The following is a 57,671-nucleotide window of genomic DNA, read 5'->3' as shown; positions in this document are numbered from 1 at the left end:
GGATGTTTCGCTACCTGGAGCGGAGCGAGAATCTCGCCCGTCTGCTCGAGGCCGGTTTCCGGATCGCCCTGACCCGCTCCACTGCGGCGACCAGCGAGTGGCAGTCAGTGATTGCGACGGCCGGCGTAACGAGCGGGTTCGAGAGCAGACACGGTGAATACAACGCGGCCAATGTGGTCGATTACATGCTGCGCGATCGCGAGAACACCTCCAGTGTCCGCTACGTCACCGAACAGGCCCGGACAAACGCCCGCCTTGTGCGAACCGCCCTCACGCGCGAGGTCTGGGAGGCGACCAACGAATGCTGGATGGTGCTGAACCAGGCCCTGCAGCGTCCGATCCGCGAACGCGACCTGCCCGAGGTTCTGGCACTCATCAAGCAGCAAAGCACGCTGGTCCGCGGCACGCTCTATGGCACCATGCTGCGCAACGACATCTACAATTTTGCCCGGCTCGGAACATTCATCGAGCGGGCGGACAACACAGCCCGCATTCTCGATGTGAAGTATTACGTCCTGCTGCCGTCGCTCTCGCACATCGGCTCGTCGCTCGATAATGTGCAGTGGGAGACCATCCTGCGCTCACTTTCGGCCAACCGCTCCTACCGGTGGCTGAACGGCGAGGACATCAACCCGAGCGGTATTGCCGATTTCCTGATTCTGGACCGCAGCATGCCGCGCTCGCTGGCGCATTGCGTGCAGGAAATTCTCTCAAACCTGAACAATCTCAGCGCGCAGTACGGTGAGCGCAAGCCGTGCCACGATTGCGTGGACAAGATCTTCGAGACTCTCGACCAGAGAACCATTGATTCGATCCTTGCGTCGGGACTGCACGAATTCTTAAAGAATTTCATCTACGGTATGGGCGAACTGAGCAGTCAGATCGAACAGGACTACAGGTTCTATAGCTAACCATGCGCCTCCGGATTTCCCACACGACGAGCTATCACTACAACGCGCCCGTCCCGTTCGCACTTCAGCAGCTTCGCAAGACGCCGCGATCCTTCGCGTCCCAGTCCATTCTGGATTGGCGGATCACTCTCCAAGGTGCGCGCGAAGAACTGAGTTTCACCGATCAGCACGGCAACCACGTCATCCTCACCAGCATCGAACCGGACGGCCAGGACATCTCTATCCTCGTCGAGGGCGAGGTCGAGACCCACGACACCCACGGCGTTCTGGGCGAGGAAGGGTTCCATGCGCCTTTCTGGTATTATCTGCGGAATACGCCGTCGACGGCCCCAGGTGCCGAACTCAGGAAACTCCTGAAATCTCTGGACGTAAAATATGACGGCGACATCGCCCGCCTGCATGCTCTGAGCGAACTGATCGGCGACCGGGTCGCTTACGAGCCCGGCAAGACCGAGGTCACGACAACCGCGGAAGACGCCCTCAAGGCCGGCCATGGCGTCTGTCAGGATCATACCCATATCATGATCGCCGCCGCGCGCGCGCTCGGTTATTCGTCACGCTATATCAGCGGATATCTCATGATGAACGACCGTGTGCAGCAGGACGCCGCGCACGCTTGGGCGGAAATACACGTCCCAGATATCGGCTGGATCGGGTTCGACGTGTCGAACGGCATTTCGCCCGACGAACGCTATGTACGTGTCGCCTGTGGTTTGGACTATAAGGAAGCTGCGCCTGTGTCGGGGTTGCGGTTCGGCAGCAGTGCCGAATCCCTCTCTGTGAACCTCCAGGTCGAGCAGCAGTAACCGCCCATTCGGAGCCTTCTGTAACCATGACCTACTGTGTCGGCCTCAGGCTGAATAAGGGTCTTGTCTTCATGTCCGATACCCGCACGAACTCGGGTGTCGACAACATCTCCCAATTCAAGAAGCTGTTCACGTGGTGCGTGCCCGGCGAGCGCGTCATCACACTTCTGACGTCGGGCAACCTGGCAACCACACAGACCGTGGTCAGCATGATCGACGAGCGGGCCAAGGCGCCGGAAGACCGCAGCCCCTCGGTTTTTGAGGCTCCGTCCATGTTCGAGGCCGCCCGCCATGTCGGTCAGATGCTGCGCGACGTGATTCGCAACTCCTCGCCGAACGGGATGCGCGGGGATTCGACATTCGACGCGACGATCCTGCTTGGCGGCCAGATCCGTGGCGGCGAGCCGCGTCTCTATCTCATCTATCCGGAAGGCAACTTCCTCGAAGCCTCCGAGGATACCCCGTTCTTCCAGATCGGCGAGACCAAGTACGGCCGACCGATCATCATCCGCGCCTATGACCCGGAAATGAGCTTCGAAGATGCCATCAAGCTGTTGCTGGTCTCCTTCGACTCGACCATCAAGGCCAACCTCTCGGTCGGCCTGCCGCTGGACCTGATGACGTACGAGAAAGACAGTTTCGAGATCGGTCACACGCGGCGGATCAAAGCCGACGACCCCTATTACATGACCGTCTCGGAAGGCTGGGGCGACGCCCTCAAGAAAGCATTCAACGAACTGCCGGATTTCAAGTTCTGAGACCGCGTCAGAGATGCGTCAGAACGTTGACCAGCCGGCCCTCGGGATCGCGTAGATAAAACCTGCGCACGCCCCAAGGCTCGTCCGCAGGACCGTATTCGACCTCGTAGCCGGCCTGCCGCACCTTCTCCAGCATGGCGTCGAGGTCGTCGACCTCAATGGAAATGTCGGGAACCGGTGCTCCTGAGCCACCCTCCCGCATCAAGCTGAACTGCACCCGCATGCTCTCGTCCGATCCGAGGGTCGCGATCCAGCCGAGATCCATCTTGAGCTCGAGACCGAACAGGTCGCGATAGAAGCGCGCGGTCGTCTCGACGTCCGGGGCGGCGAGATTGGCGACGATGCGTTTGACGGTCATGCCCCCCCTCTCCCTCATTCCATGGACGAGACCGTATCGCCCGGCCGGATGACGCCGCCCTCGACGATCTCACAATTGAGTCCCGAGCGGTTGAGCAGGAGCTTGAACAGCTTCTTGCCGAGCAGATCGTCGAGATACTGGCAGGGGGTGTTCAGCCGCCCGCCATAGAGCACGACCTCTCCTACCCTGAACCTTTTCCCGACGAGGTGGTTCAGCGGCACGCCGGTGACGGTGAGATTGCGCCGGCTTTCGACCGGAGTGAGCTCCATGTTGTGGTCGCGGGCGAGCGCTTCCAGCGTCTCGCTCTCGATCAGGGTCACCTGACGGTCCGGCGCGGGCTTGTCCGAATAGGTTCCCGTTCCGAGAAAATAGCGGTCTCCCTCGATCCCCTTGCCGGCGACGAGGTTCGCTTCCTTGAGCTCGGCCATATCCTGCGAACCCTTGGCGCAGATATGGATGTGATCGAGACGGCCCGTCCAGTACATGCGTACGCTCCCCTATGTTTCGGAAACGGTAGCATGCGTTTTCGCTCTTCCCCACCAAACAAACATCGTCATCCCGGCCGAATAGTCGGGGCCTTGTCGAACATAGAGCTCCAATCTCCCAAAGGTCCCGGATCAAGTCCGGGATGACGACAATAGTAAAAAAAAGCCGCCGTCCATTCGGGCGGCGGCTCTCTTTGTTGCGATAGAAACCGCTCAGGCGGCCTTGAACCCTTTCTCGAACGGTAGGGTCCGCACCCGCTGACCGCTGGCGCGGAACACCGCGTTCGCGATGGCGGGGCCGATCGGCGGGACGCCGGGCTCGCCGATGCCGGTCGGGCGCTCCGTGCTCGGCACGATATGCACTTCGACCTTCGGCATGCGGTCGATGCGGAGAGGCAGGTAGCCGTCGTAATTGCCCTGATCGACCTCGCCGCCGGTCAGGGTCAGCTCTTCGCTCAGCACGGAGCCGAGACCGAAGCCGATACCGCCCTCGACCTGCGCCCGGATGACGTCCGGATTGATCGGCGTGCCGACATCCACGGCAGCGACCACCCGATGCACGATCACCTGACCGTCCTCGACAGAGACCTCGGCGATCTCCGCGACATAGGAGCTGAAGCTCTCATGCACGGCGACGCCCCAGTGATGCCCCTCCGGCAGGGGCTTGCCCCACTCCGCCTTCTCCGCCGCGAGCTTCAGAACGCCCGCGTGGCGCGGATGGTCCTTCAGCAGGTCTAGGCGGAACTGCACCTGGTCGGCGCCAATTTCCGCGATCACCTCGTCGAGGAAGACCTCGGTCGCATAGGCGGTGTGGGTCGAGCCGACCGAGCGCCACCAGAGCACCGGCACCCCGACCTCCGTCGTCGTCAGCCCGACACCGAGATTGGGGATGGCGTAGGGCAGCGTCGAGGAGCCCTCGACCGACGTCGCGTCGACCCCGTCCTTGATCAGGCCCGAGAAGATCGTGTTGGCGACAATGGACTGGCCGACGATGTGGTTGTCCCACGCGACCAGCTTGCCGTCGGCGCCGAGGCCGGCCCGCATCCTGTGCACATAGGCCGGACGGTAGCGGCCGCCCCGCATGTCGTTCTCGCGGGTCCACTGGAGCTTCACCGGCGCCTTCCAGCCGATCGCCTTGCCGATCGCCGCGACCTCGGTGATGACCTCGGCATCCGGTGTCGCCCGGCGGCCGAAACCGCCGCCGGTCTTCATCACGTGCATGCGGATCTTCTCCGGCGGCACATCCGAGAACTGGGAGGCCATCTGCTGGTAATAGTCCGGCATCTGGTGACCGCCCCGGATCTCCAGAACGCCGTCCGCATTCATGGCGGCAACCGCGTTCAGCGGCTCCATCGCGGCATGGGCGAGATAGGGAAACTCGTAGGTCGCCTCGATCACCCGAGCGGCGGAGGCAAGTGCCGCCTCCGGATCGCCGTCCTTGCGGGCGACCGCCATCGGCGCCTTCGCGGCGAGATTGCGGTATTCGGCCATGATCTCCGCTGAACCGCGCTTCTCGGCCTTGCTCTCGTCCCAGGTGACCGTCACCAGATCGCGGGCCTTGAGCGCGGTCCACATGTCCTTCGCCAGCACGGCGACCCCGCGATGGATCGTGACGACGTCGCTGACGCCCTTCAGAGCCTTCGCTTCGGCCGCATCGACCGAGGCGACCGTCGCACCGAATTTCGGCGGATGGATCATCACGGCGGTCAGCATGCCGGGCAGCTTCACATCGATGGTGAAGTCCTCCTCACCCTTCGTCTTGCCCACCCGGTCGTAGCGCTTCAGCTCCGGATTGCCGATCTCCGTCCAGTCCGAACGGTCCTTGAGCTTAATGTCCTCCGGGATGGTCACGCCGGCCGCGGCCTTGGCGAAGGCGCCGAAGCCGGAGGTCTTGCCGGATCCGGCATGCGCGATGACACCCTTTTCGACTGCTATCTCGGAGGCGGAAACGCCCCATTCCTTCGCTGCCGCCTCGGCCAGCATCATGCGCCCGGCCGCGCCCGCCTTGCGGTAGCGGTCCCAGGAGGAGGCCATGGAGGTGGAGCCGCCCGAACCCTGGAACTGCCCGCCCCACATGAGATTGCCGTACTGCGCGACGTTGCCGGACGCTCCCTCGACCGTCACCTGGGACCAGTCGGCGCCGAGTTCCTCGACCACCAGCGTGGCAATCCCGTGATAGGAGCCCTGGCCCATGTCGAACTGCGATGAATAGATCGTCACCGTGTTGTCTTCGGCGATCGAGATATAGGCCGCGAGTTCCGCACCGGGCTTTACCGGATCGGCGGCCGCGAGTCCCGCGAGCGGGCGGAAGCCGATGGCGACGCCTGCCGAGGTGGCGGCGGCGCCGAGCAGGAAGCCGCGGCGCGAGACCGCTTCGGCCTTCGCACGGTCCGCCATTTCATTGAGTTTCTGTACCAGCATCGATCAGGCCTCCAGACGGTCGGCCGCTTCGTGGATCGCGGCACGGATGCGTTGGTAGGTGGCGCAACGGCAGAGATTGCCGCTCATCGCCGCGTCGATATCCTCGTCCGTCGGCTTCGGCGTCTCCGCCAGCAGCGCGGAGGCCGACATGATCTGGCCGGACTGGCAGTAGCCACATTGCGGCACGTCGAGATCGGCCCAGACCGCCTGGACGGTCTCCGCGACCTTGCCGTCGATGCCCTCGATGGTGGTCACCGACGCGCCCTCGATGTCCCCGAGGAAGGTCTGGCAGGAGCGCACCGGCACGCCGTCGACATGGACGGTGCAGGCGCCGCACTGCGCAAGGCCGCAGCCGAACTTGGTACCAGTCAGCCCGACATGGTCGCGGATCGCCCAAAGCAGGGGCATGTCCGCTTCGGCATCGAGCCGGTGCTCGGTGCCGTTCAGATTGAGTGTGATCATCTTTCGCTCTCCCACACGCGCGAAAGCCCGTGACGCACCCCCGCGCCGCTTCCGTCGCCATTGGGCAGAAAGATGGGTGCATATGCGAAAATGACACCCGCCCTTGAACCGCAAGGATTATTCAATATTTCTCAGCAATGAGCCGAGACCTTCTCCCCCACCTCCCCGTCGTCCTCGCCGTCGCGAGGCGTGGCGGGTTCGCCGCCGCCGCCAAGGAGCTCGGCATGAGCGCCTCGGCCGTCAGCCATTCCGTGCGCCTTGTCGAGGACCGGCTCGGCCTGCCGCTCTTCTCCCGCACCACCCGCAGCGTGTCGCTGACGGATTGGGGGCAGCTGCTGGTGGATACCGCCGGACCCTCGATCGCCGGGTTGGACGATGCGCTGGAACGGCTCCGCTCGGCTCAGGGGAGCGTTTCGGGATTGCTGAGGCTCACCGTCGCGCAGCCCTTCACGGCCATGGCGGTGACGCCTGTCGTGAAGGAGATGCTCCGGCGCTATCCCGAACTGAAGATCGAGCTCGACAGCGAAAAGCGCTTCGTCGATATCGTCGCCGAAGGCTTCGATGCAGGGGTGCGGCTCGGCGGCAGCATCGATCAGGACATGAAGACCTTCCGGCTGACCCCGCCCTTCCGGACGATCATGGCCGCCGCACCGTCCTATCTCGAACGTCACGGCACCCCGACTTCCCTTGAGGATCTGGCGAACCACAATTGCATGTCCTACCGCATGCCGTCCGGAGGGATCTACGACTGGGAGCTTGAATCCGGCACCGGCGAGGTGCGCGTGCCGAGCTCCGGCAACCTGATCGTCAACGATTGGACAACGGCGATCGATCTCGCGCTCGACGGGCTCAGCATCATCTACATGTTCGAACCTTGGATCGCCGACCGGCTGGCCGACGGCAGCCTTGTCGAGGTCATGCCGGAAGCCTCCGTCGAGGAGACCGGGCTGTTCCTCTATTACCCGGAGCGCACCGCCAACAATCCGAAGCTGCGCGCCTTCATCGACACCGCGAGATCGGTTCTGCGGCGGCGGCAGGTCGCGGAAATCGGCTAGAGCGCAACCTCGAACCCGTCACCGTCGGCCCGCTCGAGACCTAGATATTTCAGCCAGCGCTGCAGTTCGGCCTCGATCTTGGCCTTGCGCTGCGGCGTCAACGAGAGGCGCGGCTCCAGCCAGAGCTTGCGGATGCGCAGCACGCCCGCCGGGCGGTCCGCCTTCATGTCGATCCGACCGGTGAGCCGGTCGCCCTCCAGCATCGGGAAGACGTAATAGCCGTATTGCCGCTTCTCCTCCGGCACGAAGACCTCGATCCGGTAATCGTATCCAAAGAGGCGCTGCAGCCTTTTGCGGTCGCGGAGTGCCGGGTCGAACGGGCTGAGAAAGCGCACGCGGCCCGGTGGGGGTGACACCTCGCTGGCGAGATCAAGTGTGTCGGGACGGGCAAGATGGCGCCGCACCGTTCCATCCGCATTGCCGATATCGACCGGGATCGCAATCTCCGGACCCTGACGTTCCGCCCACTCCTTTGCCTCGGCCGGCGTGATCGCGTCCCAATAGGCGGCGAGCTCTCCCGGCGTCGCGAAACCGAGCCGTTCCAACGCCGAGCGGCAGGCCCAGTCGATGAATTCCTCGTCATGCACCTCCGGCGCGTAGTGCTCCGGCGGCACCACCTTCTCGACCAGATCGTAGACCTTCTGAAAACCTTCTCGGGCCGAGACGGCGAGCTGGCCGGTGCGCCAGAGATGTTCGAGCGCCGATTTCGACGGCTTCCAGCCCCACCAGGCCTTGTTCTCGTCCGAGCCGTCGTGATGGCTCTCGTCCGCCGTCAGGTCGCGCGAACGGACCGGGCCGTTCTCCTCGATGTGCGCTCGGATGCGGGCGCAGGTCTCCTCGTAATCCTCGCCAAGCCGCTCACGCCACCAGTCGCGGCTCATCAGCCGCTCCCGCGTACGATGGAACTTCGGTTTCCAGTAGCGGAAGAACTCGACCGGGATCACCGAGGCGTCGTGGGTCCAGTTCTCGAACAGGGTGCGCTCGCGCTCAATGTGATGGTGCAGCCAGTCCGGCTTGTAGGCATTGGCGCGGGAAAAGAGGATGTGGTGATGGGCCCGCTCCACCGTGCGGATGCTGTCGACCTGCACGAAACCGATCCGGTGGATCAGCTCGGGCACGTCCTTGCGCCGGAACGGCCGGCCCGGCGCATCGCCGAGGGCGTGAAGGTGGAGGAACAGGCGGCGCGCATCGCGGTTGGGAAGTTGATCGACCATGGACTATGCTTAACGGAGACGGGAAGAAACTGAAACATAACGTGAACAGAAAGAAAAGCCCATGGCGCTTAAAACCCTCGATCACGTGAATATCAGGACCAAGAATCTCGACGCGATGGTCGCCTGGTACGGCCGCGTCCTCGACATGCATCCGGGCGAGCGCCCGCCCTTCCCCTTTCCCGGCGCCTGGCTCTACGCCAACGGCGCGGCGATGGTGCATCTGGTTGGGGTGACGAAGGATCCGGCGCCCTACCGGCCGGACGCGCAGCTTGAGCATTTCGCCATCCAGGCCGAAGGCCTTGCCGATTTCCTCGCACATCTGAGGAAGGAGAAGGTCGCCTACCGCTGCGGCGTGCTGCCGGAAATGCGGATCCAGCAGGTGAACATCAACGACCATGACGGCAACCACATCCACATAGACTTCGCACCGGGCGAGGAAGCCGATCTGACGGACTACGACGGAAGCTGAGTTTCTATTTTGGGACGTGCTGCCAGTGACCTGATTAAGACAGGACAGGAAAGGTCACTCATGACGCGATGATACAAGCTCCGGCGACCGATGCCAGAAACTGCTTACGCGTGGCGAAATCGCAGTGTCAGTGGATCGGGTCGGGCTCGTCCGCCTTGGCACGGAAATGCTCAAGCAGGAACATCCGTACGGCGGCAGTCCGGCTCATGTCCGGAAAGGCCTTTTCGGCGTCGGTCACGATCGTGTCGATACACAACTCGCGGTCGTGCGCACACTCTTCCAGGGCATCCCAGAAGTCCTCTTCGAGGATGATGGACGTACGGTGCCCCGCATACACGTTCTTGCGTGATTTCGACGAGCCCATGCTGCCTCTGTTAAAATCCAACGCCATGGTTAATTCCCGCGGATACTAAAACGATTTTTGGCCGATCACCAACGTGGAACGCTCTGTTTTTCTATCAAAACAGAAAAACATTAATTCTTGCTTAACGAATTTCCACCGAATTTCGCGGAATTGCGCCGAAGCCACCTGCACCAAAAAGTATTCACTTAATCCCGGAGAACAGCGGCCTCGGCAGCGGGCTTCCCGAGGATGAGGTCGGAGGCCTTTTCCCCGATCATCATGGTGGACGCGTTGAGGTTGGCCGACGGCATGGTCGGCATGATCGAGGCATCAGCGACCCGAAGCCCCTCGATACCCCGCACGCGCAACGCATCGTCCACGACTGCGGTGGGATCGCTTTCCGGCCCCATCCGGCAGCTTCCCATGAGGTGGAAGGTCGTCGTGCCCCGCTCCCTGGCTGCCGCCAGGAGCTCGTCGTCCGTCTGAACACCCGGGCCCGGATAGATCTCGCCGGCGAAGAACGGCATCAGCGGTTCGGTCTGCAACAGACGGCGCGCGAGCTTCATGCCGGAAAGCAGCACCTGGCGATCGGTCTCGTCGGCGAGATAGTTCGGCTGAATCGCCGGTGCCTCGAACGGATCCGCCGTCCGGGCGCGGACATAGCCGATACTTTCCGGGCGTTGCTGCCAGGAGGCGATGGTCATGCCCGGCTCGTCGTCGAGCTGAGACTGGACGCCTTCCTTGTAGCTCGCGGGCGTGAAGGTGAACTGAAGGTCGCTGTTCCGGGCCGCCTCGTTCGAGTGCCAGAAGCAATAGACCAGCGTCGGGCTGAGGCCGAGGATGCTCTTCTGCCCGGTGAAATATTTGAAGATCTCGCCCCAGAGCCGCGGGCCGCGTGCAAGCTCGTTGATGCTGCTCGAGTTCTTCACCCGCGCCGTGAAGCGCGGCGCGTAATGGTCCCGGAGATTTTCGCCCACCCCCGGCAGGGCATGGCGGACCTCGATCCCGAGATTGCGCAAAAACTCCGGATTGCCGATGCCGGAAAGCTGCAGGAGCTGCGGAGAGTTCACTGCACCGCCCGAAAGGATCACCTCGCGGCGCGCATGCACCTCCGTCGGAATGCCGTGCCGGCCGCCGTGGGAATAGCGCACGCCGGTCGCTTTCTTGCCGTCGAGCAGGATCTGCGTCGCATGTGCATGGGTGCGCACGGTCAGGTTCTTGCGCTTCATCGCCGGACGCAGATAGCCCCGCGCCGTGCTCATACGCCGGCCGCCATGGATGGTGCGCTGGGCGTAGGAGACGCCTTCCTGAACCTGGCCGTTATAATCCTTGTTGTGCGGGATCCCGAGGCTGACCGCGCCGAGGATGAAGGCGTCGCAGAGCGGGTGCTGCCAGTCGATATTGGTGACCGCCATGTTGCCCTCGCGGCCGCGGAAGGTATCGTCCCCCTCCCCGATGCGGCGCTCGGTACGCTTGAAATAGGGCAGCACGTCGGCATAGCCCCAGCCGCGATTGCCGCGCTGCGCCCAGCCGTCGAAATCGAGCCGCTGGCCGCGGTTGTAAATATGGCCGTTGATCGAGCTGGAGCCGCCGAGGGTCTTGCCTCGCGGCGCGGCAATGGATCGACCGCCGGTCCAATAGCTCGGCTCGCTCTGGTAGAGCCAGTTCACCGACGGATTGACAAGTGTCTTCATGAAGCCCGCCGGAATATGGATCATCGGATGATAATCCGGCGGCCCCGCCTCCAGCAGGCAGACCGTGACGGAGGGATCCGCGCTCAAACGGTTCGCGAGCACGCAGCCGGCCGAGCCGGCGCCGACGATGACATAATCGAAGCTGTCCATTGGGAGGCGTTTCCAGAGGTTGGTTTATTGGGACCTATCTTTGCGCAAGCGGATCGGATTGCGCAAATTGGTTTCCACCGCGAAGCGAACCGACTAAGAAAGCCGATGTCTTTTGGCGGCACCGGGTCCGCCACCTAAAAAGCAAAATCGGGAGGAACAGGGATGAAGCATCTCTTCTCGCGCCGCGCCGTGATGGCGGGTCTCGCGGCCATCGGCCTGGCGGCAACCACCTTCGGACCGGCGCTCGCCGCGGACAAGATCACCGTTGGCGCGCTGCGCTTTACCTCCCATGCGGGCGGTTTCGTCGCCTTCGAGAAGGGTTACTTCACCGAGCAGGGCCTTGAGGTCGAATTCAAGTTTTTCCAGGCGGCGCAGCCGATGGCGGTCGCCATCGCCTCGGGCGACGTCGATTTCGGCGTGACCTCGATCACCGCCGGCCTCGTCAACCTCGCCGACAAGGGTGCGGTGAAGGTGATCGGCGGCGTGCTGCAGGAGGAAAAGGGCATCGACGGCTCCGCGATCCTCGCCAGTACCGCCGCCTACGAAGCCGGCCTGACGAGCCCGGCGAAACTCGCCGGCCGCAGCCTCGGCATCACCCAGACCGGCTCCTCTTTCCACTACATGGCCTCCCAGGTCGCGGCCAAGGAAGGCTTTGCCGTCTCCGAAATCTCGATGAAACCGCTGCAGAAGGTCGGCGCCGTGATCGGCGCGCTGAAATCCGGCCAGATCGACAGCATGATCATCGTTCCGCATATCGCCAAACCGCTGGTTGCCGGCGGCGCTGCGAAGGTGATCGGCTGGATCAGCGACTATGACGATTACCAGGTGACCACCGCGTTCACCTCCGCCAAGAACGCCGCCGAGCGTCCGGATCTGGTGAAGCGTTTCGTCGCCGCCTATGCAAAAGGCTCCGCCGACTTCAACGCTGTGATGGTGGACAAGACCAACGGCGACGCGGCGATCGACGAGATGACTGCGCTCATCCACAAATACGTCTACAACACCCAGCCGATCGAGAAGGCCGCGCCGTCGATCAAGAACGGTGCCATGCGCCTGCAGCCGAACCTGAAGCTGAACCTCACCAACGTGAAGAAGCAACTCGCCTGGTTCCAGTCCGAAGGCCTTGTCGGCAAGGACATCAAGATCGACACGCTGGTCGACGCGCAGTTCGTCGAAACCTACTGAGCGAAGGGGCCCGGCCTCGCCGGGCCCTCCCGCCGCTTCACGGATCATCCATGCATCTTTCCCTCGACGGCATCAGTCACCATTACGGCGGGATGTCGGTCCTGAGCGGGATCGATCTCGAGATCCCGGCGGGCGAGATCGTCTGCATCGTCGGTCCGTCGGGCTGCGGGAAATCGACCCTACTCCGGCTGATCGGCGGCCTCGAGAAACCTGATGAAGGCGCCGTGCTGCAGCATGGCGCACCTCCGGCAGGCAGCCTCAATCCGCTGACCTATATCTTCCAGGATTTCGCGCTCCTGCCCTGGCGCAGCGTCGCCGGGAACGTCTCCCTTGTGCTGGAAGACCATCCGCTGGGCAAAACGGAGCGCGAGGCTATCATCGACGACGTGCTGGCGCGGACGAAACTTTCCGATTTCAAGGTGGCCCTGCCGCGCCAGCTTTCCGGCGGTATGAAGCAGCGCGTCGCCATCGCCCGCGCGCTTGCAGTCCGCCCGGCCGTCCTGCTGATGGACGAACCGCTCTCCGCACTGGACAGCCAGACCCGCGAGTTGCTGATGGACGATCTCGTCGGCCTCTGGTCGAAGACGCCGTTCACGGCCGTCTATGTCACCCACAATCTGGAAGAGGCGGTCCGCCTCGGCCACCGGATCGTCGTGCTCTCGCGGCGCCCCGGGACGATCCGCGACGTGGTCGCGATCGACATGCCGCTCGCCGAGCGCCCCGGCCGGCTCACCGAACTGACCGAAGCGCGCGAGAGGCTGTGGTCTCTGATCCGCGACGAAGCTGCCGCCGCCGACATGGAGCTGGTCGATGCCTGAGGCGAACGCCCCGAGACCTGTCCCGTTTCGCGGCGGCGGGTTCCGCCCGAAGTCGAGCCTGTGGGTCGGCGCGGCGGTCTTCGCCCTGCTGATCACCCTGTGGGAAATCGGCAGCCGAACCGGGATCATTCATCCACTCGTGCTGCCCGCGCCGAGCGAGGCGGCCGAGGCGTTCATCGATCTCTACAACAGCGGCCTGCTCTGGAAACATCTTGGCGCCTCGCTCTCCCGGCTCGCGATCGGCTGGACCGCCGGGACCCTTCTCGGGATCGCCGTCGGGTTCTCCATCGGTCTGTTCTCGCTTGCCCGCGCCGGGCTTGTGCCCCTGGTCGCCGCGATCTTCCCGATCCCGAAGATCGCGCTCTTGCCGCTCTTCATCATCTGGTTCGGCATCGGAGAGGGCTCGAAGGTTGCAACAATCCTATTCGGCACCTTCTTTCCGACCGTGGTCGCGACCTATGGCGGGGTGGACAACGTGGACCGCGGGCTGATCCGGATGGGCCAATCTTTCGGCCTCTCCTGGTTCTCGATCGTGCGCAAGATCATCCTGCCAGGCGCCTTGCCGGCGATCCTGCCCGGTTTCCGGATCTCCGCCGCGATCGCCATCGTTTTGCTGGTCGCAGCCGAGATGATCGGCGCAGAATTCGGCGTCGGCGCCTACATCCTGCTCGCCGGCAGCCTGATGGCGATGGACCAGCTCATCGCCGGAGTCGCAATCCTCTCCGCCATCGGTCTCACGGTTTCCTGGATCATCGGCCGGACCGAACGCCTGCTGCTGCGCTGGCGGACCTGAGGCCACCAGCAAAAAACACGTCACTGCCGCTCATTGATATGCCGTGACCGCTTCGTCGGCCCGGCTTGAGAAATATATCGGTGACGATATAATGATTGAAAGACGCCAGTATCTTGAATGGGCGGAAACTCGCTCACAATCTGGCGCGGATTCCCCGCCGAGGCCCAGCGTGAAGGCGGTTTCCAACTCGACCTCATGCAAAAGGGTGTGGAGCCGACAAACTGGAGACCAATGCGCGGGATCGGTACGGGCGTGATCGAACTCAGGATCTGGGATGACGCGAAACGGACCTATCGCATCATCTGTACAGCGCGCTTCGCCAATCGCATCGTTGTTCTCCACGTGTTCGAGAAGAAATCGCAAAAGACGCCGCAACGAGAAATCGAGATTGCCCGGCAACGCTACAAGGACCTTGAGAGAGCATTCAGATGATACGCCCCCGCAGTGCTTTTTACGATTTCGAACCGCCCGAAATCGCCGCGATACTCACGCTGCGCTCGGATATCATGTCGCAGATCATTGAAATCGTCCGCGCCAAGGGCTGGACACAGGCGGAAGCCGCGGAAAAATGCGGCACGACGCAGCCGCGGATATCCGCCCTGATGAACGGCAAGTTCAACGATTTCTCGCTCGACGCCCTGGTGAAGATCGCGGGGCATCTTGACCTCGACATCGACATCTCGCTCCGCGAGCGCGACGCCGCCTGACAGATCGTAACGCGCTACTCTGTAGCGTCGTTCAGCCGCCAGTCGTAGCTGTCATCTGCGATCCGCGCGATGTCTTGCAGAGCAACGGCAAGTTCGCCCGTCGCATAGCGCTTCAGATGCGCTATCACGCCGGCGTCGGAGCCGCCGAAATCCTCCTCGAACCAGTCGTAGATGCTTGAGACGACCAGCCTGCCGTTCTCGACCCGGGCGCCCCGCGCGTGGTTGATGAAGGCGCGCGCGCCGTCTTCAAGAAACCGTTCCGTATTCGCAGCCGTCATCGCACGCTTTTGCAGGTCCGGGCACCCGAGCGAGGCGCAGTTCACGGCGTAGTGGATTCGCGGATCCCGCCAGATCGGGCGCAGGATCCGATGCTCGATATCATCGAGCGAGACCTTCTCGCCCTCGACCGTCGCCAGTTTGCGCCCCCAGGGACCGTCGGCGAAGAGCCCCGGCGAGATGTCAATGTCTCGGATCGAGGCGACCGGATAATGGTCGAGCACCACGCGGACGGACAGGGCATTGTAGAGATTGACCCAGAAAGGCAATTGTTCGCGCCGGGGCAGCGTCCTGAGCGGAACCGCTTCGAGCGCCGAGATATAATCGTCCAGAGCCGCACGGTCCTCCCGGGTGACCGCTCCGTAGGCGAAACGCGTCGCCCCGTCTTGCCCGGTCCGCACGTATCTTTCGAGAAACGACGTCCAGGCACTGTGCGTCAGCGACAACTTGCTTCTCGGTTCATGCGCCTCCCAGCGCTCCCAAAGGTCAGCTTTCGGCGCCGCAAACACGGCACCGGACGGCACCGAGAAGAGAACAAGCAAGGCCAGGACGAGGCGGCTTAATTTCATGCGGTCGGGTTCCCTGCCCTGTTCTGTTCGAGCGGTGCTGTATTCGCCGATGAATGTGCGTATGGTATTTCCCTGCGGCAACATTCCTCGCCCTCACCCGCCTTCACGTTGCCGCCAGCGGACCGCCGTCTCCGGGCGGTGCCGGCAACGAAGAAACGACAACGAAGACGAAACGCATCATGGATCAGATCATCGCCAGCGGCACGCCTTACGACCTCGGACAGGCGCTCGGACGCAAGGGCGCGAAAGCCATCGCCGACGCCTCTTTCGCGACGCCCCAGTTCCGTGCTCTCGAGCAATGGCTCGGCTCGGACCGGCTGAAGGGCCTCGAGGCAACCGCCAGACGGCATTTTCCGGAGCATGTACGCGAGATCGAGGGTATCGCCGACGGAGCGGACCAACCGTTCGAGAAGGTCTTTCTCTGGAACTGCCGGGGCGACCTGCGCGATCTCGTGCGCAGCGACGAGGACGCCTGCACCAGCCTGATGCTCCCGGCCGAGATCGGTCGCCCGGCGATCCTGGCCCATAACGAGGACGGCGATGCCGCGCTGGCGGGTCAGGGTTTCCTTGCCCATTTCGAACCGGATGAGGGCCCCGTGTTCGCAGCCTATTGCTATCCCGGGATGCTGCCCGGCCATGCCTTCGGATGGAACGCGGCGGGGATCGTGCAGACCATCAACAACATCCGCCCGCACGACCTGACAATCGGCGTACCGCGACATGTCATCACCCGTGCGGTGCTCTCCGCGAGCACCATGGACGCGGTCCTGGATCTGCTGAAGCGCACCGACCGGGCTTCCGGATTCCATCACAATCTCGCCGACGGCTCCGGCCGGATGGTCTCCGTCGAGGCGCCTGCAAGCGGATATGCCGCGATAGAGGTCGCCGCGCCGCACGCTCATGCGAACCATCTGATCCGCCCGGATCTCGCCGGGATCGCGCAGACGATCTCGGACTCCTCGAGGGAACGGCAGAAGCGCGCCGAAGAGATGCTCGCGGCGGGAGAACGCGACCCGCTGACGATCCTCTTCGACCGCACAAAGGCCGACAATCCGATCCTCTGCCGCGCGGAGAGCGAGGCGAGCGACAGCTACACCCTCGCGACCTTCTCCTGCAGCTTCGAGGCCGGCGGCATGCAATGGGGCATCTATCACGGCCCCGAACGGGAGCCCGTGCTGCGCGGCGGCCTCGACAGGGCGGCGTAAGGTTACTCCCCGGATGCGTCTCGATCCTCCCATCGCCATGCTGGCCGTCGCCGAGACCATTGTCTGGGCCGGTCTCTACTACATCTTCCCCGCCTTGCTGGTGCATTGGGAGGCCGATCTCGGCTGGTCCAAGACCGAACTGACCGGCGCCTTCACCGCCTCGATCACGGTCTCCGCGCTCTGCTCGCCTTATGTCGGAAAGCTGATCGACAAGGGTTACGGTGCCAAGGTCCTGACGGGCGCCACGCTGATCGGCGGGATCCTGATCGCCTCGCTCTCGCTGGTCGACAGCCTGCCGGTCTTCTACGCCGTCTGGTGCGGCCTCGGCGCCGCCATGTCAGCCTGTCTCTACGAACCCTGCTTCATGCTGGTGACCCGGACGCGCGGCATCTCGGCGAAGCGCGGCATCACGCTGATCACGCTGGTTGCAGGCTTTGCCGGAACCGTCTCCTTCCCGAGCGCCCATGCCCTGGTCGCGTTGGCGGACTGGCGCTTCGCGGTCCAGGTCGCCGGGGCCGCCGTCTGCCTCGTCGGCCTGCCGCTCATGTTCGCAGGTGCCAAGGCCCTGGAAGCCGGCCGCCTGCACCACGTGCCCGAGACTCCGAAACCCGCTGCGGACGGCTCGGCCGCGGCAAAACCGGCGCATTTCCTCTCCAACCCGTCCTTCTGGCTGCTCGCCGTCGGCTTCGCCCTGATGGCGATTTCCCACGGCGTGGTCATCAACCACCTGCTTCCCCTGCTGAAGGAGCGCGGGGTCGAAGCCGGACTGGCGGTCGCCGCCGCCTCCATGATCGGGCCGATGCAGGTGCTCGGCCGCGTGGTGATGATGTCGGTCGAGCGCTTCGTCTCGAACTTCGCGGCGATGATCTATTGCTTCCTCGCGGTCTCCGTCGCCTGCGCCCTGCTGGCCGCCGGATCCTCGCTCTGGCTGCTCGCCGGCTTCGTCTTCCTGCAGGGCAGCGGCTACGGGCTGACCAGCATCATGCGGCCCGTGGTGACCCGCGAGATCATGGGGCAGGAGAATTTCGGCGCCATCTCGGGTGCCATGGCACTGCCCTATCTCGCCTGCTTCGCCGGCGCGCCCTTCCTCGGCTCCCTGCTCTGGGAAATCGGCGGTTACGATTTCGCGCTGGAGACCGTCGTCGGGACCAGCATTCTGGGTCTGCTCTGCTATCTCCGGGCCGCGACCCGCGCCCGGCGGATGACCTGACGCCCGCACGGCCACGCAAAGGCTTGACCTGCGTCACCGGACGGATAGAACCGTCCGGACGCTTCGTCGAACCGTAGGGGATGGCACCATGCAGACCGGGTCCGTGACGTCCTTGATCGAAGATCGGCCGGCCTGGCTCGTCCCGGCAGCGGTTTCCGTGTTCTCCGCCGCCATGCTCGGCGGCGCCTTCGCCTTCCAGTATCTCGGCGGCCTCGCACCCTGCGTGCTGTGCCTCTACCAGCGATGGCCCCACGCGGCGGCGATCCTTCTAGGACTGCTCGCACTAGTGCTGGCCAGCCGCAATGCGACCGCATCGCGCTGGCTCACCGTCCTCGGAGGACTGGCACTGCTGACCAGCGCAGGGATCGGCCTCTTCCATGTCGGGGTGGAACAGCTCTGGTGGGAAGGCACGGCCGAATGCGGCGCAACCGGAACGCCGGACAGTCTCGAAGCGCTGAAACAACAGCTCATGGCGCAGCCGATCGTCCGCTGCACCGATATCGCCTGGGAAATGTTCGGCATCTCCATGGCCGGCTACAATTTCCTGCTCTCCGCCGCAGCGGGGCTCCTCGCCGTCGCGCTCAGCATCGGGGGACGCCGATGAACGGCGCGCATCAGACAGAACGCCGCTCCTGGGTCGAGATCCTGCTGGTATTCCTCCGCCTCGGCTGCACCAGTTTCGGCGGCCCGGTCGCACATATCGGCTATTTCCGCGAGGAGTTCGTCAACCGGCGCAAATGGCTCGACGACCGGGCCTATGCGGACATGGTGGCGCTCTGCCAGTTCCTTCCAGGCCCGGCGAGCAGCCAGGTCGGCTTCTCCATCGGCCTGACTCAGGGCGGGCCGCTCGGCGCGCTCGCGGCCTGGGCCGGTTTCACCCTTCCCTCCGCAATCCTTCTGGTAGCATTCGCCTATGGCGTCGATATCGCGGGCGGGGCCGAAGGGGCCGGATGGCTGCACGGACTGAAACTCGTCGCTGTCGCCGTCGTCGCCCAGGCGGCGCTGCAGATGGGCCGCTCGCTCTGCCCCGACGCACCCCGTGCGACACTCGCCGTCGTTGCCGCCGGGTTCATGCTGGTGGCCGCGCCCGCCTACGGGCAGCTTCTTGTGATCCTCGCGGGCGGCGCCTTCGGCCTGATCATGCTGAAGCCGGAGGGAACCGGAGAAACTCAGGCCGCCTACCAGACGCGCGTCAGTCCCCGGACCGCGCTCGTCATGCTCGTTCTCTTCCTCGGGCTGCTCGCGGCCCTGCCGCTTCTGGCCGCCGGCGGGGACAATCTCCACCTCCGCATTGCAGACACCTTCTACCGCGTCGGCGCGTTGGTTTTCGGCGGCGGCCATGTCGTCCTGCCCCTGCTCGAAGCGGAGATCGTGCCGCCTGGACTGGTCGACCGGGACACTTTCCTCGCCGGCTATGGCATGGCGCAGGCGATCCCGGGTCCGCTTTTCACCTTCTCGGCCTATCTCGGCGCCGCCGCAGCGCCCGACGGCAGCGAGATCGCAGTTGCGGCAACGGCGCTGATCGCAATGTTCGGCTCGACTTTCCTGCTGGTTCCGGCGGCCCTGCCCTTCTGGGCGAAACTGCGCGCAAACAGCCGGGCGCAGGCCGCGCTCGGCGGAGTGAATGCGGCGGTCGTCGGCCTGATTCTCGCGGCCCTCTACGATCCGGTCTTCATCAGCGCGGTGGTGAAACCGATCGACTTCGCGCTGGTCGCGCTCGCCTATCTCGCCCTTGCGATCTGGAAATTGCCGCCCTGGCTGGTCGTGCTGCTCGGAGCGGCCGTCGGATGGGGAACGCAGGCTGCGGGTCTGTAGCGATCAGAAAGCCGGCTGGCCGTCGAACTCGTCCTGCTCCAGCTCGCTGTCCCAGTAGAGATAGTCCCGCCAGCTCTCATGCAGGTAATTCGGCGGGAAGGCCCGGCCGTTTTCCTGCAGCAGGTAGGTCGAGGGCTGGGCCGGCTTCACGATCGGCATGAAGCCTTTCGGGGTCGGCATCCGGTCGCCCTTGCGAAGGTTGCAGGCGCCGCAGGCGGTGACGACGTTCTCTTCTATATAGCTTAGTCAAATATATTATTTAAACGCAGCAATTATCAAACTCCCGTAAATCCAGCAAATTATCGTTCTCTAGCAGACTCAAGAAGGCATAATAAAAATGTGATAGACCAATATTCGATGTAGTTATATCGTCTATCGTGTAACTGGATGCGGCCGATCTGGAGAGTGACCGTAGAACTGGGTCTGAGCAGGCTCGCCCGTCCGCGCGCTCCCCAACAAGCGCCGTAGCGGGCGGGCGATCCTGCGGGACAGATGACCGAAGTTTGTTTGTGGGTATTTAGAGCGAGACCGGTATGGGAAAATATCATTCCATAGTTTGGGTTCCCGTAAAGGTACCCCCCGGACACACGATCCCGCTCATAGTTTTAGACGGCGGCCAGATTCTTTACGAAGGTTGGTATTTTTTTGGCACTGAGGGTGTTCGAGATAGAAGCTCCAGTTGGTTCGAAAAAGCGGCTCAGTTCATCGGCCGCTTCTACGATTTCTTCCGCGCGACACAGATCGACCGCCCCTTTGCGCAAAGCGATGCAAACAAGCTCATTGCAAATTGTATTAGCGCTTTGGAGCACGGAACGGTCCAGCCTGACGGAACGGATTCGACAGGACTTTTTTGGACTCCCTGGCCTTCGTCAAAAGTTTCTCATGCCAAGAGTGTCCTGAAGCGGTTTTGTGAATCCCTGGCGGACACTTGGGGCGAAGATAATCCGATATCGATGAGCGATTTCGCACGAGTGACGCTGAGTTCGTTCGGCGAGGAACAGAAGAAGTATCACTCGAAGCTTTTTCATCTGGCGGCCCGTGGAACAAGCTATCGGAAACTTAAGACCATTCAGTCGGCCAAGGCTGTGGCCGCTGTTCGCGCTGGCACAGCGAAAGCGTTCCCCAAAGATTTACTGGGTCCATTGTTATTCGAAGGATGTCGACGAACGCGGAGGCTGACGGACTTCAGCCATCCACTGGCCAACGAGTATAACCTGCCTCTGATGATGGCGATTCTCCTCCTAGCTGGCGGGGGATTGCGGAAGAGCGAGATCTTCCACCTATACGCCGACGACGTCAGAGCAGACGGTATCCGCCTTTACGATCCAGTTCGCGGCAGAATTTCTTGGCGGGACAGGCGTACCGGCGGGCTGAGAGAAGGTCAGCGGGTTGAGTATTTAGCCGATCAGTTTGGTGAGGTTCCACGGAACCGCCTTCGGCGAGGCCATGCGCAACATGCTGGCTGGAAATCCATGCTGATGGACTATGGCGAGCCTCACTATTACGCGGTCGTTCAGTGGATCAATGGAAACCTTAAAGCCCTGTTTCACCACTTATTTGGCATCTATCGGGACCACGTCTTGCCCACAGGACTGGATCACCCATACCTGTTTATCTCAATGAGCCATGGGGAATTTGGGCGCCCCTGGACTGTTGGCGCCTTCAATGATGCCTTCGCGGAAGCATTGCGCCGGATAGGCGAAGAACCAGATGCCGAACGCGGCCGCAATCCACACGGGCTGCGCCATCGATACGGACAAACGCTGGTCGATATGGGTTTGCCGCCGTTAATTATTCAGCATGCGATGCACCACCGAAGCATCGAATCCCAGCTTATCTACACCAAACCTAGCGTAAACCGTGTTCGCGAGATGCTGGAAGCAGCGAGTCAATTTAACTCCGATGAAACCTTCGCGATTCCCGAGAACGAAGGCTTCATGGATTACAACTGGAAATCCGACCCTCTGAAGCTTTTTGCTCCCTGGATGCTTGGATCCGCGATGTGAGCAAATCCAAGCCCCGAAAACCCGCCGTTAACGAAAAATCCGCAGCCAATTCAGGACGCACAGTCTCGGGTACGAATGCCCGGGAACTCCCTTTATATACAACACAGGAGCACGAGATATTTGGACAAGTCAGGGTGAATTTGAGCCTGACAAAAATCAGCCTTCTTCCGCAAAAAATGTCAAAATGGCATGCTTTTGCCAAATCGATAACGCCTTACCTAGAGGCGCCGAAACATAGCAATCCTATGCATTATCGCGATTATGAGCGCGATTACTTTACACAGATCCAAAATAAAATATTGTCCTCTACTTCCGTCAACGAAGTTTCACAATGTATTGATGAAATGCTCCAATTTTCGACGTGGACAGTAGAAAATGGATCACCATCAGGCGAAAGCCAGAGTATGAGGCAATCTTCTGGAACCCGATTCCGACAAGGGGTGAATTTTTTTCTACAGCAGGCTCGATGTGCAGGTCTAATTCTCTTTCCGGCTGGATCACTGAAACAAAACTTAGTGCCTTGGATGGGTCGAACGAAACAGATGCCCATTCTTGGACTGCATCATACATTAGGAACAGCGATCGGGTGCCTCACGGACGGCCGCGTACATTCGAGAAATCACCGATTATTGTTAACTTTGTTCTCGAAGTTCATCGGCTTCACCGATTTTACCTCGGCAAGCGATCTAAGCGAGGCCTTTTTCGCGTCATTCTGGAATTGGATGAATGGCGAATTTAGAAACTGCTTTGAATCGGTAAAATCTACTGGCTCTTCTCGGTTCAGCCGAATTAATGGGTTATTGAATAAAGTTTTTGAGGCTATCTTTGCCTATCAATCTGGGATCGAGCCAAACTTCGACGCACCACGCTATGAGTCCCGCATTCATCTGAGGCTCATGAGTAATGATCTCAGCCTTCTGCACCACTCCTACAAATGGTTTACAGATGGGCCGGATGGAAGACCGGATCTAAAAGCTTGGACGGAAGCCCTTTCATGGTGGGTTAATCATCAACCGTATAAACAACCCCAGTCGCTCGTCAGCAGCACAAAACCTTTCCTCAAATACATAGGCTCACTTTCGCTACCGCCACTGTCTCCGAGCGACTTCACTCGATCTCATGTCATTCGACGACACGATTCACCAGAACGGACATATTTAGAGTTTCTCCATGAAGAAGGCTACGCCGGGCGGCAAATCGGCTACAGCGCTCTGAATGACGTTCGAAGATTTTTCGAACAGTGGCATGACGAACACTGTGCAGCGGACTCCGGATGGCAGTGTCCGATTAAAGATTTTGACATTAACCCGGCATGGAGCTCATCCAGCGGGAAGACGAACAAAGATGTTCTTCCAGTACGCATCATCAAAATGATGAAGGAGATAATTACCGAAAATGACTACGCGTGGCCACGCACGCTTAGGGAAGATTATTTCGATGTATACGACGAGGAGACAAAGCGATTTAAGAAAATTTGGAGTCCAGCACGCGCAATCGGGTTCTTAACTTTGCTAGTTCTTCCAATCCGCACAATTCAGATGCGTTTGCTCGATACAGGCGAAGCGGACGAGGAAGTTTTTGACCGTGAACAAGGAGTTTGGCTCAAGAACACTCATCCCCTACTACAAACCGGGCGCCAAGAGGGGTTCTGGAAACGATTATACGATGCGGGAAGTGGTAGAGAATTTGTCGGAGTTCACATCACTTCCAACAAGACCGCAGTAGTCTCGTCGGCAGAGTTCGAGATTGGCTATGATATTCCGTGGGATTGCAAAGAATTAATTCCGCACATTGACGCGCTAATCGAGTGGCAGCGGATCAATAACCCGATCACGCGTCTAGTCACTCGGGCGGACTTCGCAGATAAGACCCTCCACCCCAATGACGCCATTCATCAACAATCTGGCTATGCGCTCTTGTTTCGCGACCCCGTCTTGAAGGGAACGCACAGAGACGAACCAGTCACCCATACTCGACTGCGAGCCTTTCTTCTGAAATGCCTTGAAGAGGTTGAGCGTCGCCTTCGTGCGCAAGGCGAGGACGTCGTACTGGTCTACCGTGACAAGCACGGAAGCCTAGGATCGAATTATACCCTGCACGGCTTGAGAGCCGCGGGCATAACTCACTTTGTTAAAGCTGGCGTTCCAATTCAGGTGATTGCCGAGTTTTTATCCGGCCATGCCACGATCTTGATGACACTGTATTATACGAAGTTCGGACCGGCCTACATCACCGATGCCTTGGACAGGGCGATGTCTGCGATGGATGACGGCTCAGAAGACGACTACCTCAATTTCTTGAAAGACGCGGGTGCTGATCGACTATCCAGTCTTGTCGTTTCCAACAGTGATGCAGGAACAAATTGGATGGCCGATACGACACCCGGCGTATGGGCGGTCGGCATCGATGGGATCTGCCCAACTGGTCGCGCGATGTGTGAAAAAGGCGGCGAAGCAATGTCAGCCCACAACGATCCTTATTACGCGCCTGTATCAGGGGGGCCGCGGAACTGCGCCCTTTGCCGCTTTTTCATTACAGGTCCCGCGTTCCTGAACGGCCAGGTAATTGCTTTCAACAACCATCTATTTGCGATTGGCGAGAAAGCGAAGGACCTCAACCGCATCAAAGCCAAGGTCGCCGAGCTCGAGGCTTCTGGCAAATCAAGCCGCCGGATTGAACGGGATCGCAATCAGGTCGATGCCTTGGAGAAGGAGCTCGATCTGATGTTTCAGGCGCTTCAAGCTAGGTTCAGCCTCATTGAAAAATCTCGAGAGATGCTACGCAATCAAGAAGCCTCAGCGTTCGATCAAAACGGAGACAACGCTACCCAGGAAAAACATCAATTTGTTACCCGTATGAGCAGTGATGACGATGTCCAGATGGTCATCGAAGAGACTTCAGAATTCGATCTGATCGAGTTTGTATCGCAGGCATGCGAGATTTTTCCCGAAAAAGCTGAGCCATCGGCCCCGTTACGAAAAGGGAAAATACTTGATCAATTTTTGAAGCGTAATGGATACGAAGCCCTCTTCTATCAATTGCCGGATGAAGAGGCTCTCGCGTCAGGCAACAAGCTGACCCGCTTTCTCCAGGAGAAGGTTGGCAGAGACCGTTTACGCTCTCTAATGGATGGTCATGAAACGCTGATTTCCCTCGGGATTTCGGATGAGTTCGAAAGCCATTCAGGCTCACTGATCGCGAGACAACCGCTTAGGATCGATGCCCAGCAGGCGCTTGAATAAGTCGCAGCTATATCGATTTGTTAGAAAATCTGTGAGGACATACGCCGTACGCCAAATGTGCCGATAGATCACCGCATTTTGCCGAACTTCACCCGCCTTGAGATTGCTCACGTCTCGGCTGGAAGGCGCTAGAGCGGTATCTCCATTTCCCCTTATGCGCACCCGAAAACCAGAAACATCTACCCTTGCTTGAGTATCTCGTTCGCTCTGGTTCTCGACACAAGCTATGAAATCGCTATGGTCATGTACGAATACTGACTAGGGACCCTCGGGATAGCTGCTTACTGGCAGATCACATGAGCAACTGCTTCGGGTTTAAGCACTTTAGTTGCTAGGTTTCCGGAGTGTAGATCCGTCCTGTATACGGGTGCCGATCGAGGAGGCTTCAGGAACCATGTCCCAGGCATCAGAACTATCAGATGCTCAGGCTGCCGCGCTGACATTCCGCGACCAGCTTTTGGTACAGACCACCTCCCGCGGGAAAACGTCCATCGACCGAGTCTGGACAGTTTGCCAGGACCTTATCGATGCAGGAAAACGCATAACGGTAGCTGAGGTTGGCCGGGCCACAGAGCAGCGATGGGGAAGCCCGAAAGCTCAGGGAATACGTGACCAACCTGATCGCTTGAAGCGGTTGGTGGACCTCTGCGCGACGGCACAGAGGGATCTCGATACAGGCTCCGTCAGTCGCAAGTCATATGCCTCGAGCAAGATAGAGGCGTTGATCTCGGAGGTAGCTGACCAGACCGTCAGGGCAAAGATCCGGTCAATCGCGGAGGAGCGCGATCAACTTAAGCAGGACCTCAAGAATCTTCGTCAGGCCTTCCAAAGGCTGACGCCGATTGGCGACCTCACTCCAGAACAGTGTTACGACGAAACGCCATCGTTGCCTTCGACCGCCCCTGCGGCGGATGACAATCATCCTAGAACTACTGCAGACATATTCTCAGAAGCCGAGAAGCAGGCTGTCCAAAAATTTCTTAGCGATAAATTTCTTTATGATGAGGGCTTTAAGATCGATCCGGTTCTCGGCCTCGTAACCTCACAAGGGCGTATCCTGTTGCCTATCGCTTTCGTCGAGGCCCTGCGCAAGATTGCGGGATATGAAAATCGCTCGGCCGTTTGACCCAGTATAGTGAGCGCCCCGATCCTCTAGAACAATGATGCTCGCTTTTTGACAAGCTAGTGAGCCCCGCCTTTAGCTATCGCCCTCGGCGGCATCACCTGGAAATTACAGGCAACCTGAGCGCTTCGATGTGCCGCGGGGAGAAGCCAGATGGCATCGCCCCTAAAGTGGCGGGTTAGCGCCTATGGCGGACCATACGGCTTCGATAGGACGTCCTAATTGCGGAGATGTCTTTAGAAGCGGGGCGACAAAGGCACACTCCGAGTTCTCACCTATCGATTTTCGAACATCAGATGCATTGGTGCGCGAGATGCCGTTAGACGCTCTCGGGTTCCCCCGGTTACGTAGAGATTGAAGTTTGTCAGAAACTACATTATGTTTTCTGACAAACAGGAGTACGAGCTATGACTTCAATGAGTGAAAGCATTCTGAAAGAGGCTAATGCGCTGCCTGAAGGCGCCGTCATCACTCCCAAGGCGATGTTGCACCTCGGGAGTCGGGCAGCCGTGGACCAGGCTCTCTCCCGGCTCGCCCGGAGCGGGCATCTATTGCGCATCTCTCGCGGCTCATATGTCGTTCCGGTGAAGAGTCGTTTCGGTGTTCGCCCTCCGTCAGCCTCGAAAGTGGTCGAATCTCTGTCGGGCACGGCCGGTGAAGCGATTGTTTCGCATGGGGCGGCGGCTGCGAATGCGCTTGGACTGACGACTCAGGTTCCCATTCGATCGATCTTCCTTACGGCTAGTCGAGGCAAGCACCTTAAACTGGGGTCTCAGATCCTTGAAATTCGGCATGCGCCATTCTGGCAAATGACGATGCCGAGACGCCCTGCGGGAGAGGCGATCCGCGCCATTTCGTGGTTAGGCGAGAAGCATGCTCGGGAGGCTCTGAGTAAGTTGAAGAACACTTTGCCAGAGACGGAATGGCAGGCTTTGTCTGCATCTCGATCCATTTTGCCGTCGTGGATGGCTAAGGCCGTCAGCGAGGCAGTGGCGCATGGGTGAGACGTACTTTGAGCTTTCACTGGAGGATCAAGGTGAAGCACTAGAGATCGCAGCGGCACGATCCGGGCGACCTGCATACCTTCTGGAGAAGGATGTGTGGGTCGTCTGGGCACTCTCGGTCCTGTTCGAGGCAGAGGTAGGACAGCACCTATCGTTCAAAGGGGGCACGTCACTCTCCAAGGTCTACGGGATAATCGATCGCTTCTCCGAAGACATTGACCTGACTTATGACATCCGGGCGATGCTTCCGGATATGGCTGGTGATGGCGACGGGATTCCGCCAAGCCGCAGCCAAGGCCAGAAATGGACGGAAGCAGTCCGCCAGCAGCTTCCCGGCTGGATCGACCAAACCATCAAACCGCTATTGCTCGCGGCGATGGAACGCGATGGAGTAAAAGCCACGCTCCGCCAGGAGGCCAACGAGCGCCTCTATATCGACTTCCCGGGACACCGGGAGGGATATGGATACGTCAGACCTGCCGTCATGCTTGAATTCGGTGCACGCTCAACCGGTGAGCCGACGGAGCCACACCAGGTCGTCTGTGACGCTGCACCGCATCTCTCCGAAATCTCATTTCCAACTGCCGCACCACGCGTCATGAAGCTCGAGCGGACTTTCTGGGAAAAAGCGACCGCAGCCCATGTCTACTGCGCACAGGCGCAGCTGAAGGGTGAACGCTTCGCGCGGCACTGGCACGACCTCGCCGCTATGACTCTTTCGCCAGATTATGAGACCGCTATTGAGGATCGGGGGATTGCTGGCTCGGTTGCGCGCCATAAGGCCATTTTCTTTCGCGAAAAGGATTCTGAGGGATCCGTCGTCGACTATACGGCCGCGGTCACTGGTTCTCTGCGCATTGTGCCTGAGGGAGATGCAAGGCGAGTACTAGAAGAGGATTACAGGAAAATGGTTGAAGCGGGGCTCCTCCATGGAAGCGCCCCATCGTTCGACGAACTCATGGCGACATGTTCTGTCATCCAAGAACGGGCGAATGAATCGTTTCCTGATTAATCCTGCCGCGCTGTCATGCCATCGAAAATAACTGCGTCAACGAGCGAACCAACAAACTTTTCCGCCACCAGCTCAGTCGCAAGCGTCCTTCTTTGTGCACTCAGGAAATGCCCACTATTGCCCACCGACCGACATTACGATTTTCACTCAACGGCTTCGGCAAACAACAGCAGGCGCCAACCGACTTGGCGCTAAATCAAACTAGTTCCATGAGTTACAACCCCACTCATTAAAGGCAGCACCTCTGTCAGTCATGTAGGTCATCGCAAGCCCTGCTGATCTCACGACGTTTTGCGATCTGGACTAGCGCCTGTACCGACGCCACCCGCAGCACAAAGCCACCACCTTTTCTGTCAGAATACAGCGTTCACATAACGACTTTCTACCGTTCGGAGCAGGTGCATTTCGGGATCAACCGATGATAGGTTTACTCAAAGCGGTCATTGGGGAGGCCCTAAATTGGCATACGACGTGTTGTTTCAAGCCTATTCAGAATCGGCGTTAGAAGACCGATATCACTTTGACGGAAATACAGTCGCTTTCGAACTCCGTCATGGAGAGCAGTGGCCTGGCGACAAAGACCGACCTGAGCTCAAGGACACAGGGCATGAGTTCGATCGCATAGAACTTTCAATAAAGCCGGAATCGGATCCATCGAGATGGCTGACGCAGAACTGCAGCTTCATGTACGAAGTACGTGCGCCTTGGGAGGAAAAATTTGGCGGTGGTGGCTACATAATTTTAGGCCAACTCCACTGTAAAGCACCTATGTTTTCACTTAGGTGGACCCCAGGAAGTGAAACTATAAAACCTAAGCTATGGATCGATTTTATTTCGACTAAAGGCAGCACTACTACACATTGCAGAGAAATAGGTAACATATTAACTGCCTTGTCGAATGGTGACCCTTTGACGGTTTATCTTGAGACATCTCCAAAATTCAACAGTACCGGCTCGGAGGTGATAGCGCTCAACGTCACCGCTACAGTATATCCATCGAATAGAAGCGATCTTGCCGTGAAGGAGAGCGTAGACTGCTACCCTAAACAACTTACTGGAAGCGATAACCCTACTATCCGATTCAAAATTGGAGCATACCGACGAAGAAAAGATGCTTCGCATTGGGAAAACCTAAAAATTTACTACGACAATCTATCAATCGACGGCGCTCCGTTTCCTCCAAATTTACTAATTTCCCCTCAATACAATTGCCGATAATTGGAAATTCAGCGGGGATAATCGCAAACAGTTGGTCGACTGTCTCAGCAGGCATAAGCTGACCGAGATGAGCCTTCTGTTCACCCCAAAATCAGAGAAATCCACTATTTTCTTGCGATAAACAAATTCAATATCGCCCTAAGAAAATAATTAGTATTTTAGTAAAATCATCAAAATCGATCTGGACTCGCTCGTACCGATTCCCTATAGCCTTCGGAACGAGTGCTCTGGGAAATTTTTCCTACGTTGGAGCCTGTGACCTTCTAAGTCCCGAAGGGCTTAATCGAGCACACTCCATCGGAACAAAGGAACTGCTGACCGCTGCGGCACTATGGAAACTGCCTCGCGGAATTTCAGGCACGAATCTCACTGCGAGAGCATTAAAATCTTCGTCGAGTACGATGGCTTCAAATGGATGATTTCGCGATAGATATGACTTTGGATGCTAATGGCATCCTCTTAGTACGAATGTCAGGCACTTTCGCATTTGAAAGCTGGCGAGTTCAGAGGTCCGAGTTATTGCGGACAACCCTCGCCGAGGTTGATTTCAAAAATCGCGCTAGCATCGTGGATATTAGGGATTCAGATCCCCCACAAGAAGATTGGTTAAACGCCTTTGATCAAATCAGAGAAGAGCTCTTAGCTGTTCATGAAGGCACGGGACCAGTCGCCTTCGTTGTTGGTATGGACCAGGGCAAGGCCGCTGCCAGTTCCTTTTTTAAGGCCATTAATCATAGCAAAGGGATGGGCGACCATCCTGTCCATGCATTTTCGGATATGGAAAGCGCGCTAGATTGGGTACTCATAGATTTACAATGGGTATATCCTAAAAACCTCACCGCATGAGATCTTCAGGATCTATCGAACAAGCTTCCAAAGTAAGGCTCATGCAATCCAAGTGCGATTGAATCTCGGCAGTTCGTAACTGTCGGTACTCATGAATCGCGGGGCCGAGTAAGTTTTCAAGGAATCGCCAAGAGCATTCAGGCTTTCAGGGTTCGTGTCAGGCCATGCGCCAGTTCTAAGTTTCTGCAACATAGCCTCGACAGCAGTCGCGCTTTCCGCCGTTGAAAAATTGCAGTGCCCCGTCGAATGAACGAAGGCAGTCCGGACCAAGTCAGAGCACCCGTTCTTCATAACCGTGTCCATGTATCCCTGAACGAGCGTATACGGGATCTGGTAATCGCCCACCATGTGGAGACGTATTACCGGAATTTTCGGCCTACCAAAGATCGTACGGCCGGGCTGGCTCCAGAACTCGAGAGCATAGGAGGACACCTCAATCCGCGGCGCATCGTTGATCCTCCGCAGGTCGTCATCCAGTTCAATTGTCGTCTTACCATAAAGCTCTTCTGTCGCTCGCTTCAGCGCGGCATTGCCGTTCTCGAAGAACTCTACGTAGTCGACATCGTCGTTCCAGGACAGCTGCTGGCCCTGAGCAGCGTTCTCAAACATGATGCGGGCTTCGCCGCCGGGACTCTGCGCCAGGCGAAGTGCCGACTCAAACATGGCGGCTTGAAGTGCGTCGGTATCGGTCTGTTCCGGCAAACTCGTACCGTCAGCCATCCAAGCAGGCCATTGCCCTAGCGTGAATGCCAAGGCAATTCGGGCGCGCCCCTCCGGACACGCTTGTGCCGCCCGGAACGCTCGGCGCCAAGCTTCAGGCAACTTGCCCTCCATACCATGACCGGTCGGATGCGAACTCCCATCGTTCGGCAACGATACGATCGACAAGTCCGATTTCGGTCCATATCCGGCTCCCTCGTAATATTCGGCCAGCAGGACCTTCAGGGCGAACCAGCCATCGAGGAAACAGTTCATCAACCAGACTGGTGTGTGGGCCGCCAACGCAATCGAGCCATGAACCCGTTCGCAGAAGCTTTCGGAAACCGTGAGCGCCATGTGCCCGCCGCCAGAACACCCATACTGCAGCACGGTCCCTGGCGATCCCCAGCGCGCTTCGAACCGATCAAGAACGCGATCTAGATTGGCAATTTCCCGGAGAGGATCGTATTGCCATTGCCGAAGTCTGTGCCGAGCGGTGCCCGCGACCGCATAGCCTCTGCTCAGCATGTCGAGATAGCGGTCCTTCCTCTCGGGGTTGACTGCGCCCATCGCAAAATCGAGGTCCCTAATCAGCACGCCCGACCATTCGGTAGGGACCCGGATCAGGTATTCAGTCCCATCAGGAAGCAGCCCCTTCTCTTCTCTGTAGTCCGGCAGAGAGGTGTTCATCTTTCCGCTGTTCGTGTTCATGGGCATGAGGACCGCTCCAAAATATCTCTCCGACCAGCCGAACGGCTGACTGCTACGAGAAGAATATAAAACTCAGGATTGGGGAGAGCGGCGGCAACCAAGGAGTTGAATGCCTGTCAATTTGCCGCCCTCCTCATGGTGAGGAGTTGTAAAATTATTAGAGACCTAATCGTGTAATCAAGTCCGGTGTTCTCATCACGTGAACACCACTGTTCCGTTCCCCGCACCGGCTACGCTTACGCGACCAGTGCGGGGGTAATCTTGAACGAACCAGTCACTCTCCTGGCGCGGAGTGGCGGGGACTTTTTCGCGCAGCCTGAAAGTAGATCGCACCAAGGACGGAGAGTGTTGCTGCAATTCCAGCCAGTGAGATGATCGTCTGCGGAGCGACAGATACAGCTGCCCCTACGACCAAGAGTCCCCGAATAGGCCAAGTTGCGACACCCGATGTCCTCAAATTTATCCATTCGAAGGACACTGCAATCGCGATTGCTCCGACTACGCCGCCAACAGCAACGAGGCCGATGTCGAAAAATGTCCCCTGCCCAAGGATCGCTGGATTCCAGAGGAAGACGAACGGCATCAAAAAACCGACCGCGGCCAGACGAACCGCATCAAAGGCAATGATGAAGGGATCCTCGTCCGCAATTGCAGCTGCGGCCAATGCCGCCACTGCGATTGGGGGCGTCAGGGCCGACAGGATTGCGTAATAGAGCAAGAACATGTGGCTCTCGAGCACCGGGAAGCCGATCTTGGTTAGTGCCGGACCGACGAGAACCGCAGCCAGAATGTAAGCTGATGGCGTCGGCATACCGAGACCTAGAATGATCGTGACGACTGCTGCGAGAAGCAACGTAAACCCTGGCGCACCGCCTGAGATCTCGATGATCACACTGGCTGCTTTCATACCGAGACCTGTCATCGAGAGCCCCCCGATGACTAGTCCGGCGGCAGCGCAAGCACCTGCTACCGGAAGGATACGTAGCGTCGTCTCGCCCAGAGCATCGATAACCTGCCACACAGTCATCCTGGTTTTCTTCGAGAACAACGTTCCGACCACGACGGCCAATGCCCCGGCGCCCGCGGTGAACACCGGGGAATAACCCGCCATCAACACGCTGATAATGATCACGATCGGCACCAAGAACGGCCAACCGAGGACGAACGTTTCGCTCATGTTAGGGATGCCGTCGGGATAGGGCTTAAGATCTCTATGAACTGCCCTGAAATGCACCTGGCAGAACACCCCGATGTAATAGAGGAAGGCAGGGATCAGAGCGGCATAGACGATCTCGCGATATGGCGTACCCGTATACTCGGCGAGAATGAAGGCTGCTGAGCCCATGATCGGCGGCATTGCGCTGCCACCGGTCGAAGCTGCCACCTCGACCGCCCCCGCAAACCGCTTTGAGTACCCGAGACGCCTCATAATTGGGATGGTGATCGACCCTGTCGCCACGACATCAGAGGTCGGGCTACCCGACATCGTTCCGTAGAGCCCCGAGGAGATTACCGCGACCTTCGCCGGACCGCCGCGGCTGTTACCGGTCGCCGCGGCCGCAAGGTTGAAAAAGAACTCTCCGCCCCCTGCTTTCGAGAGCAGCGTGCCAAATAGGACAAAGAGAAACACGTAGCTAGCGACAACCTGCACGGGGACACCGAACACTCCGTCCGTCGTGAAGACCAGAATATCGAGAAGGTACGAGAAGTCGGAAATCCCGTGTCCGAAGGGCGGCGGAAGCAGATAGCCAAACCAGTTGTAAATCAAGAAAAGCGTGACAATACCGGTCAGCCCTGCCCCGGTCGTGCGCCTCGTCGCTTCTAACGTCAGCAGCAGCAAAGCCGTTCCGAAGAAAAACTGCGGGCCAGTGAAAGGATCGAGGAGAGTGATCCGATCCGAAATCACCTCGGAATTTATGAAGAAGAATACACCGGCAACCAGACTGAGCGCGGAGAGTGCCCAATCCAGGAGCGTAGGCTGCTCGGGTGCACGGGGCGAATGCCCAACGGCTACGAAGAGTATCGTCAGAATACCTGAGACAAAGAGGATCCCGAGGACGAGCGGATCCGAAATTACAAAAAGATTTGCGTAGATCACCCAACAAGCGAAGGCGGCGGCCACCACTGTCAGGGCTTTAGCCGACGCACCGTCAAAGGTGCGTCGGCGTCCAGTTGCAACAAGCGAGAATGTCACTTAATCAGCCCTGCCGCTTTGTAGACTTTCTCAGCGCCGGGATGGAACGGCAACACACGCTGGCTAACCATGAGTTCCGGTGAAAGCTGCTTCATAGCTTTGTGGACGTTGCGGATCTCATCGATGTGGTCGAGGAAGCTGCGGGCCACCTTTTCCGCCACGGCGTCATCCATGTTCTCAGTTGTCACGACCATGGCGCCGAGGGCGATGGTGTTTACGTCACCCGTTTGCTTCGAGTAGCTGCCGCCAGGGATCTTGTAAGCCGAGGTCCCAAACGCCTCGTTCGTCGCAGCGATAACGTTGTCAGGGATCGTCAATAGGATGACGTCAGTATTCTGATCGATTGCTCGGAACGAGGAATGGCCGATAAAGATGCCGTTCGTCGCCATGTCGATGCGCCCGTCCTGCATCAGGTCGCCTTGCTCATTCGCGCCTGCTCGGACAAAGGATCCACCGTTTCCTTTCAGAGTATCCTCATCGAGACCAGCGGCCTGGAGCATGAAGAGCGCGACATTGCCAGTGATATTGCCCGAGCGGTTGATGCCGATCGTCAACGGGGCTTTCGATGAAGCGAGATCGTCGAGGCTGTCGATTTTGTATTCTTCGGCGATGCTTTTCTTGAGGAAGAAGTGCATCGGAGCCCAATTGTACATGTAGCCGATGGCTCGCATGTTATTGACCGGCGCGCGGAAGGGCTCTTGTCCATCCTGCGCAAGCTTGACCTCAGCGTCATGAACCATTCCGAGATCAGTGCGATTGGCGGCCAACAGTCCAATGTTGGCAAAGCCGCCCCCGGTTGCTTGATAGGTGATCACAGCGTTCGGATCTTCCGCTTTCGCGGCCCGATCCATACCGGCTCCGAGGAGCGACCAAAGACCGCCCGGATTACCGCCGGACAGGGTCAGGTCAAGGGTTTGTGCATTTGCCGCACCGGCTGACACTGTCAGTCCGAGTGCGAGTACCAGTGCCTTCAATCTCATCTTTTCCTCCCAGTTGAGATTTTTTGGTAGGTTGCTTCGCTTCCCACCTCTTCATCCGGATGACGTCGCCGGACCCGACCCGCAATTTGATGGTCTTCTTGTTGATAAGCGGGGCGATCATGGGTTCCTCGCGGCCCCACAAAGCACATGATTTGTGGGTGCTCATCGAGAATACGGCTGGCGTTTAGCGTCGCCATCGCCAGCCGAATTCCCCAAATCGTCTTGGATTTTGCCTGTCTCGAGTTCCGCAACCGCATATAGGCGAAAAGCACCGAACCATGTGCTCGGAGGCCTGCATCATGCGTGACGACCAACTCTTAGGTGAGCGTCCCTCCCTTATTGCGGCGCTTTTGAAGTTTCTTAATTATAGCTGCCCAGCCAACTTCTTAGATATCTTATTATAAAATTAGATATCTATCAATTTTCGCTGATTCGTCAAGGAGATTTGCGGGTTTCCGGGTCATTCAGCCGCCTCGATAGACTCTTCCGTCGTCCCGAGATTTCGCCAATCGATCTCTTTGGAATAGACACCTTCCTTAGAAGAGATCGTGGCGTGCGGGACACGCGGCTCTTCGGTGCCAATTGCAGCACCACCTTCGGCAACTCGGCGAGCCGCGTCGCTCATAAGACGGCGGAACTCAACAATCGCAAGGTCGGACGCGCCAAGCAGATCGGTCGACCGGTCCACTCTCGCCCCCATGGAGACCCACATCACGATGTCCTGGTTCGGGATCCCGAGAACGCCCGTGAAGTTCCCGAGTTTCATCTTCTGACGATCCTGCAGGAAATTGTTCTCCAGCGTCCGCTTCGAGCACCACTTCTCATCGAGATCAATCCCCGGTTCGGTGTGGTTGAACTTCCGCCACTCCGCAGTCGACGGACACGCTTTTCCACCCCAAGCGATGAAGTGGAAATGCGATGTTTCGTCGTCGATCGGCACGATCACTGTTGCAACGTTGTAGTTGTTGTTCGGCGGAATCAGTGACGTGTATGGCGCGATATACTCAGTGATTCTCAGATAGTTATGCGTCCCTGCGTTCTTGATTGGTTTGCGGATCGCAGCGTAGTGAAAACCATAGGGAGTGGTTTGCGTTTGCATCTTCGGCGACTTGTCCGTCGATGGACGATACCAAGCTTTATCGTCGGCCGACGCGCCTTCGACTCTGGCAGGTTTCATGTCCGAAGAGTGAAGCGATGAAGAGTGCGCGCTGTCGATCTGGCCTTCCGTGACCTGAGCCCAGTTTGCAGGGATACGGATCTTTAGGATCGAGACGCGGGTATTTTCCTCAGGAGCGAATGCTGGCGCTTCGAATTCAGGCGCATCTCGTTCCGTATCAAGCCATGCCCAAACAAAGCCACCCCACTCTTTAACCGGATAGGAGCGGTGTTTGACCTTGCCATGCAATGGCGACTCTTCCGGTTCGGACGACATCGCGACGCAATTGCCATCAACGTCGAACTTCCAGCCATGATAGAGGCACCGCAGGCCACATTCCTCATTCCGCCCAAAAACTAGCGATGCTTTTCGGTGCGGACAGAGCTCGTCGAGCAGACCAATACGCCCCTCTGTGTCGCGGAAGCAAACGTAGGAACGGCCAATCGCCTCGACACGAAGCGGGGTTCCGTCAGGCTCGGCGACCTCTTCGATCAAACAGACAGGCGTCCAATGCTGGCGCATGAGCTCGCCCATGGGCGCATCGCCTTCGACCTTCGTGAGCAGATCATTTTCTTCGACTGTCAGCATATCTGTCCTCCCGTTTCGTTGGTCAGCGCACGGCAAACCGGGTCTTGCTGAACGCTTGACGAACTTATTAGATATCTAATATCAACTCAACACGAGTTGGACAAGAGGGTGGAAAATGGAAGTTCCTGAACAGCGCATGTCGATGAAGGTCATTGCGCGGAAGGACCTCACGCCGGAAATCTGCGAGTTCACGCTTGCTCCGCAGAACGATGGTGAACTTCCGGCGTTCACGCCCGGCGCGCATATAACGATAGAGACGCCCAGCGGTGCTATGCGCCGCTATTCACTGCTGAATGACGGCGGTGCACCCGCGGAATATGTGATCGCGATCAAACGGGAAACGAATTCGCGAGGCGGGTCATCATCTATGCACGATGACGCAACCGTTGGAACCGAGCTTCAGGTCGAGCCGCCGGAGAATGAGTTCGAACTGGTCGGTGCCTCTAAGTACCTGCTTATCGCAGGGGGCATTGGAGTAACCCCTATTCTCTCGATGGCTCGAAAGCTCACGGCAGAGGGTAAGCCATTCAAGCTGGTCTACTGCACGCGATCGGCTGCGGAGACCGCTTATCTCGAAGAGTGCAAGGCATTCCCCGGCGCGATCGTCCACCATGACGAGGGTAGCCTGGATCGCTTCTACGATTTCTGGGATCACTTCGAGGAACCGGGTACCGAGCATGTCTATTGCTGCGGACCGGCCCCCCTGATGGAAGAGATCAAGGCGGTTTCCGGCCACTGGCCTGAAGGACGCGTGCACTTCGAGGATTTCAATGCCGTCGCAGTCGTTCGGGAAGACGACGTACCTTTCAAGGTTACTGTTTCGGGAAGCGGCCACACGATCGAAGTGCCAGCTGATCGATCAATCCTAGAAGCGCTTCGCGATGCAGGGGAGCCAACAGTGAGCTCCTGCGAGAGCGGGACTTGCGGCACTTGTAAATGCCGCCTCGTCGAGGGCGAAGCTGATCACCGTGACCTCGTCCTAATGGATGAAGAGAAGAACGACTACATCATGATCTGCGTCTCCCGGGCGAAAACAGGGGATCTGGTCATTGACCTCTGACCCGATCCAACTTGGCATTGCCGGACTCGGTCGAGGGTTCATGCTGACCCTCCCCAGCCTTCGCGTGGACTCTCATACCAAGATTGTTGCCTGCGCCGCGCCGCGCGAGGAAAGCCGATCAGCATTCCTGAGCGAGTTTGGCGGCAACGCTCATGAATCTGTCGGTGCACTAGCCAGAGATCCGAGCGTAGAGGCAGTCTATGTGGCGACTCCGCACCAGATGCACCGAGAACATGCGGAGATACTGGCTGCGGGTGGCAAACACCTGCTTATCGAAAAGCCCCTTGCGATCACACTCGAGGATGCTGAGGCTATTGTCAGTGCTGTGCGTCGCAACGGCGTGCAACTTATCACTGGTCCCAGTCACAGCTTCGACCAGCCAGTGCTCTTAGCCCGGGACATGATCGCCTCCCGAGATTTCGGCGATGTGCGGATGATCACCGCAATCAATTACACAGATTTTCTCTACAGGCCTCGGCGACCGGAGGAACTCGATACATCACAAGGTGGTGGGGTTGTCTTCAGTCAAGCAGTGCATCAGGTCGACGTTGTGCGGACCCTCATGGGTAAGCGCGCGGAGAGTGTCTTCGCCACGACGGGATCCTGGGACAAAAGACGTCCGACGGAGGGCGCGTATTCTGCGACGGTGACCTTCGAGGGCGGTAGCTTTGCGACGCTGGCTTACTCGGGTTACGCACATTACGACAGCGACATTCTTCAGGATGGAGTTGGCGAACTCGGCTCAGAAAAGGACATGGCCGCTTACGGCAAAGCAAGGAAAGCCCTGTCTCAGGTATCCTCTTCCGAGGAAGAAGCACGATTGAAATCCGGCCGCACTTATGGCGCCGTGGATGCTCCTAAGCCTGCTCCTTATGCCGAGCATTTCGGACCAGTTATCATCAGCTGCGACAGAGCGGACCTCCGTCTCACCGCCAAAGGTGTTGAGGTTTGGGGTGACTTCGAGAAGGCGTTTTTCCCCGCCCCCGCGGATCCGGCTCCACGATCACCGGTCCTAGAAGCTCTCTATCGCGCGATCCGGCTCAACCAGCCACCGATACAGTCCGACGGCTGGGGCCTCGCAAGCCTCGAGGTCTGCCATGCGATTCTCGAGAGCGCCGCGACCGGGCAAGTAGCCAACTTGACCAAGCAATAAATCGACGAATGAACGGAGGAAACACGTGGCCAACCTGACACTTTCGATCGCCATGGGCGATTACGACCGGACCCGCCCCATTCACGATGGGCGCGTGAAGATTGATGGCGTCACGCCGATCACGCAGTTGCTCTCGCCTGAGGAGATGTTCTTCAGGGCCTTCCGGCATGAGGCGTTCGATATCTCCGAACTCTCGTTCTCATCGTACTGCGTGAAGCTCGCTCAAGGTGACAGTCCTTACATCGCGGTCCCGGTGTATCTGTCCCGGGCCTTCCGCCATTCCTCCGTCTATATCCGGACCGACAAAGGCATCAACAAGCCAGCGGATCTCAAGGGCAAGCGGATTGGCATTGCCGAGTGGCAGCTGACGGCGAACGTCTGGGCTCGCGGCATCCTGGAAGATTACGGCGTCAAGCCGTCTGACATAAAATGGGTGCGTGGGGGCATGCACACGCCAGGGCGTCCGGAGAAGATCAAAGTTGACCTGCCTGCCGATATCGACATGGCTGCGGCACCGGATGGGACCACTCTGGACGGGTTGCTTCGAGCGGGCGAAATCGACGGCTTTATGGGACCGCGGACACTGGCCTGCTTCGATGAAGGCCACCCTCACGTTGACCGCTTGTTTGCCGACGGAATCAAATCTGCCTCAGAACATTACGAGCGTACGAAGATCTTCCCGATCATGCACGTTCTCGGGGTTCGAACCGAACTGGCCAATGCCCACCCCTGGCTCCCCGGGGCGCTTCTAAAAGCATTCTCACAATCGAAGTTAATGGCCCAATCGGCGCTTTCAGACACTTCGGCGACCAAGGTCACCATGCCCTTTGTTGAGGACACATTGGTCTCGGCGCGCCGTCTATTGGGACCTGATATCTGGACCTACGGGGTACCGGGCAACGAGCACGTCCTCGATACGTTCCTCGACATGCACTATCGGCAGGGCCTCTCAGCGCGCCGTCTTCAGGTTGAAGAATTGTTCCACCCCGGCACTTACGAAGCTTTTTCGCTGTGAGGAAAGGATGACGAGTCCGAAACCCCGTTCATTCGAAATCGTAAGGCCTGCTCCAGGCGATGTAATTGCGATCGAAACCGCCGTGGGCACACGTCATGCTCAGGTCACTCACGCACGCAGCCCCTATCCGGACGTTGTCCGAGCGATCCGCCCCCGTAGCGATGCTCAATCTCCGGAAGAGATTGCCAAAGGCGAGACAGCCTTCGTGGCGATGGTCGAACTCGGGCGCGCAATGCGAGATCAATCGGTCACCGTCACGGTGATTGGCCATGCAACTGTTCCGGCCGCGGACCGGAACTTCCCAACATTCCGTTTGCCGATCCGCAATAAGGCCGGAGAGACTATCTATTGGTGGACTTGGGATGGAGACAGTCTGAGCGTCGCTTCCGACGGGACGGATTCCTTGATGCCTATCCGCGAGATATTGCCTTCGAACGCCCTGCAAGAACGTCTTGCCGAGTTATCGACATGAATCAGAGTGCGGCACTGCGAGTGGGTGGAACCTTGACACCTGCAGCCTCAGCCTCGGCTTCATCTTGTTCTAGGTTTGCTATGATCCTGACAAGCATCTCATGCAGATGAGCGTGTTGGGCGGGCGATATCCCTTGCAGAGCGACATCGTTTGCTTCGACCGCCAGAGGCTCGAGGACAGATTGAAGAGCGCGCCCTTTCTCGGTGAGATAGATGTGAAGCTTCCGTTTGTTGCCACCTTGCGTTCTTTGCTCAACGACATCCAACTTCTTCAGCTTGGTCAGAGCGGTGTGTGTCGTCGGCTCGGTCAGGTTGGCAATCTTGCTGAGTTCCTTCTGAGTCAGCCCCTCTTCCTTCCAGAGGATCCGCAGGAACACCCACTGACCGAACGAAACTCCGTGGTCTGCCAAGCGACGTGCGAGTGACCGGTTGAAACCACGGGCTGACAATCGGACCAAATGCGCGATCCGCTCGTCGGCATAGTCTTCTGACAGATCCTGAATGCGGTTTTCGATGATTTCTTCTCGGCGAACAACTCGGTTCATTCTCGTCTCTGATCCTCGCAATCGGTCACCTCAATTGTCGACGTCTATCACGCGCCACCCGATATCGACGTACGCTTCTTACCAGCGAATGCGACTAATCGGGTTCAAAAAAGCTGACTCTTTGACGATAACTTAGATATCGAACTAATGAAAAATCAAAGCGTGGGAGGCCACATTGAGCGCCAAGCCTGATTCCGTCGAAGTTCCGATACCCGATCGTTCAGAAGGGACTTGGGGCAGTGACTTGATGGCGGAGATGCTTCGCGATCTCGGTTTCCGTCACGTCGCCTTGAATCCGGGATCGAGCTTTCGTGGTCTGCACGACAGTCTCGTCAACCGTTTGGGTAACGCCAACCCTTCGATGCTTCTTTGCTTGCACGAAGAACATGCTGTGTCCATTGCACATGGTTGGGCCAAAGTGACAGGCGAGCCTATGGCCGTAATCCTGCATGCCAATGTAGGCCTCATGCATGGTTCAATGGCAATCTACAACGCGTGGTGCGATCGGGTTCCGATGGTGATCTTCGGTGCGACCGGACCAGTCGATGCCCGCAAACGCCGCCCCTGGATCGACTGGATTCACACGTCTCGGGATCAGGCATCGATGGTACGCCCGTACACTAAATGGGATGACCAACCTGCCAGCCTTGAAGCGTCTCTTGCCGCGATGGTCAGGGCCAACGTGATAGCTCGCACGGCGCCTCAGGCGCCGACCTATGTCTGTTTTGACGTTACGGTCCAGGAAGAGAAGGTCGTCAACAATCCTTGGCGCCCGGAGCCAACATTGCATCAAGCGCCTGAGGATCCGTCACCCTCGGAGACGCAGTTAGAGACCCTCGAGAAGCTTCTCAATGAAGCCAAGCGTCCAGTTTTCATGATGGGACGGGTGTCTCGCTCCGAAGAGGATTGGGCCGCACGCATTGCACTGGCTGAGCGGTACAACGCACAGGTGGTGACAGACATAAAGACCGGCGCAGCATTTCCGACTGACCACCCTCTTCATGCCGGACCGCCATCGTTTTTCATTGCTGAGCGTCCGGCTCGAGCGCTGGCTGACGCAGACCTGATTGTCGCTTTCGATTGGGTCGATACAGCTGGCGACCTTCGCCAGGTCGGCGCGGAAGGATCGCTCGTAAACGTCTCACTCGACCATCAATTGGCGAATGGATGGAGCCTGGATCACATGGCTCAACCGGCTGCAAAGCTCCACATTGCCGCCTTGCCCGACACGGTAATAAACATGATGGTCCGCCGTCTTGATCTCAGCGTAACTCGCCTCATTCCAGCGGTGCCGAGAGCATCTGGACAGCCATGTAAGGTCCAGAATGCCATAACAATGGATGAGCTCTCTTCGGCCCTGGCAACAGGTCTTTCTGGAGAGATTATAAGTCTGGTCCGCCTTCCTCTCGGATGGGATGGGGGAAGCTGGCACTTTCAGCATCCTTTGGATTATCTCGGGTACGATGGGGGAGCAGGTATTGGATCCGGTCCAGGCATGCTGGTTGGCGCCGCTCTCGCGCTCACGGAAACTGACCGAATCCCCGTGGCCGTCCTCGGCGACGGAGACGTCATGATGGGCGTGAGTGCCCTCTGGACGGCAGCGCGCTATGGCATCCCCTTTATCCTGGTCGTCTGCAACAATCGGTCATACTTCAATGATGAGGTTCATCAGGAGAAGGTCGCGGTCACGCGTGGTCGGCCGGTTGAAAACAAGGCAATCGGTCAGGCCATAACCGGTCCGGATATCGACTTCTCAGCGATCGCCCGCGCACAAGGTCTTGAAGCGATCGGCCAGGTCACGACGCCGGGCGAGCTCATCGAAGCGCTGAGAACAGCGATCACCATATTCCGAGAGGGAAAACCTGTCGTTATCGATGCACGGGTGGAGCCGGAATACGCGAAAGCCATGTCCGAAGGCATGACAAAAAGCGACCACTAACCAACATCGAACCGCCCTCCGAGCCGATAGAAGCGGTTCCTAGTTCGCGCCCACCCTCGTTTGGGAGAGAAAAACACAAGCTCGGAAGTTCTTCCTGTGTCGCTCGGTCCAGACGGATGGCCGCTGATATGGCCGGACAAACAGGCCACCTCTCGAGTTGTCCGCAAATAGTCGTCGATAATTGGTGCGGAATTCAGGTCTTGGTCCGTAGGCCCGGTGCCATCAAGGATCGTCTGCAGATCAGCGGCCAAGCGTTCGAGGCTTGTGATCTCGGCTCTCAACGCAGCGACAACCGCCGGATTGCGCGGGAGAGTCACTGTTGTTGCTCCCCGTTCGATCCTTCGTCAAAGACGAAACAGCCAAAGTGGGGGCGCGCAGCTGAAAGATGGCGAGCGCGTTCGGAAAACGAACCTACAAACAAATTGTAAGCCTCTACGCTGATCTCCGCCCGAAACCATAATGCTTTGGCAGCAAGCAATAGAAGGCCACATGCTGCGATTTCCAATCGAGCAAGCCCTATGACCTCCGGGCTGCGCGGAGCTCCGATCTCGAACAGTGCCTGCTCAATCGGTACCGAGAACCCTTCAGGGAACAGATATCGAGATAGATCCAGGTGGTAGGCCGAGGCAAGTTCTTCGGTGCCTGGCGAAGAGGCCTTCAGTAACCAGTCTGCTCGTCTGTCACCCGCGAAAGCTCTTGAGCGCAGGTATGGAATGTCCGCGGAACCGTTCCACGTCACAAGTAGTGGTGATTGCGGGACCTCAATCATGCGAGTTGCGGCGTAAAGTAGTTCGGTTTCGTTCCTGCAAGAAATGGTTCTCCCAACTTCAGCGTGAGAGCCACTCGTGCACAGCGCGTGAACATCGCGGAATTCGAGCTCCGTTTCTCCAGGGCCGAGCCTCATATTCGCTATTCCCAGAGCAATAGCGTTGAGGCTGCCGGTCGCGCAGCCCGAATGGTTTGGGATTTCCGGGTCGCGGGCGAAGGCAATCGAAACCATCGTCCGGTGAAGCTCATTCGCCTGCCTGGCCCCAGCACTATGAGAATTGTTGCTTTGGCTTGTTTCTAAATGCTGCATCAAACACACCCGCCGATCTCAAATACACGCTGGCCACGGCTTTCGCTCTCAATGGCGGGGCTGAAGCCGCTCGCGCACATTCAAAACCCCCTCGACAAAGCGCCGAAGATTACGGATCGATCCGCCTTCCCACGCACGTGCGATCACCTCAAGCTCCTCTCCTGACAAAGGCCTAGCCCATCTGGAGTCCAAACCTCGCTCAGCCGTGAGATCTTTTAGGACCTGGGAAGCCAACAGCGGCAAGTGGCTCCGATCCGGTGCCGGATATCGGATAATTCGGCATCGGTCGCGCAGCGGTGACGGCAGTTCTTCGATGCTGTTGGCCGTACCGATCCAAATCACGTGCGATAGGTCGACAGGCCCCTCGATATATGGATCGTGCCAGTTGCTTGCTGATTGGAACTCGAAGAAACCCAAGAGAGCGTCGAAGACATTGCCGTTGTGGCGAGAAGTACCGGCTTTCTCGATTTCATCCAGAATAATCCCGGGTGACGCACAATCGTGTTGGAGGATCTGGGCGACGGGTAATGACGGCTCGCCGGTCGTCCACCTGCGAGAGGTTCCGGCTAGCGAAGCGTCCGCAACGCCGCCACAGGAATAGAGATGTGGCTCGATACCTAGCAACGTCAGGACTCGGCGTGCAAAGCGGGTTTTCCCGATGCCGGGATCACCGTCCAAGATCGTCGGCCGAAGAGCGACATGCGGGCGCAGAGCCACTTCTTCAAGCAAAGTTGTGATTACCGTCTCGGCGTAAGGGTATTCGGCGACAAGTTCCGTTCGAACATCAGCCAGGTTCGGGCATGGTACAAGCGGCAGCGGCTTCCCGACTAATTTGTTGAAGGACTGCGCCACTCGACGGCCCTCAGAGGTCTCGCGGTTCCCAATTGATGTAAATACGACAGCCGTCAGGCTGTTATCGGGCGCTTGTTTCGGTGCGGTTGGCTTGGAAATTGGCGACTTGGTTTTTGTGCCTTCCGCATCCTGATCATTCCGTAATCCTGGTGAGTCTTGGTTGTCCTTCGAGCGAGAAGCTCGGATTATCCAATGCAGAAGACCTTCACCAAGCGTGGCAGTCGCTTCTCTTCTCTTGCCGATCGTACGGGCCGGGATATCGGAGGTTCGGAGCCATCCCAGTGCAATCTGAACTAGGGCAACAGCTTCCTTGTCCTCAATGTCCGCGACACTACGCTCTGCAAGATCGACCGCCGCCGCCGCAATTCTGAGCCCGCTATCTACGCAACCGTGACAGGCCGCATATAGATCGCATCGGAGAGCAAAGTCGTTGAGGTCGGCGCGCCCAATTTCCCGGATCTCCCGAAGCTTGGCAGCGGCTGAACGAAAGTGCGACTGCGACGGAACCATGGTGAGGGGAAGCAATTCATTCCTTAGCTCGCCTAGTTGTGGATCCTTGGCGACCTCCTTCTCCACACGGACCAACAGGCGCTCTGCAAATTCTTCCACATCACTCCCGATGTCCTCGCCAAAGAAAGGCATTCCAATCAGTAGCTCGTCGAATGTCGGCAGGTGCCGCTTTTCCTTTGCTGCCCGAGATCGACGAAGGAATGTGCGCGCTCTTCGCTCTTTCTCTGTCGTCGATGTGCTCATGAACGCCCAATCACAGATATTGGCGATACGTACAGCCATGGGGACTCGCGACATGATTCGTTCGTTTTGCCCTCAAGGAATACGCAGGACCCTAGCGGGCTGACATGGTTTAGTCCAGAAAAAAGATTATAAAATCATCTTTATTGATTTGAAAATCATCTTTTATGAGAATTTCTTTCCAACTTAGTGGACCACTGCCTCACGGTACGTGAGCATGCACCATGCTTCCGGGTCATAAAATACTCAGAGGGGCTAGGTCTGTTTTGGGGTGGTCTCAACCCGAATTGGCTAAGCGCGCGAAAGTGAGCCTGCCCACGGTCACCCGTGTGGAGGGTGGCAAGGATTCGCGTCGAGGAACGATTGAAGCGATCGTCAGGAGCTTGCAGGAGGGTGGAATACAATTCCTTCCCCCTACTGATTCCGAGGGTGAAGGTATTAGGCTAAGGCCGGATAAAGATCCTTCGTCATCCCCAGACAAGATTTCCTGACCCAACGAATTTTGAAACACGATTGCGTGCATGCGGCACCAAAGTCAGACAAGGTGCAAATCATAGCTGTTCGCACTCTGGCACTGAGCGCCAGCCGGTTCCTGGCAACCGATACTCGACCCTTATGGTCTGGCCTCGACAAACGGCGCTTGCCCGGACCTTACACCCGAAGATGCTTCATATTTAACGACCGCTAGGCGCCCGAGCGGTCGGGGGAAACTAGGTTTCCCCATAAGTAGATATCGCATAACTTGCTTTTCTGGGGCAAGCGAGGCTCCCGTCAGATAGTGCCTCAGTTAGAAATTCGCAAACTGCGTCACTACCGCAATTTCCGGAATGTCGGCCGGTTGCGTCGTCTACGTAAATCTTCTAGCCCTGCTGACTTATGTCAGTCGGAGGCCTTTAAATACAGGAAGAGACCTGAGCCCCAAGTTTCCTCCAGAAGTGTTTATGTTCCGTCACCTAACAGGAGACGGATCAGATGAAGCGTAGTCGGCTCAGTGAAAAACAGACCATTGCCATTCTGCCGAAACAGGAGGCTGGTCAGCGGACAGCAATTGTGTCCCGCTGCCACGAGATCAATGATCTAACACGCTATTAAGGAAAGGCTGAGCATGGCTGCCGAATGGGTTCGGAGCCATCTCATAACCTTAACTATGTCGATGAAAACAAGTACATCGTGAGCGTAAATTTTATTTTTCGCTCTTCTTGTCGAGCAGTATCCGAATGGCTCTGTCGAACCAATCTAGATCATCGCAAGCGTTGTTAGGAGTGTGTCCGTGCAGGTTTGGGTGAGGGCTGTTCATCCAGGAATTGGCCGGAATATAGCCGAGAATCTTGGTCGAAATGTCTTGCAAACGGCCGTGGCGAAACGAAGCTGATTTCAGGTTTTCTGAAGTGGCAGATACTTCACCTGCGACTTTACTCATGGCGTCTTCACTAATGCACGCTCGCTGAAGAATGTTCATTTTGGAGGCATCACGCTTTTCGAGCTCGGTCTCTAAAAAAGCAGGGGGCAATTTTTTCAGAAGAAAGCTGTAGAAGCGAGCTCTTCTCTCTTCCAAGGCCGCTAACTCCTGTTCTTCCATGCGTTCGAGCTTCCACTTCTCCACCGGTAGACCGAGAAATTGATCAGCAATCGGACCGCCTGGTTCTGACATCGCAATTACCTTATCCAGATCGGCTTCGAATTCCGATAGAGTGGGCGAACGATTCTCTATTAATTCATTGAGCTCTATATGCTTTTCATAGAGAGAATATTTTCTCTTATAAGGAATTCTTCCGGCAGACCATTTCCTTATGTCGAATTCAATCTCGGACTTCTCTAAGGCTGGAGCCAGTCGGCTTTTTATAGTCGTCCATACGCGTTTTTTAACTGCTGCAGAGGCGGCAGCCGCTTCCCTATCAAGCCGCCTCTTTCGTTCTGCATCCGCGCGGGCTTTCTCTGCTCGCTTTTGCTTCCTGGCTGCGAATTTACGCTCGTTTGGCCGCATGAGCCAGGAGACTTCTTTGTACCATTCAGAGATCGACATCCTCTCCGTGACGAAAGGTGTTGGCGTCTTGGCTCCCCATGTTTGTCTCGAGATATCTACGCCGAAATAGCTGAATGGAAGGCTCAAGGCCGTTCTTTTATCGTAAGGGACTCTCGCCGCAAGCGCGGCATTCAACTTAATGGGAGCGCCAGGCTCTCCGCAGGAAGGACAGGCATACCTCTCGGTTCCACCTGATAGGTATGGAACGTGAGTTTTATATGGAAGGAAACTTGGATCACGTTTTGAAAGGAAGTCTCGAGCGGCATCGAACAGTGCGCTATAGCCGAATTTGAGGAACTGTACGACGGGGCCTTTTTCATCGCCCCAAGCCTCGTTCGGATACCCAACGATGGCTTTGATCACAGAATAAACGGTCTCGCATTCCGCGCAGGTGACATCAAAAATGATTGGCTGAGCGGGGATGCGTTGGCCATTCCGAGACTCATGCCTGACCAAGTTACCTCGCAAATAGAGGGCAACCATATCCTCAACAAATTTCTCAGCGTCACGCGCAGGTAACTCAAGAAACGGACGTGACCGAATATATTCAGTCAGACTGCTGACCTTGATTTTATCGCTAAAGAACCAAACGGTTTCTACCCCGTCCTTTTCTCGAACTTGAGTCCGATTCTGTATGTCGGCCGCAGTGTGATGAGATAGCTGTATCTCGATGGCTATACGTTTGCCGTCTTTGCCGACGATGAGTGCGTCCGCTCTCCACTCTTCCTCGCCTTCTTCTGGATAGGCGTCATAGCCCATCTCGCGGGCTTTTCTAAGTGCTGCTTCTTTGAGATAGACGTGCTCTTCGCTTTCGGAAGTTCGGTCGGAATGAGAGTGCTTTTCTGATAGGGAATTGTGGCGAAAGAACACAGTCCCGTTGCGCAACTCGACCAGGTGAACCCGACAGTTACATAGTGACCAAATTTCCCCTCGATCGCAGGCATTGCGAATTTCAACCAGATCTTCCGGGCTTTTTTTATAGCGAAAGAGATTGATCTCCTGGGGAGGTTCCCCGGGCACTCGTTTGTCAGCGAGGAATGGCATCCGCAGACTCTTCGCGCTCTTGCAATTTCGTTGAACCTATTCGCTTCGGGTCAAGGTGAGCCAGCGCCAATAACGGTCACACCCTCTATCGTGGTTCATGGTGTCCGATAGCTTTTGTGCACCGTTTACCCATTGTCCTCTGTCGTAATCGATCTTAACGAGTAATTCCTTGGATCGACGTATTCTGCTTCCATTTGGTATGCGGCTAGACCCTTCCTGTAAGGACCATGGATAGGAACACCTCGCCGCTACACAGATGCGGGCCTAGCCGAATAGCTGATTGCAACCTAGCCAGTTCGAAGAGGGAGCGATGCTGGAAACAGCAATGCAGTGGTGGTGGGTCGTACTTCCAATATGGGCGATAGTCGGAATTGGTTTCGCAGGCTTGTTCTTATGGACAGAATTCAGAACAGGCAATTCAAACGACCTATTGGTGAACGTTTTCGTTTCGATGGTTATTGCCGTCGGCGCCCCTTTCATTGTTCTGTTTTGCATTGCAGTCGTCGCGTCAATGCTGATCCGCGGTGAGATACCGTTGACGACACGTCGACTTTGGAGAAAAGCGCCCGAATTCCGGGAAGACGTGATGATTGAAATGATCGCGCTGCGCCGTCGTTCAGACCCAAATCTGAAAGGCATGCCGCACCCTGAAAACTGGATTGTCGCGGACCTCTGGAGAACGGCAGAAGCGGCAATTCTAGAGATCGTTGAGCTAGCGTCGCTCCTTGAGTTCGATGGGTTTACTGAGCCTGAGATAATCGAACGAATAGAGGCTTGGCGCAGCGCAACCGTTGAGAGGCCTGAACCGCCACCTCATAATCTCGATTCCTACGTAAGATATCGTATTGAAATCGAGGCACCGGTATATCCGCTTAATGACAAGAAGCTTTTTGCTAGAACATTGGAGATCGCTAAGGCCTACGCTGAGGCTTCAACGAAATCCACGGCCTCAGAAGCTTCCGTGCCACGAGAATGGCTGGAAGAACGGATTTCCCTTATTGATCTCGATCGCAAACTATCCGAGATGCAGCACCTTCCAGAGGGGCCTGTAGGTCTAATTTTTTCGCCCAAGAGAGACGAAATGGCGAGGATTAAGCTCCGGATGCGTAAAGAGGACGAGCTTTGGATCTACGAGAGTCCACCAGAAACCTGGATTCAGTTGGGTGGGCGCCGCGGCATCGCGCTAGTTCGAGAGGGCAAGCCTATAGAAACCTTGGTTCTGACAATGAACTGAGGCCTCGTTATCGACTGCGGAACCGACCGCGGACTCATAGAATGAGCAAGCCATTCCTCACGCGCAGCTAAACGCAATGCGCCCACTACAGGCTGACGGCCTCGCCGAGTTCGAGATACCTACAGAACGCGTTGGCAAGCTGCATTTGTCTGGGCGTTCGACATTCTGTCTCAAACACCTTTGGCGATGCCACGAGGATGACAAGGCACTTGGCTCTTGAAACAGCTACGTTGAAGCGGTTTGCGCTGTATAGAAACTCCATTCCACGTGGCGCGTCTGCATGGGAAGAAGTTGCCATCGAATAAATTGCTATCGGCGCTTCCTGACCCTGGAACTTATCGACAGTGCCGACTCTGGCCTGCGGAAGACGCCGCTGGATCTCGAAGACCTGAGCATTGTAGGGAGCGATAACCAAAATATCATCGAAGGTCACCGGCTTGACCGATCCGTCACGATCAGTCCATGTCGCGCCAGTGCCGATGATATGCTCAACGAGGGATTGAACCACCTCCGCCTCTTCAGTCGACACACTGGCATTTCCATTGTGTTCAACCGGAAGAAATCTCAGCCCCGCCCCTCTGACGTATCCGGTAGCCTCAACGCATTGTTGTTCGCACCCCTCTTTCGAAGTGAGCTTTCCTTCGTAAAAGAGTTCAGAGTTGAAATCACATATATCTGGATGAAGCCGGTAGGTTGTTTCCAGAAACAAACCTTGGTCTGGACCGATCGTTTGGCGACCAGCGAGTAGGTGGTCCAGTGCGGATACGCCAGTGCCGTCTGGGTGTGTTCCTTGAGTTGGTTGGTCAAGCTGTTGGGGGTCTCCCAACATCACAACTGTTGGTGCCGCTTGGGACACAGCCAGGGCGTTGGCGAGCGACATTTGTCCCGCTTCATCAATTACAAGAACGTCAACGGTCTCGAAGGCATCTTCTCGTGCCCAGAAAAAATGGGTCGCCCCCGCAACCTGTGCATCGCCAGATGATAGCGCCCTTAAGACGTCATCATTGGATCGTGCGAAAGAGAGATGGTCCGTTGCCCCTTCGGTGTTTCCTTGCTCCGGCTTCTGAATGCAGGAGATCTCCAAACCCATCTCCAAAGCAGCTTCGATCACTTTATCAATCAGATTCCGAATTACCTTATGGCTGTTCGCAGTAATCCCGACGCGCTTCCCAAGCTTAACCAACTGACAGACCATCCGGGCGCCGGTAAACGACTTGCCAGTTCCTGGCGGCCCTTGAACGGGCAGCACGCCACCATTCATCAATGTAGTCAGTCGAATGGCCGCCTCGAGAGTCGACTCACCATCTTCCTGGAACGCAGCGCCACGCAGATTCATTGGCGTTCGCAGAAGCATGTCGCGAGCACTCTTGTACAGCCCATGACCTAGGATACCGTGCTCTGCCACGTACTCGCCAAGGCGCAACAGCGAAGCGGCTTGCTCCTTCGGGTCGATGAATAGGTGCGAAAAAACTCCTTCAGGGTGGACGTCAGCAGTAGCTCTCGATTTCTTGATATCAACCGTCAAATCATCCGGCGAAATCGCAGTGGCTTTCCCAAGTTTGGCCCCTCCAACATCATGCAGATTCTCGTCTCCTCGAATGTCGGTGTCCTGTGGCGGAAAGCGATATCGATGCGTTGGAATACCGGTCTTGGTTTCATCGACTTGGCTGACAAATTCCAGTCGTCCAAGACCTGCCTTCTCATCCAGAAGCTCATCAGCAGTCAGGTCCTGCAGCCGATACTTTTCCCACCAGACCGCTTTATTCTCTCGACGATGCCAGTCCAAGATATAGGCCAAGATCCATAGAGCCTGCTGTTCTTCGGAGCGCTCTTCCGAATCGACCGGGACACTAGCCGTCAATCGGCCGATCAATTCCTGGATATGTTGCTGTCTCTCCGAGAGTTCTTCGTTGGGAGAGTCCTGACCCGGCTCAGGACGAGGTATATCTGCCCCAGCAGCTAATTTTTCGGTTCGACGCTGTTCAAGCCAGTCACGCAGCCGCCAAGCGGCAATACAATCGTCTTTATTGTACGCGGCTACCGTGTCCTTCGTGTCTTCCTCGATGGAAGGAACATCATTGAGCTCTAGGGCGGCCGACAGCTTGGAAAGAGCGCTATTCGCTTCCTGGAGAGTGGTCTCTCGCTCATACCCGCAGAAAGCCTCTAGCTGCTTGAGCGAGTAGCTCTCGACACTGGCCCTGATGGCGTTTCGGGTGATGGATAACAAGTCAACGAAGACCACGCCACGGAGCAATGCATCGACCTCATCCTCGCGTGTGGCGTAGCGCCCCATCAGCCGCTTTAGAGCACCGGTTTCGTAACCACCAAAATGGTAAATGTGCATGTCGGGAAACCGCGCGCGCCTCGCCGTCACGAAATCCACAAAACGCTCAAATATGCTTTTCTCGCTTTCGCGATCGAAAGCCCAGTCAGCAATGTACGCAGGTGTCCCGTCGCTTTCAGAAAAGGCGTAACCAAATAAGTATTCGAGCCCATGTTCTCCGACAAATTGATCGCTTTCGATATCGAAGAAGACATCTCCATCTGAGGGGGCAGGCAATGCCGCCAGGCCGAAGCCCGGCTGAATAGTTAAATATTCGAATCTGAGTTCGCCGCTATCTCGACCAGCAACCTGTATCGCAGCCTGCGCCTGGACTCTCTCGAAGGATGTTACGGCCCCTCGTTGCGGTTTGAACGGCAGAGGAAGAGACATCTCAGCCAACTTCCGTGTGGTGTCAAAACCGTTCGCCTGAAATTCGTTGATCTGGTTTTTCGAGATACCCGCTACCAAGCAGAGGTGATCATCGTTTCGTCGACGCTGGTCACAGCGCCGCTGCCACCGACAAAAATCGCAATGGCTCTTTGGGTCCGGGTAACTATGTTCCGCATCAGCGCTGTCTACGGATACTTCCGCTGCTGCTTTGACGCGCCTGTAGTAGGCTGCGTAGTCATTATATCTGAATTCCTGCGGCTCAAAATCGGACCAGGGAGACACGACGTAGATCTTCTCTGGCGGTCGTCCCTGCATCTGGGTGAGAAGATCACCGTACAGGCATAGCTGCAACACGGTGCCGCCCTTGGTTTCTCGAGCAAGCTTCGTGTCTATGACTTCGTAAGAGAATTCCCCGAGATCGCTAGGAGAAGGCACTTTCCTCAGGATGTCCGCACGACCACTCCAACGGCCATCCCTCAAGGCCGCTTGAACAATAATCTCTTCACCCCGATTCATCGCAGCGAGAGTTGCCTCAACATCAGAATCGGTAATACCGACGCCTTCGATTGATGTGATCGTTAATCCTTGTTGTTTTAGGTGATCGATGTAGGCGGATTCATGCAACTGTCCGCGTTCGCGTAACAACGCGAGCAGAGGATCATAATGATCTGGTTTTTTCAGCGTCCCAGTTGCAACTTGCACGTCCAACGATGTGAGATGATCGCAGTTGGTGTGGCCAACAAGGTCGGATGCGCTAAGGTGAAGTGCCTTGCATTCAAACTTCATGGTTGCTCCTGAGGTTTTGGCATTTACGCCTTATCAACCAATTGAAATTATTAATAAAAATCTCTTTTCCGCCCCTGACAACTATTAGCTTCCAATAGAGCGTAGGAGAGTTTGGATAGGTTTTCCTGCAGCAGCCTCTAGAAACTCTCGCGACTGAAGCGAAAGCGAGCATGAATTGCTATTTTGAACTGTTTTTGACCCTCAAGTTTCGCCTAACATTCTATCTATGGGAAAGCAGAGAAAACTCTCAAAATCCAAGCTTGTCGCATATCGGCAGTGCCCGAAAAAAGTTTGGCTGGAAGTTCACCATCCGGAATTGGGGACCATCTCCCCTGCAACTGAAGCGATATTTCGCACCGGTCACGAGGTGGGAATCGTAGCTCAACGCATCTACGACCCAAAAGGTGAAGGCACCGAAGTAGATTTCAAATCAGATGGTGTACCTGCCGCTCTGAATCGAACTCGAGAACTGCTTCGCGGGAATGGCCCGATTTTTGAGGCCGGATTTGCAGCCGATCGGGCTCTTGCTTTTGCCGACGTAATGCTTCGAACGGATGACGGCGGCGATAAGGCCGGGTGGCGTATGGTGGAAGTGAAGTCTTCAACTTCAGTCAAGCCATACCAAGAGGACGATGCGGCGATCCAGGCACATATAGCTCAAGCTTCGGGTGTCGATCTGCGCGGCGTTGCGGTTGCCCATATTGACACCACATGGATCTATCCCGGAGGCGGTGACTATGATGGGTTGCTGGTGGAGAAAGATCTGACTGCGAGCGCTTTTCCCCGGTCAGAAGAAGTCCGCAGTTGGATTGATGAAGCTCAGAAGATCGTTGCCGAGACCGAGGCTCCGGAAATTCCGATTGGCCCTCAGTGCAACACACCCTTCGATTGCAGTTTCTTCGGACACTGTTCAGCGAGCCTCCCGGTCGCAGAATTTCCAGTCAATTGGTTGCCAGGCCGGAAATCTAAGGCTCTCGACACACACATCGCCGAAACGGGCACGAACGATTTGCGGTTCCTGCCGGACACGCTTCTGAACGACCAGCAACGCCGGGTCCGCGATGTAACTCTATCTGGCACGCCCTACTTTGATGCGGCTGGAGCAGCGGGTGCTTTGGCGTCGTTTCCGTTGCCAGGATATTTTTTGGACTTTGAAACCATTCAGTTTGGGGTCCCGCGTTGGGCTGGTACGCATCCGTACCAAATGCTGCCATTTCAGTTCAGCCTGCATTGTCTTGCGGCCGATGGCACCGTGACACATCACGGCTTTTTAGACCTCAGTGGCGACGACCCGTCTGAGAGGTTTGCCAATAGCCTGATCGAGGCTTGCAGGGAGGCGAATCCGATCTTCGTCTATAACGCCGGTTTCGAGGGTGCGCGGTTGAAAGAGCTTGCCCAACGATTCTCGAATCTCGCACCAGAGCTCCTGGCGATAAAAGATCGGCTGGTGGACTTGCTTCCGATTACCCGCAAGTTCTTCTATCACCCGGCTCAGAAGGGCAGTTGGAGTATCAAGTACGTCCTGCCGGTCGTTGCACCGGACCTCGATTACAATGCGCTCCCAGGCGTTCATGATGGCACTCAAGCCATGGACGCATATCTTGAAGCTGTGGATCCTTCTACGTCTGAAGCTCGTAAAACAGAGATACGAGACGCGCTTGAGCAATATTGCGCCCTGGATACCTATGCAATGATCGCACTCTGGCGATTTTTGACCGGCGCCACCGGAACTGAGGGGCGTCCATGAAGCTTACTGATGCGCTTGCTCAATTTAATCGCAAAGAACGCTATTGGCTCATCCGCAACGCGCTGGGCTCGAAAGCCGAAACACTCGACATCGATTTTCGGAGCCGACTTGGTTCATTGATTAATGTGGCTATTCCCGATAACGCCTGGTGGGCAATGGACTACCATCTGGATTGGTTGGTAGGGGCGTTGCACCTCATCGACGAGCGTGTCGACGAAACGCAGGTTCAGCGTAATGACCATCAATTGGTTAAAGGCAATCAAGAGGACTTGGACCTGGTCATAGCGTTTGGAGAGACTTTGATCCTTATCGAGGCCAAAGGTGCCGAAAGCTGGAACAACGCGCAGATCAACTCGAAGATCAATCGCCTAAATGACCTTAGGGAGTATCAGGAGCAGAATGGCAGCTTCGTGCCCAATATGTTCTTTGTTCTTACATCTCCTTCTGAGTCCACTCGCCTTGAGAGAAATCTTGAGAAAGATTGGCCGAGTTGGATGAAGAACAATAAGGCTGACGAACCTAAGCCATATTGGATGAGTATGGATATGACTCTAGGTGGAGCACCAGTCTTTGACGGCAAAGTCGAGTTCAAGAAAGTGGTTCGGTGCATAGACGACGACGGAACCGTTGGCCGGGAAGGTGGTTTCTGGAAAATATCTCCATCAAATGTATCGCTCGGCCGCGGGCGAATTAAGAGCGCATAGTCAGTAGCAATGAGGCTAGGCATCGCGTAGCCGCTTCCCGGGGATAGGATCGAGCGCTTAATGCATAGCCAAGTTCGATATGCGGGATGTTGCGGTCCGTGCGTTGGCCGATCTCTCGGGAATCTGGAAGGTAGTTTCACATGCAGAGCCTGATGTTGGCTGAGTCCCCCCTCCTACCAGAATCGCCTGATATGGGAGACCTCATCCGGCGATCGGAGGATCTAATTTATCCAACCAATGTTTCTGATGATCATTTATTTGATTCGTTGGCTCGCGTCGTTCGACGCATGGAGGATGACCCAGAAGGAGATGCGGTTGCAGCGATTGCTATCCTCGTGCGCGAAACTGTAAAGGCACCCAGCTGTTCCATGAATTGTAGTAACTGGGGAGTTCCGAGCTCAAGGGTGCTCGCCTCCATCAGAAGTTGTAGCACGCCGAGTGATGCCAGAAGATTTTTGGAAGGCATTACCCGGACCGCTCCTGCCAATCAAAATTGGGCGATAATGAGCGGTATTCTTCAGCTAATTAATCCAACGATATTCCCAATCTGGACCCCAGAGATTGCTGCAAAGTTCGGTGTGCGTGGATATTCCGCAATCGAATTGAACGCGCGGTACGCCAGCTTTTGTGAATTCGTTTGGGATTCTTTGGCTGCCTATGGCTCGCTAGCTCAAGACGCTGTCCGACGCCATGTTGACTGCCAAAGAACGGCTGTTCATGCGATGTCCTTGCTTCTTTCCTGGACCTACCGACGATAGGCCGCTGTTGAGCGTCTGCCCCGCCAAGACGGGCAGTTGTAGCGACCCCCAGTGAAATCGAGATCACTGACGAGGCTTGGAAAGAGGCATTATCGTTCCGAGTAGACCACGCCATACAGGTAGAGCAATTTTTCTTACTGCAGCTTAGGGCTTTTGGGGAAAACTTGATGATCTTGGCTTCGAGGAGCTCCGTTCACCTAAGAATTCGACCCTTCAGAGCGGTGGCCAATTGATGTCAGACGATCCGCTGAAAAGCATTTTCCCCGACTACGCGGCCGAGCGCACGGCGACTTCTGTTTTTCTCGCCGTCATCGGCTGGCCTGAGCGTCTCAAAAAATTCGAATTTTGGATGTCCGAAAATTGGTCCGACGCTAACTCGTCGAAAACAGAATTCGAGCATGAAGCGTTTGGTCCTAGAGCGGATCTTGTCTTCGAAATTTACGATGTGATTCTGCGCATAGAGTTTCCAAACGTCTCTCGGTCGAAAGCGTTCATAGAGACGATCGGTGTTGGGATTACCAATGCCTGATACCAAGAGGTTGTCGAGTACGGCAGGCATCACTATCACGTGCAGGGCCGCAGTGCTCTAACTGTCTCGGCAATGATGCGCACTCGGACTTCCTTAAGCTCCCAGTAGCTGCTCAGCCACGAATGGTATGCAGCTGGCCTCAATTTGGCTGGCCACAAGGTCAGCAACTAATAGGTCAGCAGACAAATAAGGGTGAAATTTTTCTGTCGCGGGCAAAGCAATCTCGGCGGCGATTTCCTCTCCTGAAGGTGCGTCCGACTCCGCCATCTGCTCGACAATATCTCGCACTCGCCCTATGTCGGCACGTACGTCGAGAAGCCCATCATGTTTCTCGACTATGAGGCCTTCCGACCTGAGCGCGAGAGCCATTGTCGAATTCTTCACAGTCCCGGCCCATGTAGCGAGAAGGCAATGACCGTCGCCTATTTCGACGATATTCGACGCCTCAAGCCCCAGTCGGACAAAGGACGCTCGCGCCTCCTGAAGCAGGCCAGCGGCCTTCTCATCGAGATATTTCCTCGGGTCGTTTCCGGCGAGGATGGTCCTCATTCGCCGAACCACTGTGTCGTCGATATTGCCGCCATCACCGCCAAACTTGGGGGGCCTTCCAGTCGCGTCTCTTGAGACTTCGATGACCTTTTCTGCGTCGTGGATCGCGAGAATCCTCCAACGGCGGCCGGAAAAGATAATCGTCAAATCTGGCGCCAAGACAGTCAGAACAGGCAGCGTTCCGAGCGTCTTCCCATTCGAGACAATCCGGTATTCCTCGGGTGTCTGGAACACGGCA

Annotated in this window: 50 protein-coding genes and 2 pseudogenes (1 of these 52 running past the window's edge); 32 read left to right on the top strand and 20 right to left on the bottom strand. The window is 57.3% G+C overall.

Translation table 11 applies throughout. The features are described 5' to 3' along the window. The 3 genes in view from JJ959_RS07135 to JJ959_RS07125 are tightly spaced (at most 26 nt apart) and all read left to right on the top strand, a layout consistent with a single transcriptional unit that may run on beyond the window. Positions 1 to 911: the 3' portion of an alpha-E domain-containing protein gene (locus JJ959_RS07135; protein WP_292881425.1), read on the top strand. It extends 31 nt beyond the left edge of the window; only the last 911 of its 942 coding nucleotides appear in the window; the start codon falls outside the window, past its left edge; its stop codon occupies positions 909 to 911. Between the two features lie 2 nt (positions 912 to 913). Further along, positions 914 to 1,717: a transglutaminase family protein gene (locus JJ959_RS07130; protein ID WP_292881423.1), complete on the top strand. Its 804-nt coding sequence runs from the start codon at positions 914 to 916 to the stop codon at positions 1,715 to 1,717. 26 nt (positions 1,718 to 1,743) lie between these two features. Next, positions 1,744 to 2,475, top strand: coding sequence for a proteasome-type protease (locus tag JJ959_RS07125; RefSeq protein WP_292881421.1), 732 nt, complete (start codon positions 1,744 to 1,746; stop codon positions 2,473 to 2,475). Between the two features lie 7 nt (positions 2,476 to 2,482). Here the strand turns inward: JJ959_RS07125 and JJ959_RS07120 are convergent, their stop codons facing one another. The 4 genes from JJ959_RS07120 to JJ959_RS07105 form a co-directional block, all read right to left on the bottom strand. Beyond that, complete coding sequence (locus JJ959_RS07120; protein WP_193188257.1) at positions 2,483 to 2,833, bottom strand: VOC family protein; 351 nt, start codon at positions 2,831 to 2,833, stop codon at positions 2,483 to 2,485. Between the two features lie 14 nt (positions 2,834 to 2,847). Continuing rightward, complete coding sequence (locus JJ959_RS07115; protein WP_292881417.1) at positions 2,848 to 3,318, bottom strand: MOSC domain-containing protein; 471 nt, start codon at positions 3,316 to 3,318, stop codon at positions 2,848 to 2,850. Positions 3,319 to 3,531: 213 nt separating this feature from the next. Beyond that, positions 3,532 to 5,739, bottom strand: a complete 2,208-nt coding sequence (locus JJ959_RS07110; protein WP_292881414.1) for a xanthine dehydrogenase family protein molybdopterin-binding subunit — start codon at positions 5,737 to 5,739, stop codon at positions 3,532 to 3,534. A 3-nt stretch (positions 5,740 to 5,742) separates the two neighbouring features. After that, entirely contained in the window at positions 5,743 to 6,201 is a 459-nt protein-coding gene (locus JJ959_RS07105) for a (2Fe-2S)-binding protein (protein ID WP_292881411.1), read from the bottom strand. A 137-nt stretch (positions 6,202 to 6,338) separates the two neighbouring features. Between JJ959_RS07105 and JJ959_RS07100 the strand changes: the two genes are divergently transcribed. After that, positions 6,339 to 7,256: a LysR substrate-binding domain-containing protein gene (locus JJ959_RS07100; RefSeq protein WP_292881408.1), complete on the top strand. Its 918-nt coding sequence runs from the start codon at positions 6,339 to 6,341 to the stop codon at positions 7,254 to 7,256. On the opposite strand, the gene JJ959_RS07095 is transcribed toward JJ959_RS07100, so the two are convergent. After that, positions 7,253 to 8,470: a crosslink repair DNA glycosylase YcaQ family protein gene (locus JJ959_RS07095; RefSeq protein ID WP_292881406.1), complete on the bottom strand. Its 1,218-nt coding sequence runs from the start codon at positions 8,468 to 8,470 to the stop codon at positions 7,253 to 7,255. The genes JJ959_RS07100 and JJ959_RS07095 overlap by 4 nt on opposite strands. A gap of 61 nt (positions 8,471 to 8,531) precedes the next feature. Here JJ959_RS07095 and JJ959_RS07090 point away from each other — a divergent pair, with 61 nt between their 5' ends. Beyond that, on the top strand, positions 8,532 to 8,939 hold the full coding sequence (locus JJ959_RS07090; protein WP_292881403.1) for a VOC family protein: 408 nt from the start codon (positions 8,532 to 8,534) through the stop codon (positions 8,937 to 8,939). A 127-nt stretch (positions 8,940 to 9,066) separates the two neighbouring features. On the opposite strand, the gene JJ959_RS07085 is transcribed toward JJ959_RS07090, so the two are convergent. Beyond that, positions 9,067 to 9,330, bottom strand: a complete 264-nt coding sequence (locus JJ959_RS07085) for a ribbon-helix-helix domain-containing protein (RefSeq protein ID WP_193188293.1) — start codon at positions 9,328 to 9,330, stop codon at positions 9,067 to 9,069. Positions 9,331 to 9,488: 158 nt separating this feature from the next. Further along, positions 9,489 to 11,126, bottom strand: coding sequence for a GMC family oxidoreductase N-terminal domain-containing protein (locus JJ959_RS07080; protein WP_292881395.1), 1,638 nt, complete (start codon positions 11,124 to 11,126; stop codon positions 9,489 to 9,491). A 162-nt stretch (positions 11,127 to 11,288) separates the two neighbouring features. Between JJ959_RS07080 and JJ959_RS07075 the strand changes: the two genes are divergently transcribed. The 5 genes from JJ959_RS07075 (at position 11,289) to JJ959_RS07055 (ending at position 14,629) form a co-directional block, all read left to right on the top strand. Then, positions 11,289 to 12,311: an ABC transporter substrate-binding protein gene (locus tag JJ959_RS07075; RefSeq protein WP_292881392.1), complete on the top strand. Its 1,023-nt coding sequence runs from the start codon at positions 11,289 to 11,291 to the stop codon at positions 12,309 to 12,311. A gap of 50 nt (positions 12,312 to 12,361) precedes the next feature. Further along, entirely contained in the window at positions 12,362 to 13,129 is a 768-nt protein-coding gene (locus JJ959_RS07070) for an ABC transporter ATP-binding protein (protein ID WP_292881390.1), read from the top strand. Beyond that, positions 13,122 to 13,922 (top strand): ABC transporter permease, encoded by an 801-nt coding sequence (locus JJ959_RS07065; protein WP_292881387.1) that lies wholly within the window; start codon positions 13,122 to 13,124, stop codon positions 13,920 to 13,922. Before JJ959_RS07070 ends, JJ959_RS07065 begins: the two co-directional genes overlap by 8 nt. A 117-nt stretch (positions 13,923 to 14,039) precedes the next feature. Then, positions 14,040 to 14,354 carry a type II toxin-antitoxin system RelE/ParE family toxin gene (locus JJ959_RS07060; protein ID WP_292881385.1) on the top strand — a complete coding sequence of 105 codons (315 nt, stop codon included), beginning with the start codon at positions 14,040 to 14,042 and terminating at the stop codon, positions 14,352 to 14,354. Further along, complete coding sequence (locus JJ959_RS07055; RefSeq protein WP_292881383.1) at positions 14,351 to 14,629, top strand: helix-turn-helix transcriptional regulator; 279 nt, start codon at positions 14,351 to 14,353, stop codon at positions 14,627 to 14,629. Before JJ959_RS07060 ends, JJ959_RS07055 begins: the two co-directional genes overlap by 4 nt. A 14-nt stretch (positions 14,630 to 14,643) precedes the next feature. On the opposite strand, the gene JJ959_RS07050 is transcribed toward JJ959_RS07055, so the two are convergent. Then, positions 14,644 to 15,474 carry a DUF547 domain-containing protein gene (locus JJ959_RS07050; RefSeq protein WP_292881380.1) on the bottom strand — a complete coding sequence of 277 codons (831 nt, stop codon included), beginning with the start codon at positions 15,472 to 15,474 and terminating at the stop codon, positions 14,644 to 14,646. A 179-nt stretch (positions 15,475 to 15,653) separates the two neighbouring features. Here JJ959_RS07050 and JJ959_RS07045 point away from each other — a divergent pair, with 179 nt between their 5' ends. The 4 genes from JJ959_RS07045 (at position 15,654) to chrA (ending at position 19,704) form a co-directional block, all read left to right on the top strand. After that, complete coding sequence (locus JJ959_RS07045) at positions 15,654 to 16,679, top strand: C45 family peptidase (RefSeq protein WP_292881378.1); 1,026 nt, start codon at positions 15,654 to 15,656, stop codon at positions 16,677 to 16,679. Between the two features lie 13 nt (positions 16,680 to 16,692). Further along, positions 16,693 to 17,889: an MFS transporter gene (locus tag JJ959_RS07040; protein ID WP_292881375.1), complete on the top strand. Its 1,197-nt coding sequence runs from the start codon at positions 16,693 to 16,695 to the stop codon at positions 17,887 to 17,889. 88 nt (positions 17,890 to 17,977) lie between these two features. Further along, positions 17,978 to 18,493 (top strand): disulfide bond formation protein B, encoded by a 516-nt coding sequence (locus JJ959_RS07035; protein WP_292881372.1) that lies wholly within the window; start codon positions 17,978 to 17,980, stop codon positions 18,491 to 18,493. Further along, positions 18,490 to 19,704: a chromate efflux transporter gene (chrA, locus tag JJ959_RS07030; protein WP_292881369.1), complete on the top strand. Its 1,215-nt coding sequence runs from the start codon at positions 18,490 to 18,492 to the stop codon at positions 19,702 to 19,704. The genes JJ959_RS07035 and chrA overlap by 4 nt, the downstream gene beginning before the upstream one ends. A 3-nt stretch (positions 19,705 to 19,707) precedes the next feature. Here chrA and JJ959_RS07025 read toward each other — a convergent pair. After that, positions 19,708 to 19,935: pseudogene (locus JJ959_RS07025) on the bottom strand (hypothetical protein); the annotation flags it as partial. 302 nt (positions 19,936 to 20,237) lie between these two features. Between JJ959_RS07025 and JJ959_RS07020 the strand changes: the two are divergent. From JJ959_RS07020 to JJ959_RS06990, 7 genes are all read left to right on the top strand, one after another. Continuing rightward, entirely contained in the window at positions 20,238 to 21,710 is a 1,473-nt protein-coding gene (locus JJ959_RS07020) for a site-specific integrase (protein ID WP_292881366.1), read from the top strand. Continuing rightward, complete coding sequence (locus JJ959_RS07015; RefSeq protein WP_292881363.1) at positions 21,707 to 24,952, top strand: VPA1269 family protein; 3,246 nt, start codon at positions 21,707 to 21,709, stop codon at positions 24,950 to 24,952. Before JJ959_RS07020 ends, JJ959_RS07015 begins: the two co-directional genes overlap by 4 nt. A gap of 394 nt (positions 24,953 to 25,346) precedes the next feature. Further along, entirely contained in the window at positions 25,347 to 26,078 is a 732-nt protein-coding gene (gene gmtX / locus JJ959_RS07010; protein ID WP_292881360.1) for a gamma-mobile-trio protein GmtX, read from the top strand. Between the two features lie 404 nt (positions 26,079 to 26,482). Further along, on the top strand, positions 26,483 to 27,079 hold the full coding sequence (locus tag JJ959_RS07005; RefSeq protein ID WP_292881357.1) for a DUF6088 family protein: 597 nt from the start codon (positions 26,483 to 26,485) through the stop codon (positions 27,077 to 27,079). Beyond that, complete coding sequence (locus JJ959_RS07000; RefSeq protein ID WP_292881354.1) at positions 27,072 to 28,091, top strand: nucleotidyl transferase AbiEii/AbiGii toxin family protein; 1,020 nt, start codon at positions 27,072 to 27,074, stop codon at positions 28,089 to 28,091. The genes JJ959_RS07005 and JJ959_RS07000 overlap by 8 nt, the downstream gene beginning before the upstream one ends. A gap of 459 nt (positions 28,092 to 28,550) precedes the next feature. Continuing rightward, entirely contained in the window at positions 28,551 to 29,309 is a 759-nt protein-coding gene (locus tag JJ959_RS06995; RefSeq protein WP_292881351.1) for a hypothetical protein, read from the top strand. 411 nt (positions 29,310 to 29,720) lie between these two features. Further along, positions 29,721 to 30,155 carry a hypothetical protein gene (locus JJ959_RS06990; protein ID WP_292881348.1) on the top strand — a complete coding sequence of 145 codons (435 nt, stop codon included), beginning with the start codon at positions 29,721 to 29,723 and terminating at the stop codon, positions 30,153 to 30,155. Positions 30,156 to 30,194: 39 nt separating this feature from the next. On the opposite strand, the gene JJ959_RS06985 is transcribed toward JJ959_RS06990, so the two are convergent. The 4 genes from JJ959_RS06985 to JJ959_RS06970 all read right to left on the bottom strand — a co-directional run bounded on the left by JJ959_RS06985 (position 30,195) and on the right by JJ959_RS06970 (position 36,483). Beyond that, complete coding sequence (locus JJ959_RS06985) at positions 30,195 to 31,571, bottom strand: hypothetical protein (protein ID WP_292881345.1); 1,377 nt, start codon at positions 31,569 to 31,571, stop codon at positions 30,195 to 30,197. A 268-nt stretch (positions 31,572 to 31,839) separates the two neighbouring features. After that, a complete protein-coding gene (locus tag JJ959_RS06980; protein WP_292881342.1) occupies positions 31,840 to 33,759 on the bottom strand; it encodes a TRAP transporter fused permease subunit in 1,920 nt (639 codons plus the stop codon). Next, the gene (locus JJ959_RS06975) at positions 33,756 to 34,739 is read right to left on the bottom strand and encodes a TAXI family TRAP transporter solute-binding subunit (RefSeq protein WP_292881339.1); all 984 of its coding nucleotides are present in this window, start codon (positions 34,737 to 34,739) and stop codon (positions 33,756 to 33,758) included. The genes JJ959_RS06980 and JJ959_RS06975 overlap by 4 nt, the downstream gene beginning before the upstream one ends. Before the next feature lie 460 nt (positions 34,740 to 35,199). Then, a complete protein-coding gene (locus JJ959_RS06970) occupies positions 35,200 to 36,483 on the bottom strand; it encodes a Rieske 2Fe-2S domain-containing protein (RefSeq protein WP_292881336.1) in 1,284 nt (427 codons plus the stop codon). A gap of 115 nt (positions 36,484 to 36,598) precedes the next feature. Here JJ959_RS06970 and JJ959_RS06965 point away from each other — a divergent pair, with 115 nt between their 5' ends. The 4 genes from JJ959_RS06965 to JJ959_RS06950 are packed head-to-tail and all read left to right on the top strand — an operon-like array spanning position 36,599 to position 40,183. Further along, positions 36,599 to 37,543 carry a PDR/VanB family oxidoreductase gene (locus JJ959_RS06965; RefSeq protein WP_292881333.1) on the top strand — a complete coding sequence of 315 codons (945 nt, stop codon included), beginning with the start codon at positions 36,599 to 36,601 and terminating at the stop codon, positions 37,541 to 37,543. After that, a complete protein-coding gene (locus JJ959_RS06960; protein ID WP_292881330.1) occupies positions 37,533 to 38,696 on the top strand; it encodes a Gfo/Idh/MocA family oxidoreductase in 1,164 nt (387 codons plus the stop codon). Before JJ959_RS06965 ends, JJ959_RS06960 begins: the two co-directional genes overlap by 11 nt. 25 nt (positions 38,697 to 38,721) lie before the next feature. After that, positions 38,722 to 39,711, top strand: coding sequence for an ABC transporter substrate-binding protein (locus tag JJ959_RS06955; RefSeq protein WP_292881327.1), 990 nt, complete (start codon positions 38,722 to 38,724; stop codon positions 39,709 to 39,711). A gap of 7 nt (positions 39,712 to 39,718) precedes the next feature. Continuing rightward, on the top strand, positions 39,719 to 40,183 hold the full coding sequence (locus JJ959_RS06950) for a hypothetical protein (RefSeq protein ID WP_292881324.1): 465 nt from the start codon (positions 39,719 to 39,721) through the stop codon (positions 40,181 to 40,183). A gap of 1 nt (position 40,184) precedes the next feature. Here the strand turns inward: JJ959_RS06950 and JJ959_RS06945 are convergent, their stop codons facing one another. Further along, positions 40,185 to 40,727 carry a MarR family transcriptional regulator gene (locus JJ959_RS06945; RefSeq protein ID WP_292881321.1) on the bottom strand — a complete coding sequence of 181 codons (543 nt, stop codon included), beginning with the start codon at positions 40,725 to 40,727 and terminating at the stop codon, positions 40,185 to 40,187. Positions 40,728 to 40,902: 175 nt separating this feature from the next. Here JJ959_RS06945 and JJ959_RS06940 point away from each other — a divergent pair, with 175 nt between their 5' ends. Further along, positions 40,903 to 42,666, top strand: coding sequence for a thiamine pyrophosphate-binding protein (locus JJ959_RS06940; RefSeq protein WP_292881318.1), 1,764 nt, complete (start codon positions 40,903 to 40,905; stop codon positions 42,664 to 42,666). Here JJ959_RS06940 and JJ959_RS21345 read toward each other — a convergent pair. From JJ959_RS21345 to JJ959_RS06930, 3 genes are read right to left on the bottom strand one after another with little or no spacing between them, the layout of a single operon-like run. After that, entirely contained in the window at positions 42,663 to 42,983 is a 321-nt protein-coding gene (locus JJ959_RS21345; protein WP_366816927.1) for a DUF6634 family protein, read from the bottom strand. The genes JJ959_RS06940 and JJ959_RS21345 overlap by 4 nt on opposite strands. Continuing rightward, positions 42,980 to 43,744 (bottom strand): hypothetical protein, encoded by a 765-nt coding sequence (locus JJ959_RS06935; protein WP_292881315.1) that lies wholly within the window; start codon positions 43,742 to 43,744, stop codon positions 42,980 to 42,982. The genes JJ959_RS21345 and JJ959_RS06935 overlap by 4 nt, the downstream gene beginning before the upstream one ends. Before the next feature lie 48 nt (positions 43,745 to 43,792). Beyond that, positions 43,793 to 45,388: an AAA family ATPase gene (locus JJ959_RS06930; RefSeq protein WP_292881312.1), complete on the bottom strand. Its 1,596-nt coding sequence runs from the start codon at positions 45,386 to 45,388 to the stop codon at positions 43,793 to 43,795. 182 nt (positions 45,389 to 45,570) lie between these two features. Here JJ959_RS06930 and JJ959_RS21340 point away from each other — a divergent pair, with 182 nt between their 5' ends. Further along, positions 45,571 to 45,837 carry a helix-turn-helix domain-containing protein gene (locus JJ959_RS21340; protein ID WP_366816926.1) on the top strand — a complete coding sequence of 89 codons (267 nt, stop codon included), beginning with the start codon at positions 45,571 to 45,573 and terminating at the stop codon, positions 45,835 to 45,837. A gap of 692 nt (positions 45,838 to 46,529) precedes the next feature. Here JJ959_RS21340 and JJ959_RS06925 read toward each other — a convergent pair. After that, positions 46,530 to 48,413 carry a hypothetical protein gene (locus tag JJ959_RS06925; RefSeq protein WP_292881309.1) on the bottom strand — a complete coding sequence of 628 codons (1,884 nt, stop codon included), beginning with the start codon at positions 48,411 to 48,413 and terminating at the stop codon, positions 46,530 to 46,532. A 310-nt stretch (positions 48,414 to 48,723) separates the two neighbouring features. On the opposite strand from JJ959_RS06925, the gene JJ959_RS06920 reads away from it, so the two are divergent. Then, positions 48,724 to 49,647 (top strand): hypothetical protein, encoded by a 924-nt coding sequence (locus tag JJ959_RS06920; RefSeq protein WP_292881306.1) that lies wholly within the window; start codon positions 48,724 to 48,726, stop codon positions 49,645 to 49,647. An 85-nt stretch (positions 49,648 to 49,732) separates the two neighbouring features. Here JJ959_RS06920 and JJ959_RS06915 read toward each other — a convergent pair whose 3' ends face one another. Further along, complete coding sequence (locus JJ959_RS06915; protein WP_292881303.1) at positions 49,733 to 53,146, bottom strand: TM0106 family RecB-like putative nuclease; 3,414 nt, start codon at positions 53,144 to 53,146, stop codon at positions 49,733 to 49,735. Positions 53,147 to 53,372: 226 nt separating this feature from the next. Here JJ959_RS06915 and JJ959_RS06910 point away from each other — a divergent pair, with 226 nt between their 5' ends. The 4 genes from JJ959_RS06910 to JJ959_RS06895 all read left to right on the top strand — a co-directional run bounded on the left by JJ959_RS06910 (position 53,373) and on the right by JJ959_RS06895 (position 56,884). Then, positions 53,373 to 54,893 carry a DUF2779 domain-containing protein gene (locus JJ959_RS06910; RefSeq protein WP_292881300.1) on the top strand — a complete coding sequence of 507 codons (1,521 nt, stop codon included), beginning with the start codon at positions 53,373 to 53,375 and terminating at the stop codon, positions 54,891 to 54,893. After that, positions 54,890 to 55,597 (top strand): hypothetical protein, encoded by a 708-nt coding sequence (locus JJ959_RS06905; RefSeq protein ID WP_292881297.1) that lies wholly within the window; start codon positions 54,890 to 54,892, stop codon positions 55,595 to 55,597. Before JJ959_RS06910 ends, JJ959_RS06905 begins: the two co-directional genes overlap by 4 nt. A gap of 140 nt (positions 55,598 to 55,737) precedes the next feature. Further along, positions 55,738 to 56,355: a hypothetical protein gene (locus JJ959_RS06900; protein WP_292881294.1), complete on the top strand. Its 618-nt coding sequence runs from the start codon at positions 55,738 to 55,740 to the stop codon at positions 56,353 to 56,355. Between the two features lie 232 nt (positions 56,356 to 56,587). After that, positions 56,588 to 56,884 carry a hypothetical protein gene (locus JJ959_RS06895; RefSeq protein ID WP_292881292.1) on the top strand — a complete coding sequence of 99 codons (297 nt, stop codon included), beginning with the start codon at positions 56,588 to 56,590 and terminating at the stop codon, positions 56,882 to 56,884. Positions 56,885 to 56,977: 93 nt separating this feature from the next. Here the strand turns inward: JJ959_RS06895 and JJ959_RS06890 are convergent. Further along, positions 56,978 to 57,671 (bottom strand): annotated as a pseudogene (locus JJ959_RS06890) (ATP-dependent helicase); the annotation flags it as partial.

It is taken from the genome of Nisaea sp. (genome assembly GCF_017640745.1).
GTDB lineage: Bacteria > Pseudomonadota > Alphaproteobacteria > Thalassobaculales > Thalassobaculaceae > Nisaea.
Note: the sequence above shows the minus strand (reverse complement) of the source record. Positions and strands in the feature narration are given on the sequence as shown.

Coding starts and splice junctions, on each gene's coding strand:
- JJ959_RS07130 (WP_292881423.1), top strand. CDS start 914: ATGCGCCTCCGGATTTCCCACACGACGAGCTATCACTACAACGCGCCC.
- JJ959_RS07125 (WP_292881421.1), top strand. CDS start 1,744: ATGACCTACTGTGTCGGCCTCAGGCTGAATAAGGGTCTTGTCTTCATG.
- JJ959_RS07120 (WP_193188257.1), bottom strand. CDS start 2,833: ATGACCGTCAAACGCATCGTCGCCAATCTCGCCGCCCCGGACGTCGAG.
- JJ959_RS07115 (WP_292881417.1), bottom strand. CDS start 3,318: ATGTACTGGACGGGCCGTCTCGATCACATCCATATCTGCGCCAAGGGT.
- JJ959_RS07110 (WP_292881414.1), bottom strand. CDS start 5,739: ATGCTGGTACAGAAACTCAATGAAATGGCGGACCGTGCGAAGGCCGAA.
- JJ959_RS07105 (WP_292881411.1), bottom strand. CDS start 6,201: ATGATCACACTCAATCTGAACGGCACCGAGCACCGGCTCGATGCCGAA.
- JJ959_RS07100 (WP_292881408.1), top strand. CDS start 6,339: ATGAGCCGAGACCTTCTCCCCCACCTCCCCGTCGTCCTCGCCGTCGCG.
- JJ959_RS07095 (WP_292881406.1), bottom strand. CDS start 8,470: ATGGTCGATCAACTTCCCAACCGCGATGCGCGCCGCCTGTTCCTCCAC.
- JJ959_RS07090 (WP_292881403.1), top strand. CDS start 8,532: ATGGCGCTTAAAACCCTCGATCACGTGAATATCAGGACCAAGAATCTC.
- JJ959_RS07085 (WP_193188293.1), bottom strand. CDS start 9,330: ATGGCGTTGGATTTTAACAGAGGCAGCATGGGCTCGTCGAAATCACGC.
- JJ959_RS07080 (WP_292881395.1), bottom strand. CDS start 11,126: ATGGACAGCTTCGATTATGTCATCGTCGGCGCCGGCTCGGCCGGCTGC.
- JJ959_RS07075 (WP_292881392.1), top strand. CDS start 11,289: ATGAAGCATCTCTTCTCGCGCCGCGCCGTGATGGCGGGTCTCGCGGCC.
- JJ959_RS07070 (WP_292881390.1), top strand. CDS start 12,362: ATGCATCTTTCCCTCGACGGCATCAGTCACCATTACGGCGGGATGTCG.
- JJ959_RS07065 (WP_292881387.1), top strand. CDS start 13,122: ATGCCTGAGGCGAACGCCCCGAGACCTGTCCCGTTTCGCGGCGGCGGG.
- JJ959_RS07060 (WP_292881385.1), top strand. CDS start 14,040: ATGGGCGGAAACTCGCTCACAATCTGGCGCGGATTCCCCGCCGAGGCC.
- JJ959_RS07055 (WP_292881383.1), top strand. CDS start 14,351: ATGATACGCCCCCGCAGTGCTTTTTACGATTTCGAACCGCCCGAAATC.
- JJ959_RS07050 (WP_292881380.1), bottom strand. CDS start 15,474: ATGAAATTAAGCCGCCTCGTCCTGGCCTTGCTTGTTCTCTTCTCGGTG.
- JJ959_RS07045 (WP_292881378.1), top strand. CDS start 15,654: ATGGATCAGATCATCGCCAGCGGCACGCCTTACGACCTCGGACAGGCG.
- JJ959_RS07040 (WP_292881375.1), top strand. CDS start 16,693: ATGCGTCTCGATCCTCCCATCGCCATGCTGGCCGTCGCCGAGACCATT.
- JJ959_RS07035 (WP_292881372.1), top strand. CDS start 17,978: ATGCAGACCGGGTCCGTGACGTCCTTGATCGAAGATCGGCCGGCCTGG.
- chrA (WP_292881369.1), top strand. CDS start 18,490: ATGAACGGCGCGCATCAGACAGAACGCCGCTCCTGGGTCGAGATCCTG.
- JJ959_RS07020 (WP_292881366.1), top strand. CDS start 20,238: ATGGGAAAATATCATTCCATAGTTTGGGTTCCCGTAAAGGTACCCCCC.
- gmtX (WP_292881360.1), top strand. CDS start 25,347: ATGTCCCAGGCATCAGAACTATCAGATGCTCAGGCTGCCGCGCTGACA.
- JJ959_RS07005 (WP_292881357.1), top strand. CDS start 26,483: ATGACTTCAATGAGTGAAAGCATTCTGAAAGAGGCTAATGCGCTGCCT.
- JJ959_RS07000 (WP_292881354.1), top strand. CDS start 27,072: ATGGGTGAGACGTACTTTGAGCTTTCACTGGAGGATCAAGGTGAAGCA.
- JJ959_RS06990 (WP_292881348.1), top strand. CDS start 29,721: ATGGATGATTTCGCGATAGATATGACTTTGGATGCTAATGGCATCCTC.
- JJ959_RS06985 (WP_292881345.1), bottom strand. CDS start 31,571: ATGCCCATGAACACGAACAGCGGAAAGATGAACACCTCTCTGCCGGAC.
- JJ959_RS06975 (WP_292881339.1), bottom strand. CDS start 34,739: ATGAGATTGAAGGCACTGGTACTCGCACTCGGACTGACAGTGTCAGCC.
- JJ959_RS06970 (WP_292881336.1), bottom strand. CDS start 36,483: ATGCTGACAGTCGAAGAAAATGATCTGCTCACGAAGGTCGAAGGCGAT.
- JJ959_RS06965 (WP_292881333.1), top strand. CDS start 36,599: ATGGAAGTTCCTGAACAGCGCATGTCGATGAAGGTCATTGCGCGGAAG.
- JJ959_RS06950 (WP_292881324.1), top strand. CDS start 39,719: ATGACGAGTCCGAAACCCCGTTCATTCGAAATCGTAAGGCCTGCTCCA.
- JJ959_RS06945 (WP_292881321.1), bottom strand. CDS start 40,727: ATGAACCGAGTTGTTCGCCGAGAAGAAATCATCGAAAACCGCATTCAG.
- JJ959_RS06935 (WP_292881315.1), bottom strand. CDS start 43,744: ATGCAGCATTTAGAAACAAGCCAAAGCAACAATTCTCATAGTGCTGGG.
- JJ959_RS06930 (WP_292881312.1), bottom strand. CDS start 45,388: ATGGCTGTACGTATCGCCAATATCTGTGATTGGGCGTTCATGAGCACA.
- JJ959_RS21340 (WP_366816926.1), top strand. CDS start 45,571: ATGCTTCCGGGTCATAAAATACTCAGAGGGGCTAGGTCTGTTTTGGGG.
- JJ959_RS06925 (WP_292881309.1), bottom strand. CDS start 48,413: ATGCCATTCCTCGCTGACAAACGAGTGCCCGGGGAACCTCCCCAGGAG.
- JJ959_RS06920 (WP_292881306.1), top strand. CDS start 48,724: ATGCTGGAAACAGCAATGCAGTGGTGGTGGGTCGTACTTCCAATATGG.
- JJ959_RS06915 (WP_292881303.1), bottom strand. CDS start 53,146: ATGAAGTTTGAATGCAAGGCACTTCACCTTAGCGCATCCGACCTTGTT.
- JJ959_RS06910 (WP_292881300.1), top strand. CDS start 53,373: ATGGGAAAGCAGAGAAAACTCTCAAAATCCAAGCTTGTCGCATATCGG.
- JJ959_RS06905 (WP_292881297.1), top strand. CDS start 54,890: ATGAAGCTTACTGATGCGCTTGCTCAATTTAATCGCAAAGAACGCTAT.
- JJ959_RS06900 (WP_292881294.1), top strand. CDS start 55,738: ATGCAGAGCCTGATGTTGGCTGAGTCCCCCCTCCTACCAGAATCGCCT.
- JJ959_RS06895 (WP_292881292.1), top strand. CDS start 56,588: ATGTCAGACGATCCGCTGAAAAGCATTTTCCCCGACTACGCGGCCGAG.